Annotated in this window: 43 protein-coding genes and 2 pseudogenes (1 of these 45 running past the window's edge); 25 read left to right on the top strand and 20 right to left on the bottom strand. The window is 45.5% G+C overall.

All coding sequences use genetic code 11. From position 1 onward, the window contains the following. Nucleotides 1–2: 2 nt before the first annotated feature. On the bottom strand, nucleotides 3–971 hold the full coding sequence (locus KUA49_RS13925; protein WP_218412451.1) for an aldo/keto reductase: 969 nt from the start codon (nucleotides 969–971) through the stop codon (nucleotides 3–5). Between the two features lie 260 nt (nucleotides 972–1,231). On the opposite strand from KUA49_RS13925, the gene KUA49_RS13920 reads away from it, so the two are divergent. Beyond that, nucleotides 1,232–2,356, top strand: coding sequence for an AAA family ATPase (locus KUA49_RS13920; protein WP_218412450.1), 1,125 nt, complete (start codon nucleotides 1,232–1,234; stop codon nucleotides 2,354–2,356). 103 nt (nucleotides 2,357–2,459) lie between these two features. Here the strand turns inward: KUA49_RS13920 and KUA49_RS13915 are convergent, their stop codons facing one another. The 7 genes and pseudogenes from KUA49_RS13915 to KUA49_RS13885 all read right to left on the bottom strand — a co-directional run bounded on the left by KUA49_RS13915 (nucleotide 2,460) and on the right by KUA49_RS13885 (nucleotide 15,068). After that, on the bottom strand, nucleotides 2,460–3,686 hold the full coding sequence (locus KUA49_RS13915; protein ID WP_218412483.1) for an anaerobic sulfatase-maturation protein: 1,227 nt from the start codon (nucleotides 3,684–3,686) through the stop codon (nucleotides 2,460–2,462). 14 nt (nucleotides 3,687–3,700) lie between these two features. Continuing rightward, nucleotides 3,701–5,236: an arylsulfatase gene (locus KUA49_RS13910; RefSeq protein WP_218412449.1), complete on the bottom strand. Its 1,536-nt coding sequence runs from the start codon at nucleotides 5,234–5,236 to the stop codon at nucleotides 3,701–3,703. 79 nt (nucleotides 5,237–5,315) lie between these two features. Beyond that, nucleotides 5,316–6,962: a sulfatase gene (locus KUA49_RS13905; protein ID WP_256624822.1), complete on the bottom strand. Its 1,647-nt coding sequence runs from the start codon at nucleotides 6,960–6,962 to the stop codon at nucleotides 5,316–5,318. Nucleotides 6,963–7,200: 238 nt separating this feature from the next. After that, on the bottom strand, nucleotides 7,201–8,913 hold the full coding sequence (locus KUA49_RS13900; protein ID WP_218412448.1) for a RagB/SusD family nutrient uptake outer membrane protein: 1,713 nt from the start codon (nucleotides 8,911–8,913) through the stop codon (nucleotides 7,201–7,203). Nucleotides 8,914–8,941: 28 nt separating this feature from the next. Then, nucleotides 8,942–11,896: pseudogene (locus tag KUA49_RS13895) on the bottom strand (SusC/RagA family TonB-linked outer membrane protein). A 151-nt stretch (nucleotides 11,897–12,047) separates the two neighbouring features. Beyond that, nucleotides 12,048–13,151, bottom strand: coding sequence for an ROK family protein (locus KUA49_RS13890; RefSeq protein WP_256624818.1), 1,104 nt, complete (start codon nucleotides 13,149–13,151; stop codon nucleotides 12,048–12,050). A 381-nt stretch (nucleotides 13,152–13,532) separates the two neighbouring features. After that, nucleotides 13,533–15,068: an ISL3 family transposase gene (locus KUA49_RS13885; RefSeq protein ID WP_318331687.1), complete on the bottom strand. Its 1,536-nt coding sequence runs from the start codon at nucleotides 15,066–15,068 to the stop codon at nucleotides 13,533–13,535. A 463-nt stretch (nucleotides 15,069–15,531) separates the two neighbouring features. Between KUA49_RS13885 and KUA49_RS13880 the strand changes: the two genes are divergently transcribed. The 8 genes from KUA49_RS13880 to KUA49_RS13845 all read left to right on the top strand — a co-directional run bounded on the left by KUA49_RS13880 (nucleotide 15,532) and on the right by KUA49_RS13845 (nucleotide 30,883). Further along, on the top strand, nucleotides 15,532–16,755 hold the full coding sequence (locus KUA49_RS13880) for a transposase (protein ID WP_153093847.1): 1,224 nt from the start codon (nucleotides 15,532–15,534) through the stop codon (nucleotides 16,753–16,755). Between the two features lie 190 nt (nucleotides 16,756–16,945). Next, nucleotides 16,946–18,937, top strand: a complete 1,992-nt coding sequence (locus KUA49_RS13875; RefSeq protein WP_218413331.1) for a glucosamine-6-phosphate deaminase — start codon at nucleotides 16,946–16,948, stop codon at nucleotides 18,935–18,937. Between the two features lie 49 nt (nucleotides 18,938–18,986). Next, the gene (locus tag KUA49_RS13870; protein WP_218413330.1) at nucleotides 18,987–21,329 is read left to right on the top strand and encodes a family 20 glycosylhydrolase; all 2,343 of its coding nucleotides are present in this window, start codon (nucleotides 18,987–18,989) and stop codon (nucleotides 21,327–21,329) included. 50 nt (nucleotides 21,330–21,379) lie between these two features. Beyond that, a complete protein-coding gene (locus tag KUA49_RS13865) occupies nucleotides 21,380–24,529 on the top strand; it encodes a glycoside hydrolase family 2 TIM barrel-domain containing protein (RefSeq protein WP_218413329.1) in 3,150 nt (1,049 codons plus the stop codon). Nucleotides 24,530–24,737: 208 nt separating this feature from the next. Next, nucleotides 24,738–27,401, top strand: coding sequence for a DNA mismatch repair protein MutS (gene mutS / locus KUA49_RS13860; RefSeq protein ID WP_218413328.1), 2,664 nt, complete (start codon nucleotides 24,738–24,740; stop codon nucleotides 27,399–27,401). Between the two features lie 339 nt (nucleotides 27,402–27,740). Then, nucleotides 27,741–28,760: a hypothetical protein gene (locus tag KUA49_RS13855; protein WP_218413327.1), complete on the top strand. Its 1,020-nt coding sequence runs from the start codon at nucleotides 27,741–27,743 to the stop codon at nucleotides 28,758–28,760. Between the two features lie 258 nt (nucleotides 28,761–29,018). After that, on the top strand, nucleotides 29,019–30,119 hold the full coding sequence (locus KUA49_RS13850; RefSeq protein ID WP_218413326.1) for an AAA family ATPase: 1,101 nt from the start codon (nucleotides 29,019–29,021) through the stop codon (nucleotides 30,117–30,119). Further along, entirely contained in the window at nucleotides 30,116–30,883 is a 768-nt protein-coding gene (locus KUA49_RS13845; protein WP_218413325.1) for a hypothetical protein, read from the top strand. The genes KUA49_RS13850 and KUA49_RS13845 overlap by 4 nt, the downstream gene beginning before the upstream one ends. 101 nt (nucleotides 30,884–30,984) lie before the next feature. Here KUA49_RS13845 and KUA49_RS13840 read toward each other — a convergent pair whose 3' ends face one another. The 8 genes from KUA49_RS13840 to trhA form a co-directional block, all read right to left on the bottom strand. Then, on the bottom strand, nucleotides 30,985–32,103 hold the full coding sequence (locus KUA49_RS13840; protein ID WP_218413324.1) for an efflux RND transporter periplasmic adaptor subunit: 1,119 nt from the start codon (nucleotides 32,101–32,103) through the stop codon (nucleotides 30,985–30,987). Nucleotides 32,104–32,126: 23 nt separating this feature from the next. Beyond that, entirely contained in the window at nucleotides 32,127–33,374 is a 1,248-nt protein-coding gene (locus KUA49_RS13835; RefSeq protein WP_218413323.1) for an ABC transporter permease, read from the bottom strand. 16 nt (nucleotides 33,375–33,390) lie between these two features. After that, nucleotides 33,391–34,650, bottom strand: a complete 1,260-nt coding sequence (locus KUA49_RS13830) for an ABC transporter permease (protein WP_218413322.1) — start codon at nucleotides 34,648–34,650, stop codon at nucleotides 33,391–33,393. Between the two features lie 96 nt (nucleotides 34,651–34,746). Continuing rightward, entirely contained in the window at nucleotides 34,747–35,463 is a 717-nt protein-coding gene (locus tag KUA49_RS13825) for an ABC transporter ATP-binding protein (RefSeq protein ID WP_218413321.1), read from the bottom strand. Between the two features lie 82 nt (nucleotides 35,464–35,545). Then, nucleotides 35,546–35,917 carry a GntR family transcriptional regulator gene (locus KUA49_RS13820; protein ID WP_218413320.1) on the bottom strand — a complete coding sequence of 124 codons (372 nt, stop codon included), beginning with the start codon at nucleotides 35,915–35,917 and terminating at the stop codon, nucleotides 35,546–35,548. A gap of 19 nt (nucleotides 35,918–35,936) precedes the next feature. Beyond that, the gene (locus KUA49_RS13815; RefSeq protein ID WP_218413319.1) at nucleotides 35,937–36,806 is read right to left on the bottom strand and encodes a hypothetical protein; all 870 of its coding nucleotides are present in this window, start codon (nucleotides 36,804–36,806) and stop codon (nucleotides 35,937–35,939) included. Between the two features lie 24 nt (nucleotides 36,807–36,830). After that, the gene (locus tag KUA49_RS13810) at nucleotides 36,831–37,658 is read right to left on the bottom strand and encodes an ATP-binding cassette domain-containing protein (RefSeq protein ID WP_218413318.1); all 828 of its coding nucleotides are present in this window, start codon (nucleotides 37,656–37,658) and stop codon (nucleotides 36,831–36,833) included. 178 nt (nucleotides 37,659–37,836) lie between these two features. Next, nucleotides 37,837–38,493 (bottom strand): PAQR family membrane homeostasis protein TrhA, encoded by a 657-nt coding sequence (gene trhA / locus KUA49_RS13805; RefSeq protein WP_203041774.1) that lies wholly within the window; start codon nucleotides 38,491–38,493, stop codon nucleotides 37,837–37,839. A gap of 610 nt (nucleotides 38,494–39,103) precedes the next feature. Between trhA and KUA49_RS13800 the strand changes: the two genes are divergently transcribed. The 16 genes and pseudogenes from KUA49_RS13800 to KUA49_RS13725 all read left to right on the top strand — a co-directional run bounded on the left by KUA49_RS13800 (nucleotide 39,104) and on the right by KUA49_RS13725 (nucleotide 55,108). After that, nucleotides 39,104–40,792: an IS1182 family transposase gene (locus KUA49_RS13800; protein WP_318331588.1), complete on the top strand. Its 1,689-nt coding sequence runs from the start codon at nucleotides 39,104–39,106 to the stop codon at nucleotides 40,790–40,792. Nucleotides 40,793–41,060: 268 nt separating this feature from the next. After that, on the top strand, nucleotides 41,061–43,019 hold the full coding sequence (locus tag KUA49_RS13795; RefSeq protein WP_218413620.1) for a hypothetical protein: 1,959 nt from the start codon (nucleotides 41,061–41,063) through the stop codon (nucleotides 43,017–43,019). A gap of 50 nt (nucleotides 43,020–43,069) precedes the next feature. Next, complete coding sequence (locus tag KUA49_RS13790) at nucleotides 43,070–43,243, top strand: toxin PIN (protein WP_218413621.1); 174 nt, start codon at nucleotides 43,070–43,072, stop codon at nucleotides 43,241–43,243. 566 nt (nucleotides 43,244–43,809) lie between these two features. Then, a pseudogene (locus KUA49_RS13785) lies at nucleotides 43,810–44,859 on the top strand (site-specific integrase); the annotation flags it as partial. 409 nt (nucleotides 44,860–45,268) lie between these two features. Beyond that, nucleotides 45,269–45,481 (top strand): helix-turn-helix domain-containing protein, encoded by a 213-nt coding sequence (locus KUA49_RS13780; protein WP_005939395.1) that lies wholly within the window; start codon nucleotides 45,269–45,271, stop codon nucleotides 45,479–45,481. Nucleotides 45,482–45,494: 13 nt separating this feature from the next. Next, nucleotides 45,495–47,588: a type I restriction-modification system subunit M gene (locus KUA49_RS13775; RefSeq protein ID WP_218413543.1), complete on the top strand. Its 2,094-nt coding sequence runs from the start codon at nucleotides 45,495–45,497 to the stop codon at nucleotides 47,586–47,588. 19 nt (nucleotides 47,589–47,607) lie between these two features. Further along, nucleotides 47,608–48,186: a restriction endonuclease subunit S gene (locus KUA49_RS13770; protein WP_218413542.1), complete on the top strand. Its 579-nt coding sequence runs from the start codon at nucleotides 47,608–47,610 to the stop codon at nucleotides 48,184–48,186. Next, the gene (locus tag KUA49_RS13765; protein WP_218413541.1) at nucleotides 48,152–48,886 is read left to right on the top strand and encodes a restriction endonuclease subunit S; all 735 of its coding nucleotides are present in this window, start codon (nucleotides 48,152–48,154) and stop codon (nucleotides 48,884–48,886) included. Before KUA49_RS13770 ends, KUA49_RS13765 begins: the two co-directional genes overlap by 35 nt. Continuing rightward, the gene (locus tag KUA49_RS13760; RefSeq protein ID WP_218413540.1) at nucleotides 48,883–49,098 is read left to right on the top strand and encodes a DUF3791 domain-containing protein; all 216 of its coding nucleotides are present in this window, start codon (nucleotides 48,883–48,885) and stop codon (nucleotides 49,096–49,098) included. Before KUA49_RS13765 ends, KUA49_RS13760 begins: the two co-directional genes overlap by 4 nt. Further along, a complete protein-coding gene (locus KUA49_RS13755) occupies nucleotides 49,095–49,583 on the top strand; it encodes a DUF3990 domain-containing protein (RefSeq protein ID WP_218413539.1) in 489 nt (162 codons plus the stop codon). Before KUA49_RS13760 ends, KUA49_RS13755 begins: the two co-directional genes overlap by 4 nt. Further along, nucleotides 49,580–49,798: a hypothetical protein gene (locus KUA49_RS13750; RefSeq protein WP_218413538.1), complete on the top strand. Its 219-nt coding sequence runs from the start codon at nucleotides 49,580–49,582 to the stop codon at nucleotides 49,796–49,798. The genes KUA49_RS13755 and KUA49_RS13750 overlap by 4 nt, the downstream gene beginning before the upstream one ends. Nucleotides 49,799–49,809: 11 nt before the next feature. Further along, nucleotides 49,810–52,776, top strand: a complete 2,967-nt coding sequence (locus KUA49_RS13745) for a type I restriction endonuclease subunit R (RefSeq protein WP_218413537.1) — start codon at nucleotides 49,810–49,812, stop codon at nucleotides 52,774–52,776. Nucleotides 52,777–52,788: 12 nt separating this feature from the next. Continuing rightward, entirely contained in the window at nucleotides 52,789–53,199 is a 411-nt protein-coding gene (locus tag KUA49_RS13740; protein ID WP_218413536.1) for a hypothetical protein, read from the top strand. A 4-nt stretch (nucleotides 53,200–53,203) separates the two neighbouring features. Continuing rightward, the gene (locus KUA49_RS13735) at nucleotides 53,204–53,893 is read left to right on the top strand and encodes a hypothetical protein (protein WP_218413535.1); all 690 of its coding nucleotides are present in this window, start codon (nucleotides 53,204–53,206) and stop codon (nucleotides 53,891–53,893) included. A gap of 18 nt (nucleotides 53,894–53,911) precedes the next feature. Beyond that, nucleotides 53,912–54,355, top strand: coding sequence for a hypothetical protein (locus KUA49_RS13730; protein ID WP_203051850.1), 444 nt, complete (start codon nucleotides 53,912–53,914; stop codon nucleotides 54,353–54,355). Between the two features lie 12 nt (nucleotides 54,356–54,367). Continuing rightward, entirely contained in the window at nucleotides 54,368–55,108 is a 741-nt protein-coding gene (locus KUA49_RS13725) for an NERD domain-containing protein (protein ID WP_218413534.1), read from the top strand. A 58-nt stretch (nucleotides 55,109–55,166) separates the two neighbouring features. Here the strand turns inward: KUA49_RS13725 and KUA49_RS13720 are convergent, their stop codons facing one another. The 4 genes from KUA49_RS13720 to KUA49_RS13705 all read right to left on the bottom strand — a co-directional run. Next, a complete protein-coding gene (locus KUA49_RS13720; RefSeq protein ID WP_218413544.1) occupies nucleotides 55,167–55,922 on the bottom strand; it encodes a hypothetical protein in 756 nt (251 codons plus the stop codon). Nucleotides 55,923–55,957: 35 nt separating this feature from the next. Continuing rightward, nucleotides 55,958–56,908, bottom strand: a complete 951-nt coding sequence (locus tag KUA49_RS13715; RefSeq protein WP_318331621.1) for a relaxase/mobilization nuclease domain-containing protein — start codon at nucleotides 56,906–56,908, stop codon at nucleotides 55,958–55,960. Continuing rightward, on the bottom strand, nucleotides 56,905–57,318 hold the full coding sequence (locus tag KUA49_RS13710) for a plasmid mobilization protein (RefSeq protein ID WP_318331594.1): 414 nt from the start codon (nucleotides 57,316–57,318) through the stop codon (nucleotides 56,905–56,907). The genes KUA49_RS13715 and KUA49_RS13710 overlap by 4 nt, the downstream gene beginning before the upstream one ends. 184 nt (nucleotides 57,319–57,502) lie before the next feature. Then, nucleotides 57,503–57,671, bottom strand: partial view of a DUF3408 domain-containing protein gene (locus KUA49_RS13705; RefSeq protein WP_318331593.1) — the 3' portion only. The gene runs 314 nt beyond the window's last position; 169 of the gene's 483 nt are visible here — the last part of the coding sequence; its start codon lies off the right edge, out of view; the stop codon is at nucleotides 57,503–57,505.

Raw genomic sequence — 57,671 nt, 5'->3', positions numbered from 1 at the left:
TTTTAGAATGCCTTGGCATGAACGCATTTCATGTTCTTTTCCAGCTGGGCTGTAGAGCTGGCACCTACCAGTACGCTGGTTACGCCTTTCTGGTGGAGAATCCACGCCAGTGCCATCTCGGCGAGGGTTTCGCCTCGTTCGCCGGCTTCTGCATTCCATTGCTTTAACTGCTCCAGGAGTTCTGGAGTCAGGGCGCTGTGCTTCAGGAAGTGCTCCTTTGCCATGCGGCTATCGGCTGGGATGCCGTTGAGATAGCGGTCGGTGAGGAGACCTTGTGCCAAAGGCGAGAAGGAGATGAATCCGATGCCGTTTTCGTGGCAGTAGTCGAGGGTTCCGTTTTCTTGTGGCGCACGGTCGAGCATGTTGAGTCTGTCCTGGAAGATGAGCAGCGGACAGTCGCGCTCCTTCAGATATTGATCGGCGAACTTCAGTGCCTCCAATGGCCATCGGCTGATGCCGAGATAGAGTGCCTTGCCCTGTTTCACGATGTCTACCATTGCCTGGAGGGTTTCCTCCAGCGGCGTATTCGGGTCGTAGCGATGACTGTAGAAGAGGTCCACATAGTCCAGATTCATGCGCTTGAGACTCTGGTCGAGGCTCGCCATCAGATACTTGCGAGAGCCCCAGTTGCCGTAAGGACCTTCCCACATATCGTATCCCGCCTTGGTAGAGATGAAGAGTTCGTCGCGATAGGGCAGGAAGTCATCCTTCATCAGTCTGCCCATGGTTTCCTCAGCGCTTCCGTAAGGAGGACCATAGTTGTTGGCAAGGTCGAAGTGAGTGATTCCGTGGTCGAAGGCATAGTGGGTGATGGCACGGCTTCGCTCGTAAGGATCTACTCCTCCGAAGTTGTGCCAGAATCCCAGACTAATCTTAGGCAGCAAGACTCCGCTCTTGCCGCATCTCTTGTAAAGCGCCTCAGCTTCGCCATAGCGATTGGCATCGGCTGTGTAGATTCCTTTTAAGTCCATCTTTATTCCTATTTATTTATGTATGAATATCTTATTCTGCAACAAAGGTATTGTTTTTTTTAGAAATGGGTGGAAAGTTGCTCTTAAAAAACTGTAAAACTTCATAATGTAAACCGTCATTTATATAAATGGCGGTTTACATTTGTGCAGCTTTTATATTTTTCCCCAAAAAACTTGCGGGTTTCAAATATAATATGTATCTTTGCATCCGGAGATTATGAAATCTTCGTTACGTAAAATTCATAATTCAGTAAATGCTTATGGTACAGACCAATCCGTTTCTCATAGAAGGATATTTATCCCCAGATTTCTTCTGCGACAGAGTAGAAGAAACCGCCTTGCTTACACGGCATCTAACCAACCGATGCAATGTGGCATTGATAGCACCACGACGATTGGGAAAGTCGGGGTTGATTTATCATTGTTTCTATCAGAAGGAAATCCGGGAGCAGTATCATTGCATCTATATTGATATTTACGATACCAAGAATCTCGGGGAGTTTGTTTACTCCCTGGGCAAGGGGATTCTTGCTGCATTGAAACCCAAGGGCAGAAAGGTGTGGGAGTTCTTCCTGAATATACTTCAGTCGTTGAAATCTACCATTTCTTTCGATATCAATGGAAATCCGGAATGGAGCGTGGGCATCGGAGATATTCAGTCGCCTGATATTACGCTGGATGAGATCTTTGCCTATCTTTCCCAGGCAGATAAGCCCTGTCTGATTGCCATCGATGAATTCCAGACCATTGCCGGTTATCCAGAGAAAACGGTGGAGGCTACTTTGCGCAAGCGCATCCAGAACTGTCATAACGCTAACTTCATCTTTTCAGGTTCCAAGCGCCACATGATGGCACTGATGTTTACTTCCAGGTCACGTCCTTTCTATCACAGTTCGAGCATCATGGGATTGGAGGCTATCAACGAACAGACTTATCTGGAGTTTGCCAACCATCATCTGTCTAAAATCGACAAGGAGATTTCTGCGGAAGCGTTCTCCTATCTTTATCATCGTTTTGATGGTATTACCTGGTATATTCAGTATGTGCTCAACATGCTCTATACTTCGATTTCAGATTCCAGGGTTCTGGGAAAGGAGGATGTGGAATATTGCATAGAGAGCATTCTTTCGCAGCATCGCTTTGCCTATCAGGCTCTGCTGTTCCAGCTTACCAGCAAGCAGAAGCAGGTGCTCATCGCCATAGCCAGGGAGGGAAGTCCTTCCTCGCTGATGTCGCAGGAGTTCCTACATAAATATCGTCTGGGTGCCAGCACCGTGCAGGGGGCCGTGAAGACCTTGCTCGAAAGGGATTTTATCACGCAGGATGAGGGGGTATATCAGCTATGCGATAAGTTCCTGGAATTAAGTTTAAAGGAAGAGATATAGAGTATTTAGTAACAGATCGCCTTCTTGGCGCCCATGGCTGCCGTGCAAACCAGGGGCGACATCAGGGCGATAGTCATATAAGTTTTGTTCATTTCGATAATCGTTAGTTATTTTTTAAAACATTCATAATGTTGGCAGGCGGACGCTGGGCGAGGAGTTCCCGCTTCATGAAGTCCATGTAGGGAGCCACATGCGTATAGTACTGATAGTATCCCTGGCAGAGATAGTTCAGGCCCGGCTCTCCATACTTATCCTTCTCGAACCGGTTCTTGGGGCATTCGCCATGGCAGGCGAACTCCATGTCGCACTCCTTGCACTGGCGGGGCAGCGAAGTGTGCTTCAACCGGCTGAAAGCCTGCTGCTTTTCGCCATAAAGCATGTCGATGAGCGACTGCTCCCTGATGTTTCCCAGCTTGTATTCCGGAAAGACGAAGTGATCGCAGGAATACACATCGCCATTGTGTTCCATCACGCCTGCATGACCGCACTCCTTGGAGTAGGCGCAGATGCCTGGCAGCACCCCCATCCAGTTGGCAAGTGTGCAGTCGAAGATTTCCACAAAGGTCTTACCCACATCGTGGCGCACCCAGTCGTCGAAGATGGTGCAGAGGAAGTTGCCCCACTGTTGCGGGGTAACGGAAGCATCTGCAAGCGGAATCTCCCTGTCGTCGGCAAGACTCGCCAGGGTGCGACCGTCTTCATGTTCCGTCAGTCGCTCCACGATAGGGGTAAACTGCAAGTACTGGCAACCGTTGTCTCTGAAGAAATGATAGAACTCCAGCGGATGTTCAGCGTTGTAGGCATTGACCACCGCCATAGCATTCCATTCCACCCGATGCTTTTTCAGCAGGCTGATGCCCTGCATCACCTTTTCCCAGGAAGGCTTTCCGGCAGGAGTTACGCGATAGTGGTCGTGATACTCCTGGGGACCGTCGATGGAAATGCCTACCAGCCAGTGGTTCTTGGCAAAGAACTCGCACCATTCGTCGGTGAGGAGTGTGCCGTTGGTCTGGATGACATTATCTATCTGTTTGCCGTGGGCGTACTTCTTCTGAAGCGCCAGCGCCTTCTTGTAGAAGTCGATGGAGCGCATCAGCGGCTCGCCTCCGTGCCAGGTGAAAAGCACCTGCGGCATGGTTTGTGCCTCGATGTACTCTCGGGTGAATTGCTCCAGCATCTCATCGCTCATCAGATGGCGGTGGGAGTTCTGGTAAAGATTGTTCTTTTCCAGATAATAACAGTATTTGCAAGCCAGGTTGCAATGGGCGCCTGCCGGCTTCAGCATCACATACAGTGGCTTGGCAAATGGGGTTGCTATGTTGTCGTTCATCATATTTTTTCTTTTTAAAACTCTGGCAGCGTTATCTTGAAGTCCTTGCTGTCTCTGTGCTCCTTCTGGATGGCAGCCAGCAGATCTTTCACGATTTCAGGATGTTCTGCCGCCACATCGTGGTCTTCGTGAATATCCGAAGCCAGGTTGTAGAGGTGAGGCTTGCCTTTTACTACTACCATCTTCCAGTCGCCCTTTCTCACGCCAATCTGGTCGGTCTCATGAAATTCCCAATAGAGGTATTCGTGGTGCTTCTGCTCGGCATCCTTGCCCAGAAGGGTAGGAGCGATGGAAATACCGTCGAAGCCGTCGCCAGCCAACTTCCTGTTGGTGTAGCGCTTGGCGAAGTTCTTGATTCCGGCAAGGTCGCAGAAGGTTGGCATCAGGTCGTAGAAGGCAAACTGGGTATCGTTTACGCTGCCTGCCTTGATATGCTCTGGCCACCAGGCAATGAATGGGATGCGGATTCCGCCCTCGTAGCACTGGCGCTTCAAGCCTTTCAATTTTCCGTCGCGACCGAAGAACTTCGGGTCGGCACCGCCTTCCTCGTGAGGACCGTTGTCCGAGGTAAAGATGACCACGGTGTTCTTGTCGAGGCCCTTCTCCTTCAGTTTGGCAAATACTTCGCCCACATACTGGTCGAGTCGGGTAATCATTCCGGCAAACTGAGCGTGGGTATGAACCACGGCGTTGTATCGGGAACCTTCCTGTCCGCCCCAGGTCTTGTCCTCGAAGAATTTCTTCTGATAGTTCTCCAGGATAGAATCCTCTGGCTGAGCCAGTTCGGCATGAGGCAGGGTATAGGTGAGGAATCCCACGAAAGGATGCTGGCTATCCTGCTTGTCAATCCACTCCAAAGCCTTGTCGTGGATGATGCGGGCAGAATACTGCTTGCGCTTGAAATAGTCCTTGCCGAACGTCGGGTACTGGATATTCTGCTCCATGATTTCTCTTACCACAGCCGTATCTCCCTGTGACTTGCTGTAACGGTTCAGGAAGTTGGGATAATAAAGATGTGCCTGGAACTGGCAGATGTAGCCGTAGAATTCATCTATGCCACGTTTGTCGGGAGTAGAGGCAGAACCTTCGTATCCGCCTGCCCATTTTCCGAAGACACCGGTGCGGTATCCCTTGTCCTTGAGCATTTCCGGAAGAATCTTATGCTGCGGGTCGTAAGGTTCCTGACCCACCACGGAAAAGTCCTCGTTTACTCCATACTTTACCATCGGCACGTTTCTCCAGTATTCCTTGTTGCCTCTTACGTGGGTGTGGCCGGAATGCTGACCGGTCATGATGGTAGCACGCGAAGGGGCTGAAACCGGCGAACCGGCGTATGCCTGGGTGAATCGCATTCCTTCTCTAGCCATCTGGTCGATGTTGGGTGTATGGATGTATGGCTGACCATAGCAAGCCAAATCACCATATCCCATATCATCGCAGAGGATGAAGAGGATATTGGGCTGCTGCACGTTCTGCTTAGCCCATACAAGGGTAGGCAGGCAAATGATGCCTACCCCTGTGAGCCATATTGTTTTGTTAGTTCTATTCATATATTGATGATTGAATCTGATGTAATCTTATCTGATTGAATCTGATGTAATCTTATCTGATATAATCTAATCTTAGATCTTATTCATCTACCTTTAAGTCCTTGCGGTAGTTGGCGAGAAGCTTCTTCAGTTCTTTCTCTATCTTCTGGGTGCCAGGCTTGCCGTAGATGTTGTTCAACTCGTTAGGGTCTGCCTGGATGTCGTACAACTCCCAGTAGTCGATGTCTGCATCATTGGTGAAGTAGTTGATAGACTTCAGGGCTTTGAAGCAGTTGTTCTCTCTAGTGCCTGGCTGTGCCTGGTACTTGTTCTCTACCACGGCTCTCTCACCACCCTTGCCGTAGAAATGAATCAGCTTGTAGCGCTCGGTGCGCACACCGTCGTGCTTGCGTACCAGGTGATAGGTTGGGTAGTCGTAGTAGTGATAGTACAGGCTCTTGCGCCACTTCTTCACTGGCTGACCGGCAAACAGCGGCTGGAGCGATGTTCCAGGCATGTACTTAGGCTTCTGCAAACCAGCCAGGTCGAGGAAGGTAGGTGCGAAGTCGATGTTCTGAACCATCTGGTTGCATTCGCTCTTTGGCTGGATGTGCTTAGGATAGCTGATGATGAGTGGAGTGTGGAATGATTCTTCGTACATGAATCGCTTGTCGAACCATCCGTGCTCGCCCATGTAGAATCCCTGGTCGGATGTATAGACGATGATGGTGTTCTCTGAGAGATTGTTCTTGTCAAGGTAATCCAGCAGTCTGCCCACGCTCTCATCTACCGATGCGATAACAGCCATGTAGTCGCGGATGTAGTTTTGGTATTTCCATTCTACCAACGCCTTGCCTGTCAGGTTCTTGCTCAGGAACTCACGGTTTCTAGGCATGTAGTAGGCGTCGATGGCTGCACGCTGCTGTGGAGTCATGCGGTTCATCTCGCCCATCAAGCCGTTATAAGAGTCTCTGCCTTCTGGAGTAGAAGGGTCGTACATCTCAGGAACCTTCAGGTCGCGTACCATCTCCATGTATTTGTCGATAGACATCTTCTGGGTAGATGCTGCGGAACCACGGGTCTCGTAATCATCCCAGAAGGTTTCCGGCAATGGGAAGTTCACGTTGCCATACTTGCCTACATACTTGGTGTTAGGCATCCAGAGGCGATGAGGTGCCTTGTGGTGAACCAGTAGACAGAATGGCTTGTTCTTGTCGCGGTTGTTCAGGTACTCGATGGCATGGTCGGTGATGAGGTCGGTGGCGTAACCCATCTCCTGCTTGAAGTTGCCATACTGGCCGGTAGAGGCAAAGGTTGGGTTGTAATACTGACCCTGGTCATCCAATACGCGGTAGTAATCAAAGCCCTTAGGACTGCACGACATGTGCCACTTACCTACCACGGCAGTAGAATATCCGGCACCCTGCAGCAGTTCTGAGAAGAAGGTCTTGGTAGAGTCAATACCCTCAGCCAGCTGGCGCTGTCCGTTCTGGTGGCTATAGAGACCTGTCATCAGGCAGGCACGGCTAGGAGTAGAGAGTGAGTTCTCTACGAAAGCCTGGTTAAACTTCATTCCTCTTTCAGCTAGGCGGTCGATGTTTGGAGTTGGAGCCAATTTGGAGATTGGGCTGCCGTATGCGCTGATTGCTTGCATGGCGTGGTCGTCGCACATGATGTACAAGATGTTAGGTCGGTCTCCTGCATTCTGAGCGAAGATCGACAGCGGCATTGCCTGCAGGGCAGCCATGGCCAGTAGGGAACGATTGAATTGATTGGTTTTACTGTTCATCATAATTTTCTTGTTGAATGAATAGTTCTTTATATGAATTAATTAAAGGACATTTTTTGTATAAAAAACATATGCATTATAATACGCCAAAAAGAGGGGGTGCCGTAAGTGGCACACCCTCTTTGAGTTGTCATTGAACATGACTATCTCAGATTTGAAACAGTCTTGTTGGTTAAATTAATAATTGACTAGGTAGTTATCTCTTCAGGTTCGGGTTCTTCTCAACGTCTGTTGTTGGGTAAGGACAGTAAATTCTATCCTCTGTCCAAGAACCAGAAACTGTAACTTGTTCCTTAGCTGTAATGTCCTTACCCTTAGCATCTTTTGCAATAAAGAGAGGAGCATTAGCAACGCGGTAGTCGAAGTTCTTCTTCAACTCGTTCATACGAAGCTCGTCAGAACGGCGTGTAACCATAGAAACCCAGTTGCCGGCAACTTCCCATCCGTGCTCAATGTAGCAAGCCTCAGCCAGCTGCTCTGCATTCATATCAGCAATCTTCACGGTAGTACCATTGCTCAAAGTAACGTTCTCAACATCGTTTACGGCACGGCTGCGAACCTGGCGGAGGCAATCCTTAGCCTTGCCCAAGTCGCCACCAGAGCGAGCTGCGCTCTCAGCATACCAAAGAAGAATCTCAGAGTAACGGATCAGGTTGTGACGACGGTCGTTAACCATACCACCCCAGTTAGGAGCCAGGTAATCATAAGCCTGACGGAGCATGTTGCCGTTCTCGTCTGAGTTAACGGTGAAGATACAGAACATTGGGTGGTAAGCATCTACTACAGGGTCGCCAACTTTCTTGACAACTTCACCCTTGTCATTCTTTTTCTCTTCTGTGCATAAATCCCACCAGTTGCAAACTTCAGTAATCTTATTTCCTTCCTGGAATGTAATCTTAGGAGCATAGATAGCATCCTTACGAGCACCCTCTGGGAATCTCTTCCAGAATGCGATTTCACCCCAAGCATCACCCCAGCCACCATCGCCGAGACCCTCGAAACGGCAGCAGGAAGAAAGCTGAGAATCATGATCCCACCAGCCTTTGGCATCGTTGTTGATTCCAAGCACGGTCTCCATGTTGTAGTTGTTACCCATAGAATAGACATCCTTCCACTCTGGGTTCAGGATGAAGCCGTAAGAACCGTTGCCGTCGATGACTGCCTTAGCCTGCTCTGCAGCGAGCTTGTAGTATTCTGTACCCTTGTTGAGTGGGTAACCAGCCATAGACATATAAACTGCTGACAAGGTAGCCTGTGCAGCCTGCTTAGTACTCCAGATATCTACACCGAACAAGCGGCTAGGCTCCTTCTCATACTTGGTAGGAAGCTCGTTAACGGCTGCCTTCAAGTCGGAAACAATCAGTTCATATACCTTTTCTACACTTGATGGAGCAACGTCCAACTGAGAAACGTCAGTACCTGTAATCAATGGCACAGGACCGAATACACGTACCAGATAGTAGTAAGCGTATGCACGCCAGAAGTGTGCATTACCCAAAGCCACGTTGATCTTCTCCTGAGCTACAGGTGCATTGCCTGCACTCTCAGTAATTAGGTTAGCAGCTTTGATTACTGAATAGTGCTGGTTCCAAGCGTCAGTAACACCCTTGTTGGCACCGTCAGATGCAAAAGCATCAAGCGCAGCACAAGCCTGCTTGTTAGAACCAGGGTTAGCTGTAATATCATCGCCCTGCCACTGTGGGTACATAGGGTTGGTCCAGCTCTGGGTCTGGTTGATTCTGTCATACAGTGCGTTAACACTTGCAGTCAGGTCATCTTCGCTATTGAAGAAGTTGTTTGGGGTCAACTGTCCCTTAGGTTCCTCATCCAGGAAGTCTCCACAAGAAGAGAAAGTGAGCAAGGATGCTGCCATGAGACAACCCATATATAATAATTTTTTAGTTCTCATAATTATTCCAGTTTTTAGATGATTGAAGTTAGAAGTTTACACGAACGCCCATTGTGATGGTACGAGGATTAGGGTAAGCACCCATATCCAAACCATTATCACGGTCAACACCATTGTCACTGAATGATGCACCAGCTGGGTCGATACCCTTATAGCCAGTGATGGTGAAGAGGTTCTGAGCAGAGAGAGAAAGACGGATGTCTGCAATCTTAGTCACGCTGCGTGGGAATGTATAAGCGATGCTGATATTCTCGCAACGGAGGTAATCTGCATTCTCCAACCACTTGTCTGAGTTACCGTATGTCTTGTTCTCTGCGCCTACTGTTGGCATGGTGATTCCGATGTTAGAGAAGTAGTTCTTATCTGTTACGAACATAGAGGCACCTACCATTGAGTTCATGGCGTAACGTACCATGTTCAAGCGCTTAGCACCGAAGGCTGCGTTGAAGAATACGTTGAGATCCCAATTCTTATAGGTTACGGTGTTGTTCCATCCCAAAGTAACGTCTGGGTTTGAACGACCCAATACGAAGCGATCCTTTGATGCATCAGGATTAGCGGTCTTGGTGCCGTCTGCTGCATAATACATATCAACAAACTGTCCCTTGTCGTTCTTCTCTATGCCTGCCCACTTGAAGCCGTAGAATGTACCGATAGCCTCACCTTCCTTGATGATGGTACATGGGTCAACAGTACCTGGAGAAGGGCTGGTACCATAGAGAATAGGAGAATCTGCTGTCAGCTTGGTAACCTCGTTCTTGATGTAGCTGGCATTCAAGGTAGATGACCATGACCAGTCCTTGGTCTGGATAATCTGTGCATTGATGGTTGCATCAAAACCCTTGTTGCTTACCTCACCGGCATTTACCCAGTAAGATGTACCACCCAAGTAACCTGGAGCTGATGTGGTCAGGAGGGCATCCTTGGTCTTCTTGTCGAAGTAGTCTAAGCTGATGTTCAAACGGTTGCCGAAGAAACCGAAGTCAACACCGAGGTCAAACTGGTGAACCTTCTCCCATGTCAAATCTGGAGTAGCAAGACCATTTGCCCAGTAACCTGTGTAAGACTGAGTTGTACCGTATGTGAAACCAGTTGTACCCAATGAACCGAGAGTTGAATATGGAGAGATATCCTGGTTACCGATGATACCGTAGCTAGCACGGATCTTCATGTACTCTACAGCGTTCTTGATAGGCTCCCAGAACTTCTCGTTAGAGATGGTCCAAGCTGCAGCTGCAGATGGGAAGTAACCCCACTTCTTGTTGGTAAAGCGGCTAGAACCATCCGCACGGAAGGTACCAGTCAACATATAACGGTCTGCATAGTTGTACATAACGCGAGCTACACCAGAGAGCATGGTCCATTTGCTATAACCATTGCTAGGAGTCTTGGAAGCAGCATCTGCAATGTTCCAGTAACCCAACTGCTCGTGAGCAATACCTGTACCTGACATACCCATGCGGCGAACCTCGTTAGAGGTAACTTCCCATACACCAGTAGCTGTCAATGCGTGCTCACCCCACTTGTTATTGTAAGTCAAGTTGTTGGTTGACTGCAGTGCTGTAACAGCAGCATCGTTATTGCCCATATTGTTACCGGCAGCGTTCACCTTGGTAGATGTGAAGTGGTACCACTTGTAATCGTTGTAGTCGATACCGTTGGTTGTGGTGAATGTCAAGCCCTTGAGAAGGTTGAACTTCAAGTCAACGTGACCAGTAACCATGGTACGCTTGCGGTCGTTGTCACCACCATGAAGAATACCGTAAGGGTTGTTCTGGATGTTATTATATGGATCCTTGTTATATTTACCGTTTGCATCCATCATCTCCATAGTAGGAGAGTAGTTCAAGCCTACCCAGATTGGGTTAGACTGGTTCTAAGCGAAACCTGCACCAGAGTTGTCTGTCTGAGCGAGGTTAAGGTCGGCAGTCAATTCCAACCAATCAAATACCTTATTGTGAATGTTTGCCTTGATTGCGTAACGTCTTGACTTGGTGTCAACGATAACACCCTTCTGGTCCATTACGTTGGCAGAGAAATAAGTCTGAGTCTTCTCGTTACCCTGTGAAAAGGCAACCTTATAGTTCTGAGTAATACCTGTCTGGAGCAACTGATCCATCCAGTCGATACCTGGCTTGGTACCGTTCAGATAATCCTGTACTGCACTCTGAGCCACGCCCTTATGGTCAACCAAAGCCTGTGCATACTCCTTGGTACCCATTACCTCAGGTATATTGTAAGCGTTAGAGAAACCGAAGCTGCCGTCGAAAGTTACCTGTGTAACACCAGCCTTACCGCTCTTGGTCTGTACCATTACAACACCATTGGCACCGCGGGCACCATAGATAGCGGTAGAAGAAGCATCCTTCAAAACCTGGATGCTCTGAATATCTTCAGGGCTGATACCTTCGAGACCTGTCTCGCGAACAATACCATCTACTACGTAGAGAGGGTCGTTGCTCTTGTTTACTGAGCTGGCACCACGAACACGAATCTTCATAGATCCGCCAGGAACGCCACTTGACATTACCTGCACACCAGACATACGTCCGTTGAGGGCGTCCTCAACACGTGCTACTGGCTGGTCCTTGAAGCTCTTGTTGTCCATTACGGCAACAGAACCTGCCAAGTCGGCCTTCTTTACCGTACCGTAACCGATGACTACGGTCTCTTCGAGCATGTTAGCATCATCCTGCAGGGTGATGTTCAATGGAGCACCACTCCATGTGATGGTCTGAGACTTGTAGCCTACATAAGTAATGGTGAGTTTAGCTCCCTTAGCAACATTGCCAAGTACGAAGTTACCATCAAGGTCAGTTACAGTACCGCCAGATTTGCCATCAATTCTGATGGTAGCGCCGATGATAGGTTCACCGCTAGCGTCCTTTACAGTACCTGTACATGAGTTTTGCTGCTGTGTAGCTGTGGCAATAGTTGAATTGCTCTGAGCTGCCAATGCAGTGACAGTGCTGAGAGGTGACATGGCACCCAAGAGCGCTGCAAAATACAAATTTGCTCTTTTGTTCATAGGTTTGTTGTATTTATTGTTGTTTATTATTAATTTCTCGTATATTATATATAGTGTTAGTTAGAAAACTATTGCTATATAATCTTATATGAATGTTAGTTAGAATTTAATCCTCGTTCAGGATTTTGTGTCTTGCCATCAGGCAGGCTCCTGTAATGCCGGCGAGTGCCTTCAGGTCGGAGGTGACAATCTGTGAATCCTCATTCATTACGTTGAGCGAGTATTTCTTGATTCCCATGTTCACCGGGAGGGTCAGATAGTCGCCTGTTACCGACATTTCTCCTCCGATGACCAGCATTTCCGGGTTGAAGATATTGATGATTCCAGCCAGCTGCTTGCCCAGTTCGTCAGCGATATGCTGCAGGGTGGCGAGGCTGAGTACATCTTCCTTGGCGATGGCGTCCATGATGTCTTGAAGCGAGAGTTCTTCTTTTCGGTTGAGAACCTTGTCAGAGAGGATGGAAGGCTTGCCCGCCATGATGTTCTCTGTGAGTTTTCTCTTCAGTGCTCTGCCCGAAACTTCGGTTTCTATGCAGCCTATCTTGCCGCAGTGGCAGATGATGTTATTGTTGTAGGCAGTCATGTGGCCAAATTCGCCCGAATAGCCCGACTTGCCGTAATAGAGTTTTCCGTCGATGATGATTCCGATTCCCAGTCCCCAGCACATGTTCACGAAAATCACATCTTTCATTCCCTTGCAGCGTCCCTTGATGAATTCGGCGAAGGCCATGCTTCGCGTATCATTCTCTATGCAGACTGGAAGCTGGATGAGTTCCGTCAGCTTGTCTGCCAGGGGTTTATCTAAGAAGGTGAACATGTTGTAGGCACTGCCATCGAAAGGGTTCACGCGTTCAGCCACATTCACGCAGATTTGCAGAATTTCTTCCTTGGAGACGGGAAGACTGGCGATGAAGTCGTTGATAATCTCGCTCAGTCTTTCCAAATTCTCCGGATTGTTCCTGTATTCGTAAGGAACTTTAGTCTTTTCAGTTATCAAATTGCCGCAGAAATCGCTGGCGGCAAGTGCCAGACAGTTCATCTCTGGATTTACTCCAACGAAGTATCCGGCATTAGGCATAAGGTCGTAAACCATTGGGATGCGCCCCGGGGAGTTGTCTTTCTTGCCAATCTCCTTGACGAGTCCACCCTTTATCAGTTCGTTGAGGGCGTTGGTCGCAGTTGGAAGACTCACTCCAATTCCCTTCGACATTTCCGGTATGGTGGAAGCGCCTTGGGCAATGAAGTATTCCAATAATCGCCGCTGAACTGAAGGCTTATTGTTTAACTTCTTAATATATTTTATTATGTTAGGTTCCATAACTAATATTTTTTATTTGCAAAGATATACTTTTTCCCCATTGTGTGCAAACTTTTCGTAGTTAATAAAGCTTAAATGGCTAAAAATAGTTTGTTTTGAAGAACTTTTCTATTCCTTTCACATACCTACACCTTATTATATATTATAACCGGAAGCATCAATTCTCTTCACGTACATGTAAGTATCTGATATAGTGTGTAAAACTACACTTATCAACAGGAAAGAAAGAGAGAATAATTAAAAATGCTTGGTTCTTCTCAAATTTTGGTACATTTATGTATCTAAGTTTGAGGAGACCTTTATCTGCAAAAGAGAAATCGATGCTCTTCCACCCATAATTCGCTTTGCGGTCTTTATCTTGTTGACCGAACCTTCAAGGATTCCATTGTTCAATTTGCTAGCAATAGAATTATTGATGGCGGAATAGTCCTTAATCAGTCCTTTGGCAAACTTTTCCATTTTCTCATTACCACATCCTATGACCATGTTAATCCATTTGTACAAGTTCATTTTGACCTCTCCGCTCAAAATGCCTTGAAATGTTGTTATATAATAGGCTAAATCGGTAATATGCAAGTCCTGCAGAAACAATCTGACTGTATCAGTCTTGGTTTTCCAGTTGAAGTGAACTATTGAATTCCAAAGGTCATACTCTTCGCTCCTGATAGTTGCCTTTGCAAGAAATGCCTTGTAGGCATCATCGTATGCCTTCCAGTCTTCCTTCCATTTTTCTCTCAGTAGAAAAAGAAGTCTTTTCAGTATTTCTTTCTTCTCTGTAGAATGTAACCCCTTGGTAACCACAGAGTAATCCAATGACTTTTTACAGAGAATCCTGTTTGTAATAGATTCTATGGCTTTGTAAGCCCTTAGTTGCGTTGGGTTGAGCAAGTCCTCATATTTGGTGTTCCTTAGCTTTCCCATCTTAAATCCATCAAACCCTGTTTTGTCATGGATTTCACTCAAAGTCAGTCCTTGCCTTGCATAAAGATCCATGAAAGTGTTCCATTCAGCCATTTTCTTGATTCTTCTTGTATCCTTGCACATCGATTCCAAGACTGCATATATGCTGGTATAAAGCCAACCTCTACTTATTTGTGGCTTAATGGGACCAACTAGACCTTGAGTCAGCAACTCCATTCTCTTATGCAAAAACTCCTGCAGAATCTTTGGAAAGACTGCGCTCGTCAAGTCTTCAATGACATGGAATTTGTCTGTGATAGCATGTGCTGATGGGGCTCCTTGCTTGATAGCCTTAATGAAGCATCGTCCCCTATCACGAGTGATAGTATCGACTTTCTTGTATTGTTTCAAGACATTTGCCACAATCGAAGAATCTCTAGAGTCTATCAGTTCCAAAATCTCGCCTGTGTCATGGTCTACGATAACACTGCCATAGGTATGTCCCTTTCTCTTGGCAAAGTCATCTATGCCTATATTCCTGGCAGTCCTGTCTGGAAGTCTTTGGATCTTTTTCAAATGATTTATGCAAGTATTTGGACAGCAGGTGATTCCCATCTTTCTCATGACCTTGGAGGTCGACACAGATGACATATGTATATGAAGCTGGTTCATCAACTCTATGCATCTTACACTGAATCTTGCATATTTGTTTAGCCACTTCGTCTGTTGCTCTACAAATATATGTTTATCAGACTGGCAGTAAAAACGGCGCATGTAAAGGGTGAGAACAAACCGTTTACACCCTAAAGGACACATCGTGACCGTTCTCTTTTGCCAGCCACGGGTATGAGTGGTTTTCTGGCCACAACGGTCGCAGAAGGCATGGGTAGCCGTACTCACGAGAACCATTTTGAGTTCCGTGGAAGAGAAGTCACAACTTGTGATAAAAAAGCCATCTATGGCAGGAAAAATGTCCATAAGAAGTTTTTCTCCGGCCATAGAAGCATTTATATCGGATTTTATTTGGTTGTTCCTTATCTTTTTTATAATTTTGCATCTGTTAGCGATTGTATCCATTGTAAGTCATATTTTATGATCACTTTAAACTTACATATTTTTGGAGACAATCGCTAATTTTTTATATTAAACTTTCTCAAAAATATTGCTCCTTCATATAAAAATTGGGGCTTTGTACTAAAATTTGAGAAGAACCAAATGCTTTCGTTTTAGACAATACTGCGTTAAATTAATATTTAATCGTCTGTAAATCAATAACTTATATTAAGAAATGCTTATGAAAACTTAACTATAGAAAGTTGGTCAAGTCGCTGATTTTCAGTAACTTTGCAAATCACGACAAACGCAAAATTATATGAATACAGGACTTGACCAATATATGGATATCTTTAAAGATGCAGTTGAAGATTCGGCTGCAAAGTTAACAAAAAGTTTCGAGAAAATACTCATCGAGGTGATAATTTTGTTCATGGTAATACCAAGAAAGATAAATTTCACCCAAATGGGGAGGTATGGCTCGCATGTTGAGCAAACCTATCGCAACGCATTCGGCTTAAAAAAGTCGAAAAGCATTGACTGGCTCAAACTTAATGTCTCACTTGCCAAGCGCTTCTTTGGTAAACAGGGAAGATGGGCTATTGCCATTGATCCCAGCTACATCAGCAAAGCTGGCAAGAAGACTCCACATATCGGTCGTTTTTGGTCGGGATGTGCACAGTCTGTTAAACATGGTCTCGAAATCATGGGTATTGGCCTCATTGATATTGATGCCAAAGACTGCATGATGTTAAAAGCACACCAGTCGCTAAGTAATAAAGAACTGAGTCTTAGAAACAAGACTATGGTAGATTTCTATATCAGCGTCATTAAGCGTTACCGCAAGGAACTTCTTAAACTCTCAACCCTCATAGTTGCAGATGCTTACTTCTCTACAAGTACATTTGTTAATGGGATAAAGAAAGAAGGGTTCTCTTTGATAAGCCGCTTTCGTGACAATGCTTGTCTCTTTTATGTCTATGCTGGTCCACGTACTGGAAAACGTGGTCGCCCCAAGACCAAGGATGGCAAGATTGATATGAAGAATCTTGACCTCACTCGAATGGAGAAGATGGAGATGAAAGATATAGAAGGAACAGCTTATACTTTGATAGCCTATTCCAAGGCACTCAGGTGTAAAGTTAGACTTGTCATCTGGCAGATGCCGAATGGCAAGAAGAAACTATTCTTCTCTACAGACACCTCACTTTCGGGTGAAGAAGTACTTCTTTATTATAGAACCAGGTTCCAGATCGAATTTTGCTTTCGTGACGCCAAAGGCTATACTGGTCTTATGGACTGCCAGGCTCGCGATAAGTGGAAACTCGATTTTGCTTTCAATGCTTCGTTCACATCACTAAATGTTGCCAAGGTAACTATGAAGGAGATGGGAATGGAATATTCTATGTCTTCATTCAAGTCACTGATGACCAATATTTATCTGGTGAAACGAATTTTTAAAGCAAGCGGGTACACCCCGAACCGAACTTTAATTAGCAAGATTTTCAAAGATCTCTCGTGCTTACAGCGTATAGCTGCTTAGCACATTATTGAATTATTAACGAACTATTGTTTAGAAATATTAACTATAAAAACATGGCGGTATTTGATAAATCTCGTATCTTTGCAAAATAAAAAAATTTAGTAACCTAGCGGTTATTAATAAATAACTTTTGAATTAACAAGAGACAGTCATAAATAGAAATATATAAACCTATTAATAGATATAGACAATGAGACTCAATCTTAGTTCACAAATCGTACTGAATAAAGTACCTGTTGAGTTCTACAAGCCTAAGACGACGGTAGAATACTCAGAAATCTCCAGAATGGAGAAGATTCATACAGACATCTTTGCCTCTATGGCAGAAGGTGCCAGTCATGTAGCCGATGGTATTGAAACCGGAATCAAGGCTGCTCAGCATGACGGTAAGTTCTATGTGATGGCGCTGGGCACAGGCTCTTCGCTCAATGCCGTGTATGATGAACTCATCCGCCGTTATGAGAACAAGACATTAAGTTTCCGCAATGTGGTGGTATTCAATGCCTATGAATACTATCCTCTTCAGAAAGAAAGTTCCGTTCGCACCATTAACCAGTTGAAGGAGCGTTTCCTCAACCATGTGGATATTGCCGAGCAGAACATCTTCACCCTCGATGGCTTTGTGGCTCAGGAGGCAGTGCAGGATTGTTGCCGCCTTTACGAGCAGCGCATCAAGACCTTCGGCGGATTGGACGTTGCCCTCATCGGTATCGGCCGTTCGGGTAATATTGCTGCCAACGAGCCGGGTTCGGGCATTCAGTCGATAACCCGTCTTATCCTCATTGGCAATACTTCTCGCGAAGAGATGGAAAACAGCGAGCAGACCAAGGAGACCCTGCCTCCATGCTCACTCACCATGGGTATTGCCACCTTGCTTTCTGCCAAAGCAATCTACCTTACTGCCTGGGGCGAGGAAAAGGCTGAAATCATGCAGAAAGTGGTAGAGAACTCTATCACAGATTCACTGCCAGCATCTTTCCTCCAGACTCATCCAAACGCCAACGTAGTGCTCGACCTGAGTGCTGCTTCTCATCTTACCCGCATTGAACATCCTTGGCTCGTAACTTCTTGCCAGTGGACTGACAAGCTGGTGCGCTCGGCTTTGGTTTGGCTCTGCCAGAAAATAGGTAAGCCTATCCTGAAGCTTACCAACAAGGATTACAACGAGAACGGATTGAGCGAACTCCTGGCTCTCTATGGTTCTGCCTACAATGCAAACATTAAGATTTTCAATGACTTGCAGCACACCATCACCGGATGGCCAGGCGGAAAGCCAAATGCCGACGATACCTATCGCCCTGAGCGCGCCAACCCATTCCCTAAGCGAGTAATCGTATTCTCTCCTCACCCTGATGATGATGTGATTTCGATGGGTGGAACCATCCGCCGACTGGTTCAGCAGAACCACGATGTGCATGTGGCTTATGAAACATCGGGCAACATTGCAGTGGGTGATGAGGAGGTAACAAGATTTATGCACTTCATCAACGGATTCAACCAGATTTTCGCCGATTCAAAGGATAGTGTGATTTCTGATAAATATAAGGAAATCAAGAGCTTCTTTGCCAATAAGAAGGAGAGCGATTTCGATACTCGCGACATCCTGACCATCAAGGGATTGATTCGCCGTGGTGAGGCTCGTACAGCCTGCACCTATAATGAGATTCCGCTCGACCATGTACACTTCCTTGACCTGCCATTCTATGAGAGTGGAAAGATTGAGAAGTTGCCGATGACCGAGAAGGACGTAGAGGTGGTAAGAGCCTTGTTGCAGAAGGTAAAGCCTCATCAGATTTATGTGGCTGGCGACCTTGCCGACCCACACGGAACCCACAAGAAATGTACCGATGCAGTTCTGGCAGCCATCGACGAGGAGAAGAAGGCTGGTGCAGAGTGGCTGAAGGACTGCCGCATCTGGATGTATCGTGGTGCTTGGGCAGAGTGGGAGATTGAGAACATCGAGATGTGCGTTCCATTGAGTCCGGAAGAGTTGAGAGCCAAGCGTAACTCTATCCTCAAGCATCAGTCGCAGATGGAGAGTGCTCCATTCCTGGGCAACGACGAACGCCTGTTCTGGCAGCGTGCGGAAGACCGCAACCGCGCCACTGCTTCGCTCTACGACCAGCTGGGATTGGCCTGCTACGAGGCTATGGAGGCTTTCGTGGAATATAAGCCACTCTAAGTATTTATCAATTAGTTAACTAACTTATATTATTCTCTATATAAAATTTATGAAGAAATTCAATCATCTATTTGCTTCGTTGGCAGCATGCACAGCGATGTTGGGAGGAATCTCAACATCGGCTGTGGCTGCTGACATCAATATTATTCCTGTGCCAGTAAAGACTCAGGTTCAGAAGGGCGAGTTCGTGTTGCCACAGAAAGTGACCATCTCTTATCAGACTGCTGACGGCAAGAACATCGCCAAATACATGGCTGATAAGTTGAAGACTGCTACCGGTTACGATGTAACCGTAGGCGGAAAGAAGGGAAACATCTCTATCCAGATTTCTCCTTCTATGAAGATGGCTGAGGAAGGCTACCGCCTCACCGTTACCAACAAGGGTGTAGTAATCAAGGCAAAGACCGGCAAGGGTGCTTTCTATGGAATGCAGAGCTTCATGCAGCTGTTGCCAGCTCAGATTGAGAGCGCTACCAAGGTAAGCGGCGTGAAGTGGGTGGCACAGTGCTGCGACATCCAGGATGCTCCACGTTTCGGCTACCGTGGTTTCCACCTCGACCCATGCCGCCACTTCATCACCGTGGAGAACGTGAAGAAGCAGTTGGACATCATGTCAATGTTCAAGGTGAACACCATGCACTTCCACCTCACCGAGGACCAGGGCTGGCGCATCGAAATCAAGAAGTATCCTAAGCTTACTTCCATCGGCGGCTACCGCACCCAGGGCGACGGTTCTACCTATGGCGGTTTCTACACTCAGGAGGAAATCAAGGACATCGTGGATTATGCAGCCAAGCGTTACATCACCGTGATTCCTGAAATCGACCTTCCTGGTCACATGATGGCAGCCATCTCTGCTTATCCTTACCTTTCATGCAAGGGCGAGCAGTGGACTCCACGAATGGTTTGGGGTGTTGAGGACATCGTGATGTGTCCGGGTAAGGAAGACATGTTCAACTTCCTGGAAGACATCATCCGCGAGGTAGTGCCTCTCTTCCCAGGCAAATATTTCCACATCGGTGGCGACGAGTGCCCTAAGACCAGCTGGAAGCATTGTCCTACCTGCCAGAAGCGCATACAGAACGAAGGCTTGCAGGCCGACGGCAAGCACTCTGCCGAGGAAAGACTGCAGAGCTACGTAATCAAGCGCATGGAGAAGATGCTGGCTAAGTACGACAGAAAGATTATCGGTTGGGATGAAATCCTCGAAGGCGGATTGAGTCCTGATGCTACCGTGATGTCTTGGCGTGGAACTTCGGGCGGTATTTCTGCAGCTTTGCAGAAGCACGATGTCATCATGACTCCAGGTAGCGGCGGCTTGTATCTCGACCACTATCAGGGCGATTACAAGATTGAGCCGGTTACTATTCCTAGTGCTCCTGCTTATCTTTCAAGAACCTATAATTACGAGCCTGTGCCAGATACCATCAAGTCATTGGGCTTGGAGAAGCATATTCTGGGTGTTCAGTGCAACAACTGGTCTGAATACATGTACACCAACGCCAAGATGGAGTATCAGATGTATCCTCGCTCTCTGGCTCTTGCCGAGATTGCATGGTCACCGGCCAAGAAGAAGAACTTCACCGACTTCAGCCGTCGTGTAGATGCTAACAGTGTGCGTCTCGACGAGCACCACGTGCGTTACCACATCCCATTGCCAGAGCAGCCATACGGTTCCTGCGATAAGGTGGTGATTACCAAGGATACAGTGGTTACCTTCCAAACTTCCCGTCCTATGAAGATGGTTTACACCCTGGATGGAACCCTTCCAACTCCATCTTCTGCCGTTTATACAGAGCCTATCAAGGTGAGTGGCAACACCATCATCAAGATTGCTACCGTATTGCCTTCTGGCAAGATGAGCAAGATAAGAACCATCGACGTGGAGAAGCAGAACTATGCTCCAGCCGTGAAGGTAAATGGTGCGAAGGCTGGCTTGCAGTTGCGCCGCGTAAAGGGCAATTATCTGAAGGTGGATCAGCTGAACTGGGCTGATGCTGAGTGGACAGACAATGGAACCATCACCAATTTGAACAAGATGAAGGTGAGTCAGCCAGACGATGCTGCTACTCTGCGTGGTGCCAACAACTATGGTGCCGTGGCCGAGGGCTTCATCAATGTTCCTGAGGATGGCGTTTACTATCTCTCTTCCCGCATGGAGCAGGTTTGGATTGACAACAAGCTCGTAATCAACAACGAGGGTGCTGTGAAGGCTGGTACCAACAGCGATAATGCTGTGGCTCTTGCCAAGGGCTTGCACCCAGTGAAGTTCGTTTACTTGTGCAACATCGTAGGCGGCTGGCCATCTTGGTGGAGCAACCTCAACCTCGAAATGCGCAAGGATAATCAGAAGAAGTTCACCGCAGTGGGCGAGTCTCAGTATTTCCATTAATAATAGGTTTAGAAACACTGAATTAGAAACAACTGATTTAGATTAGAAATATGAATATCAGAACAATCGCAAACGTATCATTTTGCCTTGCCATGCTCTCGATGAGCAGTGGGGCGTCGGCTCAGAGCGAGTCGCGCTGGCAGAATGTGAACATCAACCAGCAGAACCGAGAGCCTCGCCGTGCGAATTTCTTCGCATTCGAGAGCTTGGATAAGGCTCAGAGTTTCGACAAGAAGAAGTCGGCCAACTACCTTTCCATGGAGGGTATGTGGAAGTTCAACTTCGTGAAGGACCACAACAAGCGTCCGGCAAACTTCTTTGCTCTGAAGTATGATGATTCACAGTGGAAGGATTTCCCAGTGCCTGGTTTGTTTGAGTTGAACGGCTATGGCGATGCTACCTATAAGAACATAGGCTATGCTTGGGCCACCCAGTTTGACCCGAATCCGCCATATATCAGCGAGCTCAACAACTATACGGGTTCCTATCGCCGCACCTTCGAACTTCCTAAGGATTGGAAGGGCAAGGATGTGTATTTCCATGTGGGTTCTGCTACCAGTAACCTGACTCTCTGGGTCAACGGCAAGTACGTGGGCTACAGCGAGGATAGCAAGGTGGCTGCCGAATTCAACATCTCGAAGTATCTCAAGCCGGGCAAGAACCTCATTGCCATGCAGGTGATGCGTTGGTGCGATGGTTCTTATTTCGAAGATCAGGACTTCTGGCGTTTCACGGGCATTGCCCGTGAGGTGTATCTCTATGCCCGTCCGAAGCTTCATGCTGCCGACATCCGATTGAACGCTGCCTTGGAAAACAACTACCAGGATGGTGTGTTGAACTATCAGGTTTCCCTGAAGGGAGGAAAGACAGACGTTGCCATCACCCTGTGTGATAAGGATGGCAAGCAGGTAGCCGAGACCACCGGTGCCCAGGGCGTCATCAAGGTGCCAAAGGTAAATGCCTGGACGGCTGAGACACCTTATTTATATAAGGCATATATCACCCTGAAGAACAAGCAGGGCACCACAGAGGTGATTCCGCAAAAAGTGGGATTCCGCAACGTGGAAATCAAGAACGCACAGCTGCTCGTTAACGGACAGCCTGTGCTGGTGAAGGGTGCCGACCGCCACGAGATGGATCCGGACGGTGGATACGTAGTGAGCATAGAGCGCATGATTCAGGACATCAAGATCATGAAGCAGTTGAACATCAACGCCGTTCGCACCAGCCACTATCCTTGCGACCCACGCTGGTATGACCTTTGCGATGAATACGGAATCTACATCACCGCTGAGGCTAACCTCGAATCTCATGGTATGGGATATGAGGAGAAGTCGCTCGCCAAGTTCCCTGAGTACATCGTGCCTCACATCGAGCGCAACGAGGGCAATGTGAAGCCGCTCATCAATCATCCTTCCGTCATCGTATGGAGCTTGGGTAACGAGTGCGGCTACGGCGTCAACTTCGAGAAGGCTTACGACTGGGTGAAGGCGTGCGATCCTACCCGTCCTGCGCAGTATGAGCGTGGCGGATACGACAGCAAGACCGACATCTACTGTCCTATGTACATCGGTTACGAGGAGAGCGAGCGCTATTGCAAGGGCAATGGCACCAAGCCATACATCCAGTGTGAGTATGCTCACGCCATGGGTAACTCTGAGGGTGGATTCAAGGAGTATTGGGATTTAATCCGCAAGTATCCTAAGTACCAGGGCGGTTACATCTGGGACTTCGTTGACCAGGGTCTGCGCGACAAGAGTCCTGTCACCGGCAAGGAAATCTTTACCTATGGTGGCGACTATGGCCGCTATCCGGGCAGCGATTACAACTTCAACTGCAACGGAATCATCGCCCCTAACCGCCGTCTGAACCCTCATGCCTACGAAATCCAGTACTATCTTCAGAATGTATGGATCAAGAACTTCGATGCAGCCAATGGTGCCATCAGCATCTACAACGAGAATTTCTTCAGGAACATCGACGATTTGAAACTCTCGGCTGCCATCTATGCCAACGGCGTGAAGCTCTCAACCCTGGAGATTCCAGGCACCAAGGGCATTGCCCCTCAGGCAACCAAGCTCGTGAAGAGCGATGCGTTGAAGGCTGCGGTTGCACAGGCTCAGGCTGAACATGCAGGCGAGGAAATTGCTGTAAACTTCGCCTTTGCCAGCGATGGCAGTCAGCCGCTGGTTGACAAGGGTCAGGTGATGGCTCGCCAGCAGTTTGTGGTTAACGCATACAAGTTCGATAAGGTTGATACGCCAGCCCAGGCTGTAGCTTCAGCCAACAAGAAGGCCAAGGTGCAGCAGGCTGACAATATCGAGGTAGAAGAGACCAACAGCTACGTGAAGGTTTCGGCAGAGAGAATGTCGGTTACCATCGGCAAGAAGACTGGTATGATTGATTATCTCGATGTAGATGGTGAACCGATGCTGAAGTTCCGCGAGAGCATGACTCCAGAGTTCTGGCGTGCTCCTACCGACAACGACTATGGTGCTTCTTTGCAGAAGAAGATGAGAGTTTGGAAGAACCCTCAGATGAATCTGAAGTCGTTCGACAAGAGCGAGAGCAAGGACAGCGTGGTTCTTACCGCCCAGTTCGAAATGCCTGAGGTAAAGGCGCAGCTGATGCTCCGCTACCGCATCAATGCGGCTGGCGAGGTGGCTGTTACCCAGCAGATGACAACCGATAAGGAGGCAAAGGTAGCTGATTTGTTCCGCTACGGAATGCAGTTGCAGATGCCTGCGTCATTCTCTAAGTTAGAATACTACGGTAGAGGTCCAGAGGAGAACTACATCGACCGTCACTCTTCAGCTTTCATCGGCAAGTATGAGGCTAACGTGAAGGACGAGTATTATCCATACGTCCGTCCGCAGGAGAGCGGTAACCATACCGACATCCGCTACTTTTCCATCTTCAATCCTGCCACCGGCAAGGGAATCACCTTCGAGGGCTATGCTCCTATGGAGTGCAGCGCCATCCCTTACCTGGTAGAGGATCTGGATGCTGGTATCGAGAAGGAGCATGCCTGGGGTCAGCACAGTGGCGACCTGGTAGAAAAGGGTCTTGTGCAGTTGCACATTCAGCAGCGCCAGTTTGGCTTGGGTTGTATTGACAGCTGGGGTTCTTCACCAATGGAGAAGTACCGCATGCACTATCAGGACCGCTGCTTCCGCTTCGTGATTAAGGCAAAGAAATAAAAAGAAATAAAGAGAAATAATAGGATTTATGCACTTGTGTGTAATCATGTAATTCATCAGCTAAGTGCTCCGCCTGCAGCAATGCAGGGGAGCACTTTTTTGCATTTTATGGGGGAAAAGTTTAAAAATAGATTAAATCCTTTGTCGGTTCCCCCTTTTTTTCTTATTTTTGCATTTCTAACAAGAATTTAAAAGATAGACAAAGATAATGGCAAACGATAATAAAGGTCTTACGCCGATGATGCGGCAATTCTTCGAGATGAAATCCAAGCATCCCGAGGCATTGCTGCTTTTCCGCTGTGGCGACTTCTACGAAACTTATTGCGAAGATGCTATCGAGGCTTCACGCATCCTGGGCATTACCCTTACCCGCCGAAACAACGGCGGAGCTACGGGCAGCATCGAGATGGCGGGCTTCCCCCATCATGCACTCGATACTTACCTGCCTAAACTCATCAGGGCAGGCAAGCGAGTTGCCGTATGCGACCAGCTGGAAGACCCGAAGAAGAAACGCCAGGAAATAAAGGGCAAGAAGGGATTGAGCCAGATGGACAAGATGGTGAAGCGTGGCATTACCGAACTCGTTACCCCGGGTGTGGCGATGGGCGACAACGTGCTCAACTATAAGGAAAACAACTTCCTGGCTGCCATCCACTTCGGTAAGACTTCCTGCGGCGTAAGCTTCCTCGATATTTCTACCGGTGAATTCCTCACCGGCGAGGGAACCTATGATTATGTAGAGAAACTGATGGGCAACTTCATGCCGAAAGAGGTGCTCTACGACCGTGCCCGAAAGAATGATTTCGAGAAATACTTCGGTACCAAATACTGCACCTTCGAACTCGACGACTGGGTTTTCACCGAGCAGACGGCGATGCAGAAACTCCTGGGACACTTCAAGACCAAGTCGCTGAAAGGCTTCGGCGTGGAGCATCTCAAGAATGGTGTCATTGCCAGCGGTGCCATCATGCAGTATCTGGAGATTACCCAGCATACGCAAATTAACCATATCACGGCGCTTTCGCGCATCGAAGAGGATAAGTTCGTGCGCATGGACCGATTCACCATCCGAAGTCTGGAGCTGGTAGCTCCGATGCAGGACGACGGTCTGTCTCTGCTCAACGTCATCGACCGCACCGTAACGGCAATGGGTGGCCGAATGCTCCGCCGCTGGCTGGTGTTCCCACTGAAGGATGTGCGCCCTATCAACGAGCGCCTCGACATCGTGGAGTATTTCTTCAAGGAGCCGGAGTTCCGTCAGCTTCTCGACGACCAGCTTCATCGCATCGGCGACCTGGAGCGTATCATCTCCAAGGTGGCCGTGGGCAGAGTATCGCCTCGCGAGGTGGTGCAGCTGAAGAATGCACTGGAAGCCATCCAGCCTATCAAGGTGGCTTGCCAGCATGCCAAGAACGACGCCCTAAAGCGCATCGGCGAGCAGCTCAACGTCTGCGAAACCCTGAAGGACCGCATCGCCAGGGAGATTCAGCCCGATCCGCCTCAGCTTATCAACAAGGGCGATGTGATAGCCGATGGCTATAACGCAGAACTCGATGACCTTCGTTCCATCAGCCGTCATGGCAAGGATTATCTTCTGAAGATTCAGGAGCGGGAAATAGAGAAGACGGGCATCAGCAGTCTGAAGGTAGGATACAATAATGTGTTCGGCTATTACCTGGAAGTGCGCAACACCTTCAAGGACAAGGTGCCTGAGGAGTGGATCCGCAAGCAGACGCTGGCGCAAGCCGAGCGATATATTACCCAGGAACTCAAGGAATACGAGGAGAAGATTCTCGGAGCCGATGAGAAGATTCTGATTCTGGAGGCGCAGCTCTTCAACGAACTGATTGCTGCCATGCAGGAGTATATTCCTCAGATTCAGATCAACGCCAACCTCATCGCCCGCATGGATTGTCTGCTCTCGTTTGCCAAGGCATCAGACGAAAACCACTATGTGCGTCCGGTTATCGACGATTCGCAGGTGCTGGACATCAAGCAGGGCCGCCATCCTGTGATTGAAACCCAGTTGCCGCTGGGCGAGCGATACGTGCCAAATGATGTGTTGCTCGACACCGAGAAGCAGCAGGTGATGATGATTACGGGTCCTAACATGGCGGGTAAATCTGCCTTGCTCCGCCAGACGGCGCTTATTGTGCTGTTGGCTCAGGTGGGTTGCTTTGTTCCAGCCGAGAGTGCCCGAGTAGGCTTGGTGGATAAGATATTCACCCGTGTGGGAGCCAGCGATAACATCTCGCTGGGTGAATCAACCTTTATGGTGGAGATGACGGAGGCTGCCAATATATTAAATAATGTGTCGCCCCGTTCGCTGGTGCTCTTCGATGAGTTGGGTCGTGGAACATCCACCTACGATGGCATTTCCATAGCCTGGGCTATCGTGGAATATCTTCATGAGCACAAGAAGGCGCAGGCTCGCACGCTTTTTGCCACTCATTATCACGAGTTGAACGAGATGGAGAAGAATTTCCCTCGCATCAAGAACTTCAACGTGAGTGTGAAGGAGGTGGATGGCAAGGTTATTTTCCTGCGCAAGCTGGAGCCGGGCGGCAGCGAGCACTCCTTCGGTATTCATGTGGCAGAGATTGCCGGAATGCCGCGCAGCATCGTGAACCGTGCCAACGATATTCTGAAGCAGTTGGAGCAGGACAATGCTGGGGTAGGCGGTGCCGGCAAGCCGAACGTGCAGCATCTGGATGAGCCTAAGGATGGAGTTCAGCTGAGTTTCTTCCAGTTAGACGACCCAGTGTTGAGCCAGATTCGTGATGAGATTCTGGGCCTGGATATCAACAACCTAACCCCGGTAGAGGCATTGAACAAGCTCAACGACATCAAGAAGATTCTGCTGGGCCGATAGGTCTTCATAGATGGCTGGCGCCTGCCATCATTTAAGACCAGCCTTGGTCTTCATAGATGACCGGCTTTTGGCACTAGAGGCTGGGTCATTAAGGTCATTAAGGTCAAGGTCATTAAGGGTCATTAAGGTTTTTGGAAACACAAAGTATCTATCGTATGTGAACACGAAAGTTCTTAATGACCCTTAATGACCTTGACCTTAATGACCTGATTAACCATTAGTATAGGTTAATAATCACAAAAAGTTACCCTAAGGTAAGTTACCTTTGGGTAACTTTTTGTATATTTGCAGGTGGTAAGAATTAAATAAAGCTGGTAAAACGAATTTAATTAGAAGAATATGGCAGTATTGAAAACAAGATTATTGATAGCATTTTTAATGCTTCTTAGTGTGAGCCAAATCTTTTCACAAAATATTGTTATCTCTGGCAATAATGGTGAATTGGAGTATATGGATGGACTTCCGGTTCTAAAAGCAGAAAGTTATAGTTGTTTCAACAAGAATGCTTCTGATGCTTCTTGGCGTATAGTAATATCATCGCTTGCTTTGAGTGATGGTGTCTGGTATAGAAGTTCTGGTCCTGTAGAGAAGTTTGATTTTTCTGTGTCCGATTTTAGTCGCTTTGCTTTTAATATGGCGGATTATGATTGCAAAATGAAAGTAATTGGTACAAAAAAGTATTGTAAGGGATGGATTATTAGTAAATCGAATCTTTGTGAGGATTCACTAGGAGTGTATTTTGATTTACTACCCCCTAAGCCATCTGTTAAAGAGTATTCTTGGAGTTATTCTTCTTTCGATTATGATTATTGGGAATTTGTTGATGGCTACTATGATTGCGTTATTCAAGCAGAAGATTGTGAACAGTTGGAATTGGAGGAGACAGATTTGAATTGGTTGGATCATTTTGAGTATGGTACTATGACAACGAGTTATGTAGTACCGAAGGAAACTCTAGGTAAAGATTTGTATCATATAAAAAGTAATGTAAGTAATCTAGGTTCTTGGGAACATAAAATATGTTTTAGATCAAGAAATAGTTTTGGCACATCTCTATATAGTGATACGATTAGTCCTAGATCATATATTTCAGAAGATCTACTAAAAGTATTTGAGAAAGTATATTCTGGTATAGAATCTTCTCAACTAGAAGTTAATCAAGTGACTGTATTAGAAAACTGTATTCTGTGTCCTATGGAATGGAAGCAACTTCAAGTGTTTGGTATGGATGGGAAATGCTATTATCATTCTTCTAATTATCAGCCGTCTGTAAAACTTCCTAATTCTTTAAAGGGACTTTATGTAATTAGAGTATTATTCCCTGATAATAAAAAAACAATAAAGAAAATAAAGTTATGAAATAATTGTTTATGATGATGGCAATGTTGATGATTTCTGCATTGTCAATTAAGGGACAAGAGCAAATAGAAGACTCCCCTTGATTATTATCTTAAATATCCGTAAAAAAATTACGGATTATTGGTTTTTTATATATCTTTGCAAATGCTTAGCTGCACTTGACATTATAATAATTGAAAGATGGTTTTCATAGTTTTATAGTGTGTTTGCTTTGCACCAACATTATTGTTATCAATTAAAAATAAAGTATATAGAACCATGTTAGTAAAATTTGCCGTAACGAACTATAGAGGATTTGCCGATCGCATAGAATGGGATTTGTCGAAACCAAGTAACTATTCGTTTAATACTTTTGCCATTAAAGATGGTATCATCAAGAATGGCATTGTGTATGGACCTAATGGTTCTGGCAAGTCGAACTTTGCAATGGCCATCTTCGACATTACCAATCATCTTTCACAGAAGTGGAAGAAGGTGAACTATTATGATAACTTTACATATACGGGAAAGTTGAACTTCCCCGTAAAATTTGAATATGCCTTCAAGTTTATGGATGATACGTTACTATATACATATAGCAAATCGCCTGATGGAAAGCTGGAGGAAGAAGAACTTGTCGTGAATAACAAACTTATTTTCTGCAACAAGAATTCTGTCTTGACATTGGATGATGTTGAGTTTCCGATGGATTCTGCGGTGAAGGCAAACCTTGCCAATAACGCCAACAATGTATCCATCGTAAACTTTCTGCTTACTTCCTATCCTCTTGCCAAGGAGCATTATCTTCTGAAGCTGCAGCAATTCGTAAACTCAATGTTATGGTTCAGAAGTGTTGAAAAAAATGAGTTTATGGGGTTGGCTACTGCTCCGGCTAATCTCGATGAGTATATCATCAAGAATCAGCTGACTCGGGACTTTGAGGACTTCATCCATCGGGTAAGCGGACAAAGTTTTGAGTTTCAGGAGCCAAAGGATGATGATAAAGAGTTGTATTGCGTATTTGGATTAGGTCGCATTCCATTCGATAAGATTGCATCAACGGGTACTCAATCTCTGATGCTGCTTTATTACTGGCTGAAACAGATGACAAATGCATCGTTCGTTTTCATTGATGAATTTGATGCATTCTATCATTTCAGACTCTCTTATGAGGTTTGCAAGACTCTCTTTGCCCTTCCATGTCAGGCTTTTACGTCATCACACAATACCTATCTGATGACCAACGACTTGCTTCGCCCAGACTGCAATTTCATCTTGCAAGACAACAAAATCAAGCCGTTGAGCGACTGCACCCAAAAAGAGTTGAGATTCGGGCATAATATAGAAAAAATGTTTAGAGGTAATGCATTCGAAGTATGATACTATTCGTTTTTGAAGGAGTAAAACGGGAGCCGGATTTGTTCCGCACCATCCAGCGATTATACTTTGCAAACAGAGATGAGCAGATAGTATGTTCCTATAACAACAACATCTATCAACTATACAAAGATTTGCAGGAGTATGATGGCGATGGAGATATTGTGTCTTTACTCATGGAGAAATTTGCCTGTCAAGCTGACAATCCGCTCAAGGATATTGATGCATCTGCTGACATTTCTGAAATCTATCTGTTCTTCGACTATGACTTTCATAACCGGAATTTATCTCTCGAAGAAATCAACAGGCAGGTAAAGGAAATGCTTGAAACATTCAACAACGAAACGGAGTTTGGTAGGCTTTATATTGACTATCCGATGGTTGAATCTATACGTTATACTAAGCAGTTGCCCGATGCAAACTATTGGACGTATTCTGTAACACGCTCAGAGTGTAGTAAGTTCAAAGGTGTATCTGCCGATTTTTCTGCGTATGACAGTTTCGATTTTATCCTACTGAAAGACCATCGAGAGCCAACAGAAGAAGAGATGAAGGAAGTCAAGCAGAATTGGGAATATTTAAAGGAAATGAATGTGGGAAAAGCGAACTATCTATGTAAGGGAAAGAATTCGATGCCTGCATCTAAAGAAGACATACTTCAAGACAAAATATTCAACTCACAATTAGAGCAGTATGTGAATACCGAAGATTGCAAAGTAGCAGTACTCAATGCTTTCCCGATATTTCTATTTGACTATTTCAAATGAGACGGCGGTCTTCATTGATGACCTTTAGTATAGGCTCATAATCACAAAAAGTTACCCTAAGGTAAGTTACCTTTGGGTAACTTTTTGTATATTATCATGCTTTATTCTTCATCATCCTTATTGTCTGCCACAACCTGCGGACCTCTTACCTTGTCCTTCAGGCTCAGACCTTTTTTGATTTCGATGTTCACACCATCGCTTAAGCCGGTGGTTACCTGTTTGCGGTCGTATGTCTTCTTCTCGCCGCTGCCCTTTACGATATAGACAAAGGTGCTGTCGCCGCTGAACTCGATAGCACTCTCGGGCACGGTGATCACGTGGTTAGCCTTTGCCAATACTATCTCGGCGTTGGCACTGTAGCCAGAACGGATCTTGCCGCCCTTTACTGAGCGGACGGCTGCCTTTACCTCAAACTGGTTGGCTCCATTGTTCTCTACAGCCTTTGGTGAAATGTACTCCAGGTCGGCATCAAACTTCAGGTCCTGCATCGCTCCGATGGTAATCTTCATCGGCATTCCCACTACCAGATTGCCGACCTCGGTCTCGTCGATGTTGCCACGGAAGATGAGGTCGTTCATGTTTGCTACACTGGCGATGGTGGTTCCGTCATTAAAGGTGTTGGCGAGAATCACGGAGTTACCCACCTTGACAGGAATATCGAGGATAATTCCCGAAATGGTAGAACGGATGAGGGTGGAAGAGGCGCTGGCGTTGCTCTTGGAAACACCATCACGAACCACTTCGAGCGCATCAAGGGCGGCAACTTTCTCCTCCTTTGCCTGCTGCAACGACTGTTTTACCTTATCAAACTCATCGGCGCTGACCAGCTGCTTCTTGTAGAGCTGTTCCTCGCGACCATAGTTTACCTGTGCCTGCTTCAGGTTAATTTCGGCAAGGCGCACACGAGCCTGCGCCGAACTGAGCTGTCCCATGTCCGGAATCACCTTTACCTTGGCGATTACCTCGCCTGCCTGTACGAAATCGCCTGCCTGCTTGCAGATTTCGGTGATGATACCACTAATCTGAGGCTTTACGTTCACCTCGTTGCGAGGCTCTATCTTACCCGTAATCACCGTGGTTTTCAACACATCGCCCATCTTTGGGGTAAACTCGGTATATTCCACAGGCTTAGGCTGTGATTTCTCATAAAGGAACACGAAGGTTCCGATGAAAATCAAGGCGACTATCGCCGCAACTATCAACTTTGAATACTTTTTCATATCTTTTATATCTTATTTTTCTTTTATTCGTCTCTCATTGCATCTACCGGTTTGATGCTCATGGCTCGCCAGGCTGGGGCAAGTCCGGCAAGACCGCCGAGGATGCAGATGAGGATGGCTGAGGAGATGGCTGTCCAGAAATCTACCTGGAAGTGGGCGGTGAGAATGCCATCCGTGGTGTTCGCCATCTCCAGCATCTGCAGGATGGCTACTCCGAAGATGATGCCGCTCATGCCTGCCACCAGGGTAAGGAGAATACTTTCTGAGATGATTTGCGAGAGAATCATCTTCGGCGTGGCTCCGATGGCTCGGCGAATGCCTATCTCGGTGGTTCGCTCCTTCACCGTTACCATCATGATGTTGGAAACTCCGATGGCACCGGCGAGAAGGGTGCCGATACCTACCAGCCAGATGAGGAAGTTGACGCCCTTAAACAGGTTGTCGAGCATCTGGAAGAGCACCTCCGTATTGAACACCATGATTCCTTTTTCATCTGAAGGGTCGATGTTGTGAGCCCTGGCTATGGTTTCACGCATTCGCTGGGCGATGCTGCTCATCACCACACCCGGTTTACCGGTGGTGGCAATGATGTCGATGGCGGTTCCGCGATTGTAGGCGGTGCGGAGCACGGTTTGCGGAATGGTGATGGTTTCGTCGGCTCTACCGCCGAAATTCACGCCATTTCCCGAGCGGTAATCTACACCCACCACCGTGTAATAGGTGGAATCCACTCGCACGCTCTTGCCGCATGGGTCACCGCCGCCGGGGAAGAGGGTCTTGTAAATCTGTTTGCCGATGACGCAAACCTTGCGCTGGCGGCGCACATCCATCTCGTTGATGTATCTGCCGTAAAACATTTTAGGCACGGAAACCTGGGCGTAGTCGGGATTCACGCCCTGCGTGCTGCCGCTGAATTTCTTGTCGCCAAACACCACCGACTTGTTGCCTCCGAAAAGCAGCGGGGTGATGACATCGAGTTCGGGCACCCTGTGGCGCAGTCGCTCCAGGTCTTTCTCTTCCATCTGCCAGGAACGCCCCTTGTTGAATCCCTTGTAGGGTTTGGTGGTGTTCTGCGCCCAAATGATGGCGGTGTTGGTGGCGAAGCCTGCAAAATTGTTCTGCAGCATCTCCTTCAGTCCCTGTCCGCCACCCATCAGGGCGATGAGCATAAACACGCCCCAGAACACGCCGAAGCCCGTGAGCAGACTGCGGCTCTTGTTCCTCGTGATGGTATCGAGAATCTCTTTATATGTATCTAAATCTAATCGCATAATAATAATTTATAGTTTATTCCGCTCTCAGCGCCTCTATCGGTCGGATTCTTGCAGCCTTGATGGCTGGGATGAGTCCGGCGATGGTGCCTGCGATGACGATGGCGATGGTAGCACCGATGCAGGTGCCGAGGCCCACCGTAGGGTTCACAAACATGGCGGCTTTAAACAGTCCGGTATCTACGGTGGTGTGACCGATGGTTGCGTCCATGATTTCGTTTGCCGCCACGCCACAGACCATTCCGATGTAGCCGAAGAACGAGGTAATGATGATGCTCTCGGTGATGATGAGCTTCAGTATCGACCAAGGTTTGGCTCCGATGGCTTTTCTTACACCAAACTCTCGGGTTCGCTCCTTCACGGTGATGAGCATGATGTTGCTTACGCCCACGATGCCGCTCAGCAGGGTGAACAGACCCACTATCCAGAGTGCCGTCTGCATGATGGCGATTCCCTGGTTCATCTGGATATTGTCCATGTATCGGTTCCAGAGCCAGATGGTGCGGTCGTCATCAGGGGCAGCCTGGTGGTTGTTGTTGATGCTGGCACGATAGTTCTTCTCAAACTGCTCGTTATCCTCCTGGGTCTTCAGGTTCTTGATGGTGAACTCCAGACTTCCTGCATCATCGCCCTTGGCATAGATGGTCTTTATGGTGGAGTAGGCGATGAAGGCATCGGTATTGTTGCGCGATTCATCATCCTTGTAAATTCCTACCACCTGGAAGTTGAGGTTGCTGATCTTTACGTTCTTGCCCACCAGCGAACGGTAGTCTTTGCAGAGTTCCTTGGCCTGGCTTCGGCTCAGCACCACATTCTTGCGCTGCTCCTTCATATCGATTTCGTTGATGAATCGTCCGGCTATCATCTCCGTCTTGTCGATTTTGGGATGTGTAGGAGCCACACCCACCAATGACTGGCTTGCCACATAATTATCACCATAGTTGATGTTCACGTTATACTGTTCCAGTCTTCCACCCACATCATCCACGTACTGGCCGTAGGTCTGGTTGCTGATGAGGATGTCCCTGTCGTTGAGCGTGATGCTTCTGCCTTCCTTCAGTCCCTTGTAAGCCTTGGAGGTTTCGCCCGGGAATACTCGCATGGAGTTGGCAAGGAATCGGGTGCTTTGCTGCAACTGGGCATTAATCAGTCCGTTGCCGGCGCCCAGCAGGAATATCAGCATGAAGATTCCCCAGGCAACGGCAAATCCCGTAAGCGAAGTGCGGAGCTTGTTGCGCTTCGACGTGCTCCATATTTCTTTGATTAATTCTCTCATTATTTTTAGTTAATAATTAATAGTTGATAGTTTATAGAGGGCTGGCGCCATCAGCAGTTCTGCCCTATTAACTATAAACTTTAAACTATAAACTTCTTACTTCACGTAGTCTTTTGATACGAGATGATGGTCTCTGTTGTCTTCGATGCTTCCGATGAGTCCGTCCTTGATATGGATAACCTTATCGGTCTCGTTGGCAACACCGCTTTCGTGGGTTACCACCACGATGGTCATTCCCTCCTTCTGGTGCAGTTCCTTCAGCAGGTCCATCACTTCCACGCTCGTTTTGGAGTCGAGGGCTCCGGTAGGCTCATCGGCAAGGATGATTTCGGGTTTGGTGATGAGGGCACGGGCGATGGCTACACGCTGCTTCTGTCCTCCCGACATCTCGTTGGGATAATGGTTGGCCCATTGCTTCAAGCCCAGTTTGTCGAGATATTCCATCGCCAGTTCGTGGCGCTTCTTGCGGCTCACGCCCTGGTAGAAGAGTGGAAGCTCCACGTTTTCCACCGCCGTCTTGAACGAGATGAGGTTGAACGACTGGAAGATGAAGCCAATCATCTTGTTGCGGTATTCGGCAGCACGGGTTTCCGAGAGGTCTTTGATGAGCACATCGTTGAGTAGGTATTCGCCCGTATCGTAGTTGTCGAGAATACCCAATATATTTAATAAGGTGGATTTTCCCGAGCCGGAAGCACCCATGATGCTGACGAACTCGCCACGTTCGATGTCGAGGTCGATGCCCTTCAGCACATGGAGTGGCTGAGCACCCTGATAGGTCTTGTTGACGTCTTTTAGATGAATTAATGACATATAATACGCTTGTTTATTGATATGAATTTTAAACGTTAGACGCTTGCAACCTTCTGAAAGTTGCAAGCGTAGCTATAAAAAATCATATTTTCACTTTTTTGAGATTCTTCTCCAACTCTTCCTTCACTTCGTCGATGGAGATGTCGAGAAGCTGCATCTGTCGGGCGAGTTCCGGGAGTCTTTCTTTCATAAACTCCTTTTTGCGGGTTTTCTTAATCTGCTTCTTGGCTCCTGCGGAAACAAAGTAGCCCAAGCCTCGCTTGTTGTAGATGATCTCGTCGGTGGCAAGCAGGTCGTATGCCTTCACGGTTGTGTTGGCATTTACCTCCAGCAGTACGGCGTATTCCCTGACGCTCGGTATTCGCTCGTCTTCCTTGTACTTGCCCGCCAGGATTTCATCGTTCAATCGTTCGGCTATCTGTACGTATATCGCTTTATCATTACTGAAAATCATAATCTTCAATTTTAATTTTTTAGATGTTGATCCACTTGTTGCAGATTACCTGCATGCGGGTGAAAATCTTGTAGGATGCCCAGAGGCTGAAGGCTGCCAAAGCAAGGAAAACGACCGACCAGAAGATGGCGATGCAGAGAGAAGTGCCCGGATTATCATGGTTAAGATGGGTGTAGAAATCGAAAGCTCCCCATTCTTCGAGCTTGCTGCCGCAATAACCTACAATCATGTAAATGATAATACCTGATATGGCTGTCAGGATGATAGGCTGTTTGCGGAAGAAGGTGCCGCCTAGCAGAGTGAAGGAGTAAATCATGATGAGAAAGCTCCATCCAACCAGAGCTGCTTCTATTTTACATTGCCCCGCTAAGATACAGATAGGATTGTCACCGGTATTGGTTGCGGCTTCGTATATTTGTCTTAGAGAACTTCCGATGATGCTTGCATGGTAACCGGGAGTCATGAAAAAGCTCAATATAAATTGCACGAAGTCGCCTATAAGCGTAGCAATCACCATGATGAGGATACTGCCTACACTCATCATCAGGAAACGTGCAGCATATTTCTCCAGATTGTTGGCTGGCAACATCAGAAAGTTCTCTCGTTGCAGCTTGGTCATCGTATTGCTAAAGATGTTGCAGGTAGATACAAAGAAAAACGCTATTAAAATAGTGGCAAGGAGTCCTGTCATGCTATCTTCGTAGTAATTACCCAAATCTCCTCCTTCTACAATGTAATGGCTATGAGGGAAAGAATAAAGCATGGAAATGGAAAGCATGATGATGCCGATAGCCAATCCTGCGATACTGCAGAAATAGCTTTTCCTGTTGGTAAGCAAATCCCAACGCAGCACCATTCCGAATCTATGTAAATCAAAAGTCTTGTTCATAATCGTTGTTATTTAAAGATGATTTTATATTTTTCCTAATTTTCCACCTATCACTGCATTGAAGAGCAATTCCAGGTTCATCTGTGTTTCCTGCTCGCCCTCCTGTCGCTTGCAGATGGCGGCATTGCCCTGCAGGGTTGGCTCGGCGTAGAGCACGGTGTCGTCCATTTCCTGTGGGTTGCGGTACTCGAAGGTGTATTTCCCGCAGATGTCTGATACCGATGCATCGAGCAGGAGCTGGCTTTGGTTCATGATGATGATGTGGTCGAGCAGTGACTCTACATCGTGCACCTGATGAGTAGAGATGATGAGGGTGCGATCTTCCGTCATGTTGTTGGCGATGACCTTACGGAACTGGCTCTTCGATGGGATGTCGAGACCATTGGTTGGCTCGTCCATCAGAAGAAAGCGGGTACCCGTGGCGAGTGCGAAACTCATGAATACCTTCTTTTTCTGTCCCATCGAAAGTTCGTTCAACTTGAGAGAGAGTGGTAAATCAAAATCCTTGAGGCAACGGTCCAGCACTTCCTGCGAGAAGTTAGGATAGAACTCCTGGTTCATCTTCACGTAGGTGGCAAGGGAAACGTTGGGCAGTTCAAACTCTTCGGGTACCATGAAGATGTCCTTCAGCATCTCGGCTTTGCGATCTTGTGCCGAAATGCCATCCACGAGAATGGTACCTTGTTGCTGGCGGAGCAATCCGCTGATGAGGTAGAGCAGGGTGCTCTTGCCTGTACCGTTCTTACCGAGCAAGCCATAAATGTTGTTCTCCTTGAGTTCCAAAGAGAAATCTCTAAATACAAGGTGCTTGCTACCTGGGTATCTGAAATCAATGTCTTTAATCTGTATCATAATCGTTAATGTTTGAGTGTACTACTTCAATAGAACACTGCAAAGGTATGCTTTTCTGCAATAAGTTCCAAACTTTTGGGCAATTATTTTCTTGCTTTAACGTAATGTTAACAATATCACCTTATTATAAAAAGCAAAGGCACCGAAAAACTTCACTTTTCGATGCCTTTATGCTTGCTTAAATGTATTTCATCAGAATGTCCCAAACGGCGATGATGTGGCAGATGCTACCTGCCAAAACAAAGAAATGGAACACGGAATGCATGTATTTCTTCTTGTTGATGCTGTAGAACACGGCTCCCGTAATGTAGCACACGCCCTCGGCGATGATCCAAGCCACCGTGGTGGCAGATACGGAATCTATCAGTGGCTTGAAAGCCACGAGCACCGACAGTCCCATGCCCACAAAGCAGGTGGTCTCCAGGTTGCTGTGGTCCTTGAGCCGGGTAAAACTCATGATGGTTCCGGCGATGGCGCACGCCCAGATAAAGATGAAGAGGCTCCAGCCCCAGTAGCCTTGGTCGCGCAAAGCAATCAGGGTGATAGGGGAGTAGGAACCCGCAATGTGCCAGTAGATGGCGGCGTGGTCCCACTTTCGCAGTCGCTCCTTCCACTTGCTCCAGGCTGAGATGGCGTGATAAACCGTGGATGCGATGTACGACATCAGCATACCGAATAAGTAGAGGATGATACCTGCCGTGGCCCATCCGTTGTGCATGGTAAAGCACCAATACAGGAAAATGGCCCCCACGACAACGCCCATCAGAATGCCTCCTGCGTGCGACCAGGAGTTCCAGAGTTCCTCTTTATGACTGAAATGTATTTTGAGTTTCATATTACTTCCTTTTAAAATTTCTGCAAAGATACGAAATGTTTTCGGCATTTTATCCCCTTTTCCGATACTTTTAGTGCTTTTAGAGTGAAAAAAGCTTAAAATATGATGAAAAATGATACAACGTATTGAATAAAGTGTTACTTTTGCACTCAACAATTAAAATATAGTAAACCAAAATGCAACAATTGGTAAACCGAGCGGCGTGATGTCGCATCTGCTAAACAAAGATTTTCAAATACATCATATTGATCATTATTGAATCACATTCATCATTTTTGATACGATATCTCGTATTCTAATCGTTTATACCCTAAGTAATACACAAATTGAATTCTTATAATACAAACCTGGAATAGAACAAAAGTAAAAATGAGTAAACAATAATATAAACATTTTAAACCAGAAACAAATGAAACAAAATTTACTTAAGACAATGCTCGTAATGGCTGGCATCGTTGCTGGCTCTATGGGGGAGGCCGTCCGAAAACTTAATTAGGGAAGCAAACAACTGAATTGGGCATTTTTCTTTTGCTCTTTATAGTTAATTAACTTCGTATCTTCTTGATTCTCAATTATTTTATGTATCTTTGTAGTAAAAAACAAGAAAGATATGGCATATAAAAAAGGACAAGATAGACGACAGAGGGTTCTTTTCCCTGATTGCATTGACGAGTATGTAGAGGCTGACGCCCCTGTTCGCTTGTTTGATGCTTTTGTCGATAATCTCAAAATGGATGAACTGGGATTCGTCCGCAGTACTCCTGCAGAGACAGGTACTCCTGGATATGATCCTCGCGATCTCCTCAAACTCTATATTTATGGTTACTTCTATCAGGTACGTTCCTCTCGCAAACTTGCTCGTGAGTGCAAGTGTAACGTAGAGGTAATGTGGCTGCTCAACAAGCTGACTCCTGACTTTCGTACAATCTCCGATTTCCGCAAGGACAACAAGAAGGCTATTACTAAAGTTTTTAAAGAGTTCAACAAGTTTTGTATGGGACTGAAGCTCTTTTCCAAGTCGTACATCTCTATTGATGGAAGCAAGTTTAAGGCTGTAAATGCTAAAGACAACAACCTTACTCTAAGCAAACTCGATGACCGAATCAAGCGTCTTGATGAACATATTTCAATCTATATGGAAGAACTTGAAGCATACGATCATGAGGAAGGACGCAGGCTCTCTAAAGATGAGTTGCAACGTAAGCTTGATGTTTGCAAGGAGCGCAAGGAACGCTATGAGGGATACCGTGATACACTTGAGAAAAGTGGTGAAAGCCAGATTTCCTTAACCGATCCTGATTCCCGACTAATGAAAGCCAACGAAGGCTTTTGTGTCGGTTATAATGTGCAAACTGCAGTTGATGCGGAGAGCCATATGATAGCAGGCTTCCTGGTAACCAACAGTCCAACAGACCATGGTCAGCTTACAAGCGTAGCATCTGAGGTGAAAGCCGATTATGGTGTTGACGTTCTTGAATCAACTGCAGACAAGGGGTACGAGTGTCCCGAGGATCATGCAGATGCATTGGCTAATGGTATCGTACCAAATGTCATCCAACGTGATGGCAGCTGCACGGAGCAGGTTCAGTTTGACTATAACGAAGCTACCATAACTGACGAACAAAAGTCAAGTACTAATCCAGAAGATTTGAAGGCATGTCTTGAAGCAGCAGTCATACCGGAAGCCTACAAGGATTTTTTAACCGATGCACAGATTGTAGAGGTCAAGGAGTACACTTCTGATGTAGCAGAGTCTGCTGTACTGAAGATGACTCCCGGGCAGATGCGTGCCAAGGCTCTTGAAGGATACTTCGTGAGGGATGCCGAACGCAATCTTGTCTATTGTCCGCAAGGAGAAATCCTGAGGCAAAAGTCTATCAAAAGAAACGGTATGATCCGCTATTGCAACAAGCTTGCATGTAAAAAATGCAAGTGCAAGTGTACCATCCAGAAGTTCAAGGAGGCAGACTTCAACAAAGACACCTTGATAAAGGCAACCGAAGCAAAACGCAAGCAACTCAAAGAAGAGAATAAGGACAAGCCAAAACCTCCAAGAATGAAGATCGTGAAGAAGGTTGTCCGTTACGTTTTACATCTAGATCAGAACAAGATGGACAATCGCAAATGCCTCTCCGAGCATCCTTTTGGAACCATGAAGCGAGCACTTGGGCAATACTACTTTTTACTGAAAGGCAAACTGAAAGTAACTGCTGAGATGGGTCTCTTTTGCCTATCTTATAACCTTCGTCGTGCCATATCTCTCAAAGGTGTACCTGCTTTGATTGCTTCTCTTGGATAATGACCTGTAGGGATCAATACCATCGAAAAACACGCTCTATTAGTGTTCATATCGGCCATTTTAAGCCCTTATGACGAATTGTTTAACATAAACTAAAATTTTAAGATGAAAAAAGATATGCCCTTAGAGGGACTTAGGTGGAGTCGTGATAGCGGTTCTGCCCTCTATGATACACCCCAAAACGGCCGTTCTCGGACGGGCTGGGGGGTGGGCACAAACAGTGCTGTTTGAACGTGGTACTTCTATAGCACCATGGACAAAAGAGAATTTGGCAGATTTTAAGGCTAGTACAGGAACCTTAGAATTGAGCGATTATGGTGCAAAAATTGCTACTACTAATTCTGCCGTAGAAGTATCTAAAGATATTAATCCTCAAAATGGCACCATTTTAAATGTAGAGGCAACTTGGCTTGGAATGTCAAATGTGGGTAGATCTATGACTACTGGTACAGCTAGTTATTTTAGATTTGGTAATATCTATATTTTAGAGAATGATCAGGATAAAAATAGTCCTTCTGCTTATTCTTTAAGTCCATTTAGTAAGACAAATTATACTAATTTTACAGGTCCTTCAGGTGTTAGAAATTATGATCCAGCTACGCGCCCATTTTATATAATAAAAATGGAAATTAATACCGCAACTAATAATTTAAATTATTTGAAGGTCTATAGTTCTGATGATGAATCTAGAGAATTGTTGAGCTTATCAAATCAGCCATTAGATAATGTTGATTATAAGACTATAGCTTTTGGATTTGCTAAAGGAGCAAGAATGAGTACTAGTCAGGTTGAAATCTTGAAGTCAATCAAGGTTACGGAGACAGTTCAGGAGGTGACTACAGCAAAATATACTGTTAAGTATGTTGATGAAAACAATAACGAAATAAAAGATGCTAATGAGCGTCAAGGCGAAGTTGGTAGCTCTGTTGTTTTAACAAATTCTGATAAAGATAATTTCTTTAATGAAGAAAAGACAAAAAAATATATTTATGTATCAGACAATTCTAATTCTGTCTCTATAGATAAAGATGGAAATTCTGTGGTAACTGTTAAGTTTCATGAGGCAGCAAATTATAATTATACAATTAATGCTGTAGCAGGAGGTGTTACATTAGAAAAGATTGCTTCTGGAGCAGACTTTGAAGGTGAAACGGTAAAAGTACCTTATCATAAGTATGTTTTGAAAGACAATGTTTTGTATATGGCACCTCAAGGTAATAAAGACGATGGTTACTATCAGAAGGTTGTAAGTCTGGATCAAAATGAACTTGTCGTTAATGTTGAGTATTCTGCAGCAGATTTGAAAAATGTCGCTTTCTGTAGTGAAGCAGAAGATATTGAAGGATTAACTCCAAGTGCAACAGGTGCTGCGCCTGTCAGATGCTCTGATGGTAAAGGTGCTTTTGCTGAATCTGATGTGGTAATTGCAAAATTATCTGCAGGAATTTATAGAATGCATGTTGGAGTATTTGGAAATACTGGAACTAATTTTGTCTTTAAAAATGGCAATAATGTTGTATTCGAAGCTGCTACTACGGGTACAGGCTCTGAAGTATCAAGTTCTCTTTTTGAATTAACAGATGATAGTGACATAGTATTGTCTGCTGCTGGCAATGGTGGTTCTTCTCCTAAATTGTTAGATTATGTTATAATCGAGAAGTTTATTGGTGATGATGTAGCCGTTTCAGCCGTTAAGTTCGCAACTTACGTTCCAACCTGCAATGTTGTAGTTCCAGCTGATGTAAAGGTTTATACAGCAAAGGTAAACGAGGCAAAGAGCGCTGTGGTATTGACAGAGGTTCCTGCTGGTTCTGTAATCGCAAAGGGTACTCCTGTATTGGTAGGTGCTGAGGCTGGTTCTTATAACTTCGCTGCATCTACAGGAAAGGCAACAGTTGTTGATGGTAATGATTTGAAGGCAGCTACTGCTGATACAAAGGGCGATGGTTCTACAATCTATGCTTTGGTTGAGCAGGAGGGCAAGGCTGTATTCGCTCCTTTGAAGGAAGGCGTTGTTGTAAGTTTGGGTCACGCTTATCTCGAGTTGCCAGCAGCTAGTGCTACAAGATTCTACTCAATCCAGTTTGGTGGTGAGACAACAGGCATCAACGAGGTGAATGCAGCTGCTAAGGCAGATGGCGCTTACTACACACTCCAGGGTGTGAAGACAATCAAGGCTGCTAAGGGTATTTACATCCACAACGGTAAGAAAGTGGTTATCAAGTAATGAATCATTAATAATAAGTATTTATAATAACATCAATAAATAGAAACAAAATGAAAAAGTATATTCAGCCAGAGATTAATGTAATGGAGATGGAGTTGGACTCTCAGCTTTGTGCAGCTAGTGAAACTATTGGTATTGGCAGTACTCCGGCAGAGGGACCTTCTCTCGTACCAACACGTCCTCGCTTCAGCATCTGGGATTCTGAGGACGATGTAGAGGAGTAGTCAGAAATAGATAGATTGTCATCTATGAATAAAGGTGTGGTGAAAGCCACACCTCCCAAACACCCCGAACCAAGATCTCTTCTTGGTTCGGGATTATTTGATTGATAGGAAAAATCTTGATAGATAAAACACCCCAAAATCAGCATTAAGCATGGGAAAATTTTCCCTTAAGGAAACTTGGAGTTTCAGTTAAGGAGACGTAGATTTTCGCAAACGGAAAGTACATATAAAAAGTGTTTGAGAGAAGAATGAGGAAAGTTTACTGGTTATCAGTTACTTTCCTCATTTTGGTTAAAAGTGGCGAGGACAGACGAAGACGGGAATACGACAAGATGAGACAGAGGAACGTTACCTATCCGTAACCTATACCCCAAATGAGGAATGTTAAGGTTCGGAAGAATGAGGAAGGTTACGAATTGAATTTGAATACTCTGATTTATAGTGAGTTACTGATGAGTAACGTAAGATTTTTGGTTACGAACCAAATTTGCCGTGTTCTGCCGTGAAATGCGTAGCAAGAAAAGACTCTTCATGTATTAATTTTGAACGCAAAAAAGAATGACGTTATGAAGAGTACATTTTCAATTATCTTCTACCTCAAAAGACAGGTAGTAAAGAAAGATGGTACTGTTCCAGTTATGGGACGTATCACAGTGGACGGAACACAGGCGCAGTTCAGTTGCAAGACAACTGCCAATTCTGATTTGTGGGACACCAAGGGCGGACGCATGATAGGTAAGAGTATGCAGGCTTTGGAGGTGAACCGTAAATTGGACAAGATGCGTGTGAGTATCAGCAAGCATTATCAGGAGATTATGGACAGGGACAACTTCGTCACTGCCGACAAGGTGAAGAACGCCTTTCTTGGCTTGGAGTATCGTTGCCATACACTGATGAAAGTCTATTCCCAAAGCCGTGATGAAATGGAAAAGCAATATAAGGCTGGCATGAAATCTTTGAGTACATACACGAAGTATAGAATCGGGTGTGCCTATGTGGGCGAGTTCTTGCAGGCGCATTACCATGTGAAGGATATTGCTCTGAAAGAGTTGTCGCTGCCTTTTATCACGGACTACGAGACTTTTCTCAGAACCGACAAGCATCTGAAAATCAATTCTGCAATGGTGTTTGTCCGCAATCTCCGTGCAATGGTATTCCGTGCCATAGATAATGAATGGCTCGTAAAAGACCCATTCAGACGATATGAGTACAAGGAAGAAGAGACCACAAGAGAGTTTCTGAGCAAAGAAGAGATTCACCTGTTGATGGAGACACCTATCACAAGAAAGAAGATGAGCATGGTGCGTGACTTGTTCCTGTTCTGTTGTTTTACAGGTCTCGCTTTCATTGATCTGTACAACTTGAAGGAAGAGAACATCAAGGAATTTTTCGATGAAGGTGAATGGATTGTTATCCATCGACAGAAGACTGGAACGGAAGCCAACATCAAGTTGCTTGACTATCCCAAGCAAATTATGGAAAAATACCGTGGATTGTGTGAAGACGGCAGGGTGTTTCCAGTACCCAACTACCAAAGTTGTATGGATTCGCTCAAAAGACTGGGCAAAAAATGTGGTATCACCAAGCCGCTGTCCTGGCATTGTTTGAGTCACAGTAAAATCTTTTATTAATTGAATATCAACGAGTTAAGTGCCTTGAAGAATGTAACTGCTAACGATTTAGAAACGAGCTATATTCTTTTTCTTTCACAACTTTGCAATATACAAAGAACGCTTTGTTTACGAGTGCAAAGATAAATCTAAAATCTGAGAAACTATCTTTTTTGCTCTTAATTTACATATTTTTAAGAGGTGAACATTGATTGTCTATCTCTTTTGTAAATTACGACATTGCTTTCAAGTCAAGACCTAAAAACAGAACCATAAAGTTTCAAAAATAAGCATAAAAAGTGGGATTTGTAGCATCTTCGACTAAAATCACCTTATAAAATGCTAAAATTTTGCCTATTTATGATAGATTATCGCAATAAATTATTATTTTTGTAGGGTAAAATGCAATAAAAATATGAAGTTAAATCGCATAAAGGCAGTTTTAGAGGAGAAAGGTATAAGCCAAACTTGGCTTTCCAAGAAAATGGGCAAGAGTTTTAGTACGGTCAATGCCTATGTGTGCAATCGTACCCAACCAAACCTTACAACGCTTCTTGAAATTGCACAAATATTGTCTGTGGATATGAAGGAACTTATCTCGGACGAGAAAGAACGTAGTGCTAAATAAAAGACAAAACATAATGGAACAGTCACAATATAACTTTTTGTTCTCGTTTATCTGGAACATAGCCAATGACGTACTTGTGAACGCTTTCAACAAAGGCGATTACAAGAAGGTCATTCTGCCTATGTTGGTGTTGCGCCGCATTGACGTGCTGCTCGAACCGACAAAGGATGCTGTTATACAGATGAAAGAACAACTTGACAAAAACAAGATAGAAAACCAAGCGCCAGTGTTGTATGACATTACTGGCTACCCATTCTACAACACCTCCAAGTTTACGATGAAGACTTTGAAAAGCGAGATAGACCCTCTTCGCCTTAAAATGAACTTCATTGAATATCTGAACGGCTATAGTAAGGATGTGCTCGACATCATCGAAAAGCTGCATCTTCGACAGGTTGTTGACAACCTCACGGAAGCGGAACGTTTGGGAAGTATCATCGAGAAATTCACGTCCGACAAAATAAACCTCAGCTCAAAGCCTGTCTTTGACGGCGAGGGCAATCTCTTGCATCCTGCTCTTGACAACCACACAGTGGGAATGATGTTTGAGGAACTCCTGCGACGTTTCAACGAGGAGAACAACGTGACAGAGGCTGGTGAACATTTCACACCAAGAGACTACGTGAAGCTGCTTGCCGACCTCGCCGTGCTTCCTGTTGCCGACAAAATCAAGGCTACGACATACAGCGTGTATGACGGAGCATGTGGCACTGGCGGAATACTCACCATTGCGCAAGAGCGCATCAAGCAGATTGGCAAGGAACAGGGAAAAGATGTGGCAATCAACATTTACGGACAAGAACTATTGCCAGACACTTATGCCACTTGCAAGGCAGACCTTATGATTTCGGGACATATCAAGTCGTTCCAATACAACTACGCTGGTGAGGAACGAGAGTATATCGCTTTCGACTCCACTGTTTCTCGTGACGGTCATGCTGGAGAAACATACGATTTCTGCATCTCCAATCCCCCTTTCGGTACTCCGTGGAAAGAGGACTTGAAGAAACGTGGATTGAAGGAAACAGAAAAGGCAAAGTTTACGGACTCTCGCTTTAATATCGCTATAGGCAATGGTGAGAACCGCAAGGAGATAACTTTCTTGCCCGACATCGGCGACTGCCAGATGCTGTTCCTTGCCAACAATCTCAGCCGAATGGTGGATGACACGGAAATGGGTACGAGAATCGTGGAGGTGCATAATGGTTCCTCACTTTTTACGGGCAATGCAGGAAGCGGAGCAAGCAACTTGCGCCAGTACATCATCGAGAACGACATGCTGGAGGCTATCGTAGCCATGCCTGAAAACGACTTTTACAATACAGGTATCGGCACATACATCTGGATAGTAACCAACCGCAAGGAGGAACGCCGCAAAGGATATGTGCAGTTGATTGATGCAACCGACATCAAGTCTCCGTTGCGCAAGAACCTTGGTAAGAAGAACTGCGAGACTAACGAAGCGGACCGCAACGAAATTGTCAAGATGCTACTCGACTTCAAAGAAACAAAGAAAAGCAAGATCTTCCCGAATAAGGAATTTGGCTACTATAGCGTGACCGTGGAGAGACCTCTTCGCCTTGTTTATGAGAACCTTGACGAAATCGCACTGCCCGACTTGAAAAACAAGGGCGATGTGGAACTTTTGCAGCGAGTGGTTGAGGCATGGAAAGAAAATTTGGGCGGTCATACCGTGGGTGATTTTGCATTGTTCTTGATGTTGGAACAGATGAGAGTGAAAGTGCCAGCGTCAAAGGTGAAACTGGTGCGCCAGTATCTCAGCAAGCACAATGACAAGGCTGATGTTTGCTTCACTAAGCCGACAAAGCGTGACAGTGCGGTCGTGACAGACCCTTCATTGCGTGACACAGAGCAAGTGCCGCTCCTCTACCCTGGAGGCATTGATGCCTTCATGGAAAAGGAAGTGCTGCCGTATGCGCCCGATGCGTTCTACGATGCTGCAAATGTGGTTGTTGGCTATGAGTTGTCGTTCACCAAGTACTTTTACAAGCCTGTAGAACTGCGCACTATTGCCGACATCACAACCGATATCAACGGCATAGAGTGCAGACTGAAAGGCGTACTTAAAGATATTTTAAACGTCTAACCGTTAATGGTATTTGTGTATGAAAAAATATGAATCATATAAGGACAGCGGTGTGGGATGGATTGGAAAAATTCCGAGCCATTGGAGTTGTGTGCCGTTCAGACGAATAGCCAAAGTGCAATGCAACCTTGTGCGTCCTTCCGAAAACTTGACTATGTTCCAAATTTCTCCCGACTCTATTGAAAAGAATTCGGGGAAAATTATCAAGACAAGAACTGTGGAAGAAGCCAAGGTTGACAGCGACAATCACAGATTTTACAAGGGACAGATTCTTTACTCTAAGATACGTCCATTGTTGAATAAAGTGACCATTGCTCCATACGATGGCTTGTGCAGTGCCGACATGTACCCTATAAGTACAATCGAAAACACAGAATATGTAATGTATTATATGCTTTCAGAAGCATTCCTCTCTTCTGTCAAAAATATAGTTGCAGACAGAGTGAAAATGCCAAAAATCAATCAAGACGAGCTGAAGAATACGGATTTTGTTATTCTTCCGTTTTCCGAGCAACAAGTCATAGTTGACTATTTGAAAGACAAAACCCTCAAAATTGAGCAATATGTTTCCGCAAGAGAGAGAGAGAGAGCTGCTTGACAGTTTAAAGCAATCAGAGATTGCAAATGTCGTCACAAAAGGTTTGAACCCGAATGTTCGTATGAAAGATTCGGGCATACCTTGGATTGGCATGATTCCTGAGCATTGGGAAATTCGCAAGATAAAATTTTTGTTTAAGGAGCGTTCGGAAAAAGGATTTCCTAACGAGCCTGTACTTTGTGCGACTCAGAAATACGGGGTGATACCCCAAAGTATGTATGAGAATAGAGTTGTCGTTGTAAACAAAGGACTTGATGGATTGAAGCTGGTAAAAAAAGGAGACTTTGTCATAAGTTTGCGCTCGTTCCAAGGAGGTATAGAATATGCACATTACCAAGGAATTATTAGCGCAGCCTATACGGTATTGATGCCATCCAGAGATATAAATCCGCTCTATGTTAAATACCTTTTCAAATCACATCCTTTTATAGGACTTTTAAAAACATGTGTTACTGGAATACGAGAAGGACAGAACATCAATTACGACATGTTGAGGAACAATAGTATAATGCTACCTCCTGCTTCTGAGCAGCAAGCCATTGTTGATTACATAGAAGCCAAGCTCTCTAAAATTGACAGTTGTATGGCTGACCTCCAAGCGGAGATAGATTATCTCAAAGAGTTCAAACAACGTTTGATAAGTGATGTAGTGACAGGACAGATATGTGTGGCAAAGCCACAGAAAGGAGAACAACAATGAACAAGGAACAGCAAGACAGAGCAATGTTTGTATCGTTCTGTATAGAGCAATACGCAAAGGCAAAGAGTATGGCTGCTGAAGATGTGGTGAATTTGTTTGAGCAATATGGCATTGCAGAGCATTTCTGCGAGTTCTACGATGTACTCCATACACAAGGCGGTCAGTGGCTGGTTGAAGAAATTGACAAAATGATAAACGAAAGAAGAAAATGAGCAAAGTATATCATGGAAGTATTGAGGAAGTTAAGAGTCCAGAGATACGTCAGCCAAACCGTTCTCTTGACTATGGCTCTGGCTTCTACACAACCACTTCTTACGAACAGGCTAAGAAATGGGTAGAGCGAAGAATGAAAGACAAAGGAGTATCTGTCGGTTACGTGAATGTCTATGAGTTGGATGACGACGTAATAAAAGATATGAAATCACTCTTCTTCAAGAAACCAACAGAGGAATGGGTGAATTTCGTAATGAAAAATCGTACCGAGAGGGAGTTCTGCCACGACTACGACATTGTGTATGGTCCTGTGGCAGATGATAGCGTTTATACTCAGTTCACACTCTATGAAGGTGGCATCATCAGTATGCCTACTCTCATTCAAGAATTAAAGACATATAAATTGGTTGACCAGTATCTTTTCCATACGGAGAAGTCGCTGCAAGCCATTAAATTTGTAGAATCAAAAATCATCAAGATATGAGTGCAAAGATAACACAGGACAACCTGTATATGTTGCTGCCATTAAAGATAGGATGGCTTGCCCCTTGGCTCTCAGAAGACAAGGGCATAAGCCTTACGGAAGCCATCAACCGTATATATCGCTCAAAACTCTATAAGAAGCTATCCACCGAAAGTACCCAATACTGGCACTTGGGACCAGTGGACTTATACAATGAGCTGAAGAAAGAATTTTAAATTGAAAGCGTATGCCAACAGACATATCAGAGAAGGAACTCGAAACAATTCTCGTCAGCTATCTTCGTGACCACCAAGGTTATGAGGAAGGCGTATCAAGCGACTACAACAAGGAGTTTGGCTTGGACACGGAACGAGTGAAACGATTCATCCTCTCTACACAAAAAGAAAAGGTGGAGAACACGGCGTGTTTCACTTCTCCTACTGAAGAACACAAGTTTTTCAGTAGGCTCAGTGCAGCCCTAAGCAAGCGTGGTGTGACAGACGTGCTGCGCAAGGGTTTCAAGTACATATCCGAGATATTTGATATGTATTATCCAACTCCATCGGCACTCAACCCAACTGCACAGCAATACTACGACAAGAATATATTCTGCGTAACCCGTCAGCTCTATTACAGCAAGGAGAAAACGGATAGCATTGACGTGTACATTTCATTGAACGGTCTGCCAATCATGACTATGGAGCTGAAAAACCATTATACAGGGCAGACCGTGGAAAACGCCATCAAGCAATATAAGGAAGATAGAGACCCGAAAGCAGACCCGACGGCACTAATTTTGCAGAAACGCCGTTGCGCCGTACATTTTGCCGTGGACGATGACGACATCATGATGTGTACGGAGCTGAAAGGCAACGCCTCATGGTTCTTGCCATTCAACAAAGGCGTGAATGGCGGTGCAGGGAATCCTGTTAGCCCAAATGGAGTGCGTACAGCTTACCTGTGGGAGGATGTTCTTGGTAAACGTTCTCTCTCTGACATCTTGGAGAACTACGCCCAAATCACTTTTAAGGAGAAAGAAGTAAAGAACAAGAAGACTGGCAAAAAAGAAAAGAAGACAATAGAGAGCATCATTTGGCCTCGCTACCATCAGCTCGACTGTGTTCGTCAGCTTCTCAAAGCCACTCGTGAAGGTGGTGTCGGACATAAATTCCTCATCCAACACTCGGCAGGAAGTGGCAAGAGTAATTCCATCACGTGGCTTGCCTACCAGCTTGTGGGATTGCTTGACGGCACTACCCCTATATTAGACACGGTGATAGTTGTGACCGACCGCGTAAATCTTGATACCCAGATTCGAGACAACATCAACTCCTTCAAGCGATTGTCTAATCTTGTGGACTGGGCAGACTCTTCGCAGACATTGAAGGATGCCTTGCAGGACGGCAAGAAGATTATCATTACCATCGTGCATAAGTTCCCATATATACTCGAAGCTATAGGCTCGGAGTTGAAAAACAAGCACTTCGGCATTATCATTGATGAGGCACACAGCAGTCAGAACGGTTCGCTATCTGCCAAGATGAATATTGCCCTGTCGGGAAACGTAGCAAAGAACGAGGACGACCTTGAAGACAAGCTCAACGCAATAATCGAGGGTCGCAAGATGGTGAAGAATGCCAACTACTACGCATTCACGGCAACACCAAAGCCAAAGACTTTGCAAATGTTCGGTACACCATGTCCACAGCCAGACGGCAAGGTGCAATATCTGCCGTTTCATGAATATACAATGAAGCAAGCCATAGAAGAAGGTTTCATTATGGATGTGTTGAAGAACTACACGACATACGCCAGCTTCTTCAAAGTGATTAAGACCGTAAATGGCGACCCCGAGTTTGACCAAAAGGAGGCTCAGAAGAAAATCCGTGCGTATGTGGAAAGCCGTCCCGAGACGATAAGGCAGAAAGCAGCAATCATTGTCAACCATTTCCATACGGCTGTATTGGACAAAGGGAAAATTGGCGGACAGGCAAGGGCGATGGTAGTGACCAGTAGCATATTGAGAGCCATTAGTTTTTACTATGAGATTGAGACTTTGCTGAAGGAACGCAAAAGTCCATACCGTGCTATCGTGGCATTTTCGGGAAGCAAGGAATGGAACGGCAAACAGGTGACGGAAGCCGACATCAATGGCTTCCCCTCAAAGGACATAGAGGAGAACATGGGTGAAGACCCATATAGAATATTGGTAGTTGCCGACAAGTTCCAGACTGGCTACGACCAACCTTTGTTGCATTCCATGTACGTTGACAAGGAACTCTCGGACGTGGCAGCAGTGCAAACCCTGTCACGCTTGAACCGTTGCCATCCGCTGAAAAGAGATACATTCGTGCTCGACTTCTACAACGATACTGACAAGATACAAATGTCATTCCAGCGGTTTTACAAGACAACAATTCTGTCGGATGAAGCCGACCCAAACAAGCTCAACGACCAAACAGACGAGATAGAGAAATATAACATCTATACAGAGGAAGAGGTGCGTGACTTGAACACCAAATATTGGAACGGCGTAGAGCGTGAGCAGCTTGACCCGATAATCAACAAGTCGGTTGAGCGTTTCAAGCTGTTGGACGAGAACTCGCAAATCAAGTGCAAGAGCAGCATTAAGGGATTCTTGCGCTATTATCCGTTCATTGCAGCCGTAACGCCATATTGCAGCAAAGAATGGGAAATGCTCAACACCTATTATATGTTGCTGGCACATAAGCTGCCGAAACTGAAAGGCGAGGACTTCACTGATGGTCTGGAGGAGTGTATTGACCTCGACCAACTGCAAGTGACAAAGATGAGCGAACGGAAGATAGATTTGGAAAACAAGGACACGGAGGTTGACCCTATGCCAATGGGAACAGGCAAAGGAGGAAAGAAAGAGCCAGAAATGGCTAAGCTCAGTGACATTCTTGAACAGTTCAACGACATTCACTGGCAAAACATTGAGGCTGTGAAAGTTCAGATAGACAGTCTTCCAAACCGCTTGCAAGCTGACCAGAACTTTGTTAATGCAGCGAAGAACAGCAACAAGGAAACCGCACAAAAGCAAGGATTCACTTCCATGATGGGCATCGTCATCAAGATGATGAGTGAAAGTACCGAGTTCTGCCGTCAATATCTTGACAACAAGAACTTCCAGAATGCCATCAATGAAAGGGTTTTCCAACAAGTGTATAGCAAAATATCACAAGGACTATAAAACAAGAAAAATATGAGCAAAACTATTACAAAATATTTGTTGGCTTTATGCCTTATATGTAATGTTGGCAATGTGTTTGCACAACATCGTTATTATTGCGAGGTAAAGGGTATTGAGAAAGACCTTTCTTCTGGTCTAAAAATCATATTCGATTTCGGCACAAAGGCATCATATAACATTTGGGGAGACCTCAGCAGCAAATTGAAATTTGTGGATGAAAATGGTGAAGAAATCAAATTCAACAGCATGGTCGATGCCGCAAATTACATGGTTGACAAGGGGTGGAACTTCCAACAAGCCTATTCTTCTGCTTATGGCGGAAAGCCTATAATACATTGGATTTTCTACAAAGATGCCGAAAATATGGATAAAGCCAGAGAAGGAATTATGACCAAGACGGAATATCAGAAACTAAAGAAGTAAAGCTATGACGGAAGAAGAAAAGAAAACGTTGGTTGATGCGGTAAATTGCAAGTATCCACATCAGAACTTAACGGAGATTTATTACAATATAGGTAGAGCATTGCCTTTTACTGCTCAAAGATTCCCAGACGGAAGAGTTTCCGACTGGTATCGTAATCAGTATGTGGAGGTTGTACGAGTAGAACCACATGGAAGAGGCGGCAAGTTTGGAAATGTATTTGGCTTTTATTACCGTAATGGCGAAAGAGCGGATGCCTATGAGAATGACCCAGAACACAGTTGGTGCACCAAGAATGATACTGAACCGCAACCAATACCATGTTGTGGGTGTGGCTCATGGATGTTATTGGACATCATAGGTGAGAAGACTACAGAATCTGTTAAAGTTCTTGGTCTTGATGACAAGATTGGCTTTGGTAAATATAAGGATATGACTTTGAAAGAGGTCATCATTAAGGATTGGCAGTATGTCAAATGGGCGATTATAGATTCCCAACACTTATATACCGATGTCGATAAGGTATTGGAATATCATATGGAGAATAGACCAACACTTGGTCCTAATGATATAATGAGCTTCGGGAAATATAAAGGAAAGTCCATTGAGGAGGTTTGCAAAACAGACCGACAATACCTTATCTGGCTTTCACAAAACAACGATTCTTTCAATCTTGATTGGGAAAAATTCAAGTAATCAAATTATAATGTAGATATGAAGAGATTTATGTTAATATTTTGCTCCCTGCTTATAACATTAGGAGCGACTGCACAAAGTAAGTTAGGTTCGCAAACTACTAAGATTGCGAAAGATTCGACATTGATAAAGATACATGACCTATTGGAAGACGTGGATTTCCGCATACACGGTCTTGACAGATACAAACTCTATCCAACAGAGAACATCTACAACTTTCTGCAATTAGACACAAGTACGGGGAAAATAGATGTTGTGCAATGGTCGTTAGATGATGGCAAAGAAGGCTCTGTTACCCTTAACGATGAAGATTTGTCTCTTGACACAGGGTGTGGAACATTTGAATTGTATCCAACAAAGAATATGTATCAATTTATCCTTTTAGACAAGGTTACAGGTAGAAAATGGCATGTCCAATGGGGATTTGAAGCAAGCAAAAGATGGATTAAACGAATATATTAGCTTTGGCAGAATATGGCAATAATTTGTTTGATAGTATTCTTTGCATTGGCTATCTTCATTAAATTGAAGATGCCAATGTGGAAAGGTAAATATTCCGAGAAGTTGGTGCATAAGAAAATGTTACAACTACCAGATGAGTACACAATTTTCAATGATTTTTTGTTTGAGAGTAATGGACACTCAACTCAAATTGACCATATCGTCGTGTCACCTTATGGGGTATTCGTTATAGAGACAAAGGGTTATAAAGGCTGGATATTAGGTGGCGAGAATTCTGAATATTGGACGCAGGTCATCTACAAAAGTAAACACCAATTTTACAATCCTATAAAGCAGAATGAGGGACATGTAAGATTTCTTCGCCATTTGCTTAAATGTTCTGTTGACATTCCGGTAATTCCGATTGTTGTTTTCAATAATTCAGCAGAGTTGAAAGTTCATGTCAGTAACCATATAGTTGTAAACAGATGTAATTTAAATTGGGCAATATCTCAATATCATGACATTATTCTAAATGCTACACAAGTAGATTGGATTGTCAATACTATTCAACGATATTACACAATAGCTGACAAGGAAAAAATAAGACAGCACAAGCATAATGTTCACGACAGGCAATATAGAGCAAAGAGTTTAATAAGGCAAGGCGTTTGCCCACAATGTGGTGGTCAGTTAGTTTTACGCAAAGGAAGATATGGCTCTTTTTATGGGTGTTCAAACTATCCTAAATGCAAGTTTACACTAAATAAATGAGAGGGGAATATATTAAGTTTATTTCCCTCTCATTTAGTATAGTTAGTTTCCAGAAACTTTATTTTGAGCTTTTGATAGCCCGTTTTATGCGATGTGATTCTTGCAAAAGCTTATTGGCTATACTATCTTTATAAGCAGCCATTTCAACCATTTCATGATGATGGCGAATAGAATCCTCGTAGGCAGCAACACGATTTCTTACATCATCTATAACTTTCTCATCTCGGCAAACAGAAAAATGCTTTTCGATGTAGTGAATATTCGGGTCGTCATATGGAAGCACCATCTTCAATGCCCTATACTTCAAGTCCGCCTCTTCCCAATCTTGGTACTCTTGCCATTGGGTGAGGTTGCCCCAAATTGAGATAACCAAAGACAGAGCCAAGCCTCCAATGAAAAGAAGAACATACTTTGAAGTAGGCTCGAAGCGATGGGTTACGACTTTCTTTTGAGGTGTGTTGTCCATTGCGTTAAGTTTGTCCTGTACAAATTTTGATGTGACATTCTGCTCTTGTTTCACCTGATTAATGGTATCAAACAAGAGTTTGCTTCGCTGTTCATCTTTGCTTGCTTCTTTCTTGGTAAGGTCAACAAAGACACATATCGCCTCTCTTAATTTTGCCAATTTTCCAATAGTTTCCTCTTCTTTTGCAGATACAGAAAGGATGGCTTTTTCAAGTTTGCTTGTATCAATACTTGCAGAGCTGAGAACTGTTTCCGCTCCTGCGTTCTTTGGTGAAGCAGAAAGTTCATCGACTTTCTGCTCCAATCTCTCAACTGTGCCGTAGATGGCTTCCAATAGTTCTTCTTTCATATTTCTTTTGTTGTTTGAATGGTTTGTAACTTGCATCAAAGGCTAAAGCCTCTTCTGCGTTTCTTCTTTTTCTTCTTGGATGATTCATCCTCTGGGAATTGCTCAAAGGTCTGAGCATTGGCTGGAGCAAAAAGTCCAATGGAAGAATTACCGCCCCAAGGATCCTGACTGCTCTCCGACATGAATGGCATCTGCTCATTCTTGCGACAGCCCTGCTCATATTGCTGAGCAGAGCTGGCTCTTGCTGATAAAAGGTTCTCCGTTCCCTCAAATCTCGCATTCAGTTTGCCAAAGCTATAGCCTCGGCTAATCTGCGTACCCTTGAAGCTATATCCGTCTTTACAGAATCGGATACCTTGAACCTTGGTTCGGTCCTTGTCCTTATAGACAAACTCCAAGAGAACACCTCGCTTTGCAAGCTCGCTCTTGAACTTCTGCCAACTATCAGCGCCTTTCAAGGCATCCTTGACGGCATTGTGAATCTCGTATTTGGCACGCTCAGCATTGCGTAACTTGCGAGTATTAGTATTGCTCTTGTCCGTTCCGTAGGTCAGTCCATACTTGGATTTTAGAGCCTTGGTCACCTGCTCATTACGCCTGTAATCATTCCTGTCTGATAAGAGTTTGCTCTCATTGTTGATGCGGTTATACACGATATGACAATGTGGATTGTCTGTGTTGTGATGCCTTACGATGATGAATTGGGTATCGGTGATGCCCATCATCTGCATGTATTCAAGGGCTATCTTAGCCATGAATTCATCCGTCAAACGTGGCTTGTCCCCGGGCTTGAAGCTCAAAGCTATGTGCCCTACAGGCTTCTTAATCATTGGATTTAGTTGCCTTTGTAGCTCGAAACTTTGCGTTATCTCGGCATTCGTGCCGAGTAACACACCATCCGAGGCGATGATTTTCGCCTCGTCCTTGCCTGTAACATAGCGGATGCAACCACCAAATGAGCTGCCTTTCTTTAGCTTGCCTATCATGGTGTATCCTCCTTTCTGCCCATACTGCTTGGCTTCGGTTTATAACTTGCTTGGCGATACTCGCCAAGGATTGCTTTCAATCTTCTCAACAAGTCCACCACATATACATGGGTTTCGTGGAAACCTCTCTGATGCGACAGCTTGGTAAGTTGGTTGAGATTGTTCGCCATGCCAATGAGATTCTTGGCGATGGCTATCGTCTCAGTGTTGTGTCCACTGACCACCTCGCCGTTCAAGGCGGACTCACGGATGTACTCCGCCAACTTGCGGTTGGCTTTTCTCGCCCTCAGCCTCAGTGCCTCGTAGCTTGGCTTCGAGAACTTCACCGTGACAGACTTCGACAGCTTGCGAACCCTGCCTGTGGGCGGTCTTCCGCCCTTTCTCTTGTCTTGTTCCTGTACGTTTGTCATTCGATACACTGTTTATAGTTGGTACACTCACTTTCTGCGACCGTCGGGAGCAAAAAATCTCCGCCCTCATGGTGGAGCGAGGCGTTTTGGGGTTCCCAAAACATAACCTCGCTCCCTCTCAGAACACGTTAGTTGGAACTACAGCCTTTCAGCTATCCACGTCCAAGGTCGCAGACCTTAATTCTCACAATTTGCGCCAAGCCTCGAAGTCCTCTTCATAAAGGCTTAGGTGGTGGCGCACGATGTTCTCGATGATGCCCGATACGCTCATGCGCCTTCCTCCGAGGATGCGGACGACACGGTCAAGACGGTCTCGTACATCGGAACTGACGAAGACTGGCTTGCGGTCGTCA

It is taken from the genome of Segatella copri (genome assembly GCF_019249655.2).
Lineage (GTDB): Bacteria > Bacteroidota > Bacteroidia > Bacteroidales > Bacteroidaceae > Prevotella.
This window is presented reverse-complemented; position numbering and strand designations above follow the sequence as displayed.

Excerpts from the sequence above, each read along its gene's own strand:
- KUA49_RS13815 (WP_218413319.1), bottom strand. The coding sequence starts at position 36,806 with ATGAACAAGACTTTTGATTTACATAGATTCGGAATGGTGCTGCGTTGG.
- KUA49_RS13835 (WP_218413323.1), bottom strand. The coding sequence starts at position 33,374 with ATGCGATTAGATTTAGATACATATAAAGAGATTCTCGATACCATCACG.
- KUA49_RS13765 (WP_218413541.1), top strand. The coding sequence starts at position 48,152 with ATGTTTCCGCAAGAGAGAGAGAGAGAGCTGCTTGACAGTTTAAAGCAA.
- KUA49_RS13730 (WP_203051850.1), top strand. The coding sequence starts at position 53,912 with ATGAAGAGATTTATGTTAATATTTTGCTCCCTGCTTATAACATTAGGA.
- KUA49_RS13900 (WP_218412448.1), bottom strand. The coding sequence starts at position 8,913 with ATGAGAACTAAAAAATTATTATATATGGGTTGTCTCATGGCAGCATCC.
- KUA49_RS13885 (WP_318331687.1), bottom strand. The coding sequence starts at position 15,068 with ATGGTTCTCGTGAGTACGGCTACCCATGCCTTCTGCGACCGTTGTGGC.
- trhA (WP_203041774.1), bottom strand. The coding sequence starts at position 38,493 with ATGAAACTCAAAATACATTTCAGTCATAAAGAGGAACTCTGGAACTCC.
- KUA49_RS13845 (WP_218413325.1), top strand. The coding sequence starts at position 30,116 with ATGATACTATTCGTTTTTGAAGGAGTAAAACGGGAGCCGGATTTGTTC.
- KUA49_RS13740 (WP_218413536.1), top strand. The coding sequence starts at position 52,789 with ATGAGCAAAACTATTACAAAATATTTGTTGGCTTTATGCCTTATATGT.
- KUA49_RS13855 (WP_218413327.1), top strand. The coding sequence starts at position 27,741 with ATGGCAGTATTGAAAACAAGATTATTGATAGCATTTTTAATGCTTCTT.
- KUA49_RS13810 (WP_218413318.1), bottom strand. The coding sequence starts at position 37,658 with ATGATACAGATTAAAGACATTGATTTCAGATACCCAGGTAGCAAGCAC.
- KUA49_RS13875 (WP_218413331.1), top strand. The coding sequence starts at position 16,946 with ATGAGACTCAATCTTAGTTCACAAATCGTACTGAATAAAGTACCTGTT.
- KUA49_RS13735 (WP_218413535.1), top strand. The coding sequence starts at position 53,204 with ATGACGGAAGAAGAAAAGAAAACGTTGGTTGATGCGGTAAATTGCAAG.
- KUA49_RS13820 (WP_218413320.1), bottom strand. The coding sequence starts at position 35,917 with ATGATTTTCAGTAATGATAAAGCGATATACGTACAGATAGCCGAACGA.
- KUA49_RS13915 (WP_218412483.1), bottom strand. The coding sequence starts at position 3,686 with ATGAACGACAACATAGCAACCCCATTTGCCAAGCCACTGTATGTGATG.
- KUA49_RS13770 (WP_218413542.1), top strand. The coding sequence starts at position 47,608 with ATGAAAAAATATGAATCATATAAGGACAGCGGTGTGGGATGGATTGGA.
- KUA49_RS13920 (WP_218412450.1), top strand. The coding sequence starts at position 1,232 with ATGGTACAGACCAATCCGTTTCTCATAGAAGGATATTTATCCCCAGAT.
- KUA49_RS13790 (WP_218413621.1), top strand. The coding sequence starts at position 43,070 with ATGAAAAAGTATATTCAGCCAGAGATTAATGTAATGGAGATGGAGTTG.
- KUA49_RS13925 (WP_218412451.1), bottom strand. The coding sequence starts at position 971 with ATGGACTTAAAAGGAATCTACACAGCCGATGCCAATCGCTATGGCGAA.
- KUA49_RS13710 (WP_318331594.1), bottom strand. The coding sequence starts at position 57,318 with ATGACAAACGTACAGGAACAAGACAAGAGAAAGGGCGGAAGACCGCCC.
- KUA49_RS13830 (WP_218413322.1), bottom strand. The coding sequence starts at position 34,650 with ATGAGAGAATTAATCAAAGAAATATGGAGCACGTCGAAGCGCAACAAG.
- KUA49_RS13750 (WP_218413538.1), top strand. The coding sequence starts at position 49,580 with ATGAGTGCAAAGATAACACAGGACAACCTGTATATGTTGCTGCCATTA.
- KUA49_RS13800 (WP_318331588.1), top strand. The coding sequence starts at position 39,104 with ATGGCATATAAAAAAGGACAAGATAGACGACAGAGGGTTCTTTTCCCT.
- KUA49_RS13870 (WP_218413330.1), top strand. The coding sequence starts at position 18,987 with ATGAAGAAATTCAATCATCTATTTGCTTCGTTGGCAGCATGCACAGCG.
- KUA49_RS13880 (WP_153093847.1), top strand. The coding sequence starts at position 15,532 with ATGAATACAGGACTTGACCAATATATGGATATCTTTAAAGATGCAGTT.
- KUA49_RS13890 (WP_256624818.1), bottom strand. The coding sequence starts at position 13,151 with ATGTCGAAGGGAATTGGAGTGAGTCTTCCAACTGCGACCAACGCCCTC.
- KUA49_RS13865 (WP_218413329.1), top strand. The coding sequence starts at position 21,380 with ATGAATATCAGAACAATCGCAAACGTATCATTTTGCCTTGCCATGCTC.
- KUA49_RS13755 (WP_218413539.1), top strand. The coding sequence starts at position 49,095 with ATGAGCAAAGTATATCATGGAAGTATTGAGGAAGTTAAGAGTCCAGAG.
- KUA49_RS13715 (WP_318331621.1), bottom strand. The coding sequence starts at position 56,908 with ATGATAGGCAAGCTAAAGAAAGGCAGCTCATTTGGTGGTTGCATCCGC.
- KUA49_RS13775 (WP_218413543.1), top strand. The coding sequence starts at position 45,495 with ATGGAACAGTCACAATATAACTTTTTGTTCTCGTTTATCTGGAACATA.
- KUA49_RS13720 (WP_218413544.1), bottom strand. The coding sequence starts at position 55,922 with ATGAAAGAAGAACTATTGGAAGCCATCTACGGCACAGTTGAGAGATTG.
- KUA49_RS13910 (WP_218412449.1), bottom strand. The coding sequence starts at position 5,236 with ATGAATAGAACTAACAAAACAATATGGCTCACAGGGGTAGGCATCATT.
- KUA49_RS13725 (WP_218413534.1), top strand. The coding sequence starts at position 54,368 with ATGGCAATAATTTGTTTGATAGTATTCTTTGCATTGGCTATCTTCATT.
- KUA49_RS13850 (WP_218413326.1), top strand. The coding sequence starts at position 29,019 with ATGTTAGTAAAATTTGCCGTAACGAACTATAGAGGATTTGCCGATCGC.
- KUA49_RS13905 (WP_256624822.1), bottom strand. The coding sequence starts at position 6,962 with ATGGCTGCCCTGCAGGCAATGCCGCTGTCGATCTTCGCTCAGAATGCA.
- KUA49_RS13840 (WP_218413324.1), bottom strand. The coding sequence starts at position 32,103 with ATGAAAAAGTATTCAAAGTTGATAGTTGCGGCGATAGTCGCCTTGATT.
- KUA49_RS13760 (WP_218413540.1), top strand. The coding sequence starts at position 48,883 with ATGAACAAGGAACAGCAAGACAGAGCAATGTTTGTATCGTTCTGTATA.
- KUA49_RS13780 (WP_005939395.1), top strand. The coding sequence starts at position 45,269 with ATGAAGTTAAATCGCATAAAGGCAGTTTTAGAGGAGAAAGGTATAAGC.
- mutS (WP_218413328.1), top strand. The coding sequence starts at position 24,738 with ATGGCAAACGATAATAAAGGTCTTACGCCGATGATGCGGCAATTCTTC.
- KUA49_RS13745 (WP_218413537.1), top strand. The coding sequence starts at position 49,810 with ATGCCAACAGACATATCAGAGAAGGAACTCGAAACAATTCTCGTCAGC.
- KUA49_RS13825 (WP_218413321.1), bottom strand. The coding sequence starts at position 35,463 with ATGTCATTAATTCATCTAAAAGACGTCAACAAGACCTATCAGGGTGCT.